Source organism: Pseudoalteromonas sp. SaAl2 (assembly GCF_052947895.1).
This window is the reverse complement of record NZ_CM129605.1, coordinates 2,305,849-2,363,519: the sequence shown is the minus strand read 5'-3', so window position 1 is coordinate 2,363,519 and position 57,671 is coordinate 2,305,849. Positions and strand designations below refer to the sequence as shown.

At 39.2% G+C, this 57,671-nt stretch carries 44 protein-coding genes and 6 pseudogenes (2 of these 50 only partly in view); 29 read left to right on the top strand and 21 right to left on the bottom strand.

Annotation, left to right across the window (positions count from 1 at the left end):
• The 4 genes from ACU8V8_RS11190 to ACU8V8_RS11175 all read right to left on the bottom strand — a co-directional run.
• Positions 1-51, bottom strand: partial view of a M23 family metallopeptidase gene (locus ACU8V8_RS11190; protein WP_446887530.1) — the beginning only. Its footprint begins 1,098 nt before the window's first position; 51 of the gene's 1,149 nt are visible here — the first part of the coding sequence; the start codon lies at positions 49-51; its stop codon lies off the left edge, out of view.
• Positions 52-204: 153 nt separating this feature from the next.
• Positions 205-1,518: a fumarylacetoacetase gene (gene fahA / locus ACU8V8_RS11185; protein WP_446887529.1), complete on the bottom strand. Its 1,314-nt coding sequence runs from the start codon at positions 1,516-1,518 to the stop codon at positions 205-207.
• A 114-nt stretch (positions 1,519-1,632) separates the two neighbouring features.
• Positions 1,633-2,679, bottom strand: coding sequence for a 4-hydroxyphenylpyruvate dioxygenase (hppD, locus tag ACU8V8_RS11180; protein WP_087532062.1), 1,047 nt, complete (start codon positions 2,677-2,679; stop codon positions 1,633-1,635).
• Positions 2,680-2,992: 313 nt separating this feature from the next.
• Positions 2,993-5,728 (bottom strand): metallophosphoesterase, encoded by a 2,736-nt coding sequence (locus ACU8V8_RS11175; protein ID WP_446887528.1) that lies wholly within the window; start codon positions 5,726-5,728, stop codon positions 2,993-2,995.
• 206 nt (positions 5,729-5,934) lie between these two features.
• Here ACU8V8_RS11175 and tnpA point away from each other — a divergent pair, with 206 nt between their 5' ends.
• The 3 genes and pseudogenes from tnpA to tnpC all read left to right on the top strand — a co-directional run bounded on the left by tnpA (position 5,935) and on the right by tnpC (position 8,195).
• Positions 5,935-6,231 carry an IS66 family insertion sequence element accessory protein TnpA gene (tnpA, locus tag ACU8V8_RS11170; protein WP_446887527.1) on the top strand — a complete coding sequence of 99 codons (297 nt, stop codon included), beginning with the start codon at positions 5,935-5,937 and terminating at the stop codon, positions 6,229-6,231.
• On the top strand, positions 6,231-6,578 hold the full coding sequence (gene tnpB / locus ACU8V8_RS11165; RefSeq protein ID WP_087534705.1) for an IS66 family insertion sequence element accessory protein TnpB: 348 nt from the start codon (positions 6,231-6,233) through the stop codon (positions 6,576-6,578). Before tnpA ends, tnpB begins: the two co-directional genes overlap by 1 nt.
• 95 nt (positions 6,579-6,673) lie before the next feature.
• Positions 6,674-8,195, top strand: a pseudogene (gene tnpC / locus ACU8V8_RS11160) (IS66 family transposase).
• Between the two features lie 164 nt (positions 8,196-8,359).
• Here the strand turns inward: tnpC and ACU8V8_RS11155 are convergent.
• From ACU8V8_RS11155 to bcsR, 7 genes and pseudogenes are all read right to left on the bottom strand, one after another.
• Positions 8,360-9,856 carry a peptide MFS transporter gene (locus ACU8V8_RS11155; RefSeq protein WP_446887526.1) on the bottom strand — a complete coding sequence of 499 codons (1,497 nt, stop codon included), beginning with the start codon at positions 9,854-9,856 and terminating at the stop codon, positions 8,360-8,362.
• A 296-nt stretch (positions 9,857-10,152) separates the two neighbouring features.
• Positions 10,153-13,286: pseudogene (locus tag ACU8V8_RS11150) on the bottom strand (cellulose synthase subunit BcsC-related outer membrane protein).
• Positions 13,287-13,975: 689 nt separating this feature from the next.
• Positions 13,976-15,106: a cellulose synthase complex periplasmic endoglucanase BcsZ gene (bcsZ, locus tag ACU8V8_RS11145; protein ID WP_446887525.1), complete on the bottom strand. Its 1,131-nt coding sequence runs from the start codon at positions 15,104-15,106 to the stop codon at positions 13,976-13,978.
• A gap of 2 nt (positions 15,107-15,108) precedes the next feature.
• A complete protein-coding gene (bcsB, locus tag ACU8V8_RS11140; RefSeq protein ID WP_446887524.1) occupies positions 15,109-17,355 on the bottom strand; it encodes a cellulose biosynthesis cyclic di-GMP-binding regulatory protein BcsB in 2,247 nt (748 codons plus the stop codon).
• A complete protein-coding gene (gene bcsA / locus ACU8V8_RS11135; protein WP_446887523.1) occupies positions 17,348-20,002 on the bottom strand; it encodes a UDP-forming cellulose synthase catalytic subunit in 2,655 nt (884 codons plus the stop codon). Before bcsA ends, bcsB begins: the two co-directional genes overlap by 8 nt.
• Before the next feature lie 8 nt (positions 20,003-20,010).
• Entirely contained in the window at positions 20,011-20,730 is a 720-nt protein-coding gene (gene bcsQ, locus ACU8V8_RS11130) for a cellulose biosynthesis protein BcsQ (protein ID WP_446887522.1), read from the bottom strand.
• 6 nt (positions 20,731-20,736) lie between these two features.
• Entirely contained in the window at positions 20,737-20,934 is a 198-nt protein-coding gene (gene bcsR, locus ACU8V8_RS11125; protein WP_421959124.1) for a BcsR/BcsP family cellulose biosynthesis protein, read from the bottom strand.
• Positions 20,935-21,044: 110 nt separating this feature from the next.
• On the opposite strand from bcsR, the gene bcsE reads away from it, so the two are divergent.
• The 3 genes and pseudogenes from bcsE (at position 21,045) to tyrR (ending at position 26,353) form a co-directional block, all read left to right on the top strand.
• On the top strand, positions 21,045-22,496 hold the full coding sequence (gene bcsE, locus ACU8V8_RS11120) for a cellulose biosynthesis protein BcsE (protein ID WP_446887521.1): 1,452 nt from the start codon (positions 21,045-21,047) through the stop codon (positions 22,494-22,496).
• A 341-nt stretch (positions 22,497-22,837) separates the two neighbouring features.
• Positions 22,838-24,429: pseudogene (bcsG, locus tag ACU8V8_RS11115) on the top strand (cellulose biosynthesis protein BcsG).
• 367 nt (positions 24,430-24,796) lie between these two features.
• On the top strand, positions 24,797-26,353 hold the full coding sequence (gene tyrR / locus ACU8V8_RS11110; RefSeq protein WP_087532072.1) for a transcriptional regulator TyrR: 1,557 nt from the start codon (positions 24,797-24,799) through the stop codon (positions 26,351-26,353).
• 14 nt (positions 26,354-26,367) lie between these two features.
• Here tyrR and ACU8V8_RS11105 read toward each other — a convergent pair whose 3' ends face one another.
• Positions 26,368-26,859, bottom strand: a complete 492-nt coding sequence (locus ACU8V8_RS11105; RefSeq protein ID WP_446887520.1) for a hypothetical protein — start codon at positions 26,857-26,859, stop codon at positions 26,368-26,370.
• 106 nt (positions 26,860-26,965) lie between these two features.
• On the opposite strand from ACU8V8_RS11105, the gene ACU8V8_RS11100 reads away from it, so the two are divergent.
• Positions 26,966-27,502 (top strand): thioesterase family protein, encoded by a 537-nt coding sequence (locus ACU8V8_RS11100; RefSeq protein ID WP_446887519.1) that lies wholly within the window; start codon positions 26,966-26,968, stop codon positions 27,500-27,502.
• A gap of 44 nt (positions 27,503-27,546) precedes the next feature.
• On the opposite strand, the gene ACU8V8_RS11095 is transcribed toward ACU8V8_RS11100, so the two are convergent.
• Positions 27,547-28,200, bottom strand: a complete 654-nt coding sequence (locus ACU8V8_RS11095; protein ID WP_446887518.1) for an OmpW/AlkL family protein — start codon at positions 28,198-28,200, stop codon at positions 27,547-27,549.
• A gap of 235 nt (positions 28,201-28,435) precedes the next feature.
• Here ACU8V8_RS11095 and ACU8V8_RS11090 point away from each other — a divergent pair, with 235 nt between their 5' ends.
• Complete coding sequence (locus ACU8V8_RS11090; RefSeq protein ID WP_446887517.1) at positions 28,436-29,854, top strand: MATE family efflux transporter; 1,419 nt, start codon at positions 28,436-28,438, stop codon at positions 29,852-29,854.
• A 57-nt stretch (positions 29,855-29,911) separates the two neighbouring features.
• Entirely contained in the window at positions 29,912-31,093 is a 1,182-nt protein-coding gene (gene dapE / locus ACU8V8_RS11085) for a succinyl-diaminopimelate desuccinylase (protein ID WP_446887516.1), read from the top strand.
• A 66-nt stretch (positions 31,094-31,159) separates the two neighbouring features.
• Here dapE and ACU8V8_RS11080 read toward each other — a convergent pair whose 3' ends face one another.
• Positions 31,160-32,872: a GNAT family N-acyltransferase gene (locus ACU8V8_RS11080; RefSeq protein ID WP_446887515.1), complete on the bottom strand. Its 1,713-nt coding sequence runs from the start codon at positions 32,870-32,872 to the stop codon at positions 31,160-31,162.
• Positions 32,873-33,034: 162 nt separating this feature from the next.
• On the opposite strand from ACU8V8_RS11080, the gene ACU8V8_RS11075 reads away from it, so the two are divergent.
• Complete coding sequence (locus ACU8V8_RS11075) at positions 33,035-33,955, top strand: 2-hydroxyacid dehydrogenase (RefSeq protein ID WP_446887514.1); 921 nt, start codon at positions 33,035-33,037, stop codon at positions 33,953-33,955.
• Between the two features lie 96 nt (positions 33,956-34,051).
• The gene (locus tag ACU8V8_RS11070) at positions 34,052-34,183 is read left to right on the top strand and encodes a hypothetical protein (protein WP_446887513.1); all 132 of its coding nucleotides are present in this window, start codon (positions 34,052-34,054) and stop codon (positions 34,181-34,183) included.
• 24 nt (positions 34,184-34,207) lie between these two features.
• Here the strand turns inward: ACU8V8_RS11070 and smrA are convergent.
• The 3 genes and pseudogenes from smrA to ACU8V8_RS11055 all read right to left on the bottom strand — a co-directional run bounded on the left by smrA (position 34,208) and on the right by ACU8V8_RS11055 (position 35,717).
• Positions 34,208-34,787 (bottom strand): annotated as a pseudogene (gene smrA, locus ACU8V8_RS11065) (DNA endonuclease SmrA).
• A gap of 132 nt (positions 34,788-34,919) precedes the next feature.
• Entirely contained in the window at positions 34,920-35,165 is a 246-nt protein-coding gene (locus ACU8V8_RS11060) for a hypothetical protein (protein ID WP_446889630.1), read from the bottom strand.
• A 99-nt stretch (positions 35,166-35,264) separates the two neighbouring features.
• Entirely contained in the window at positions 35,265-35,717 is a 453-nt protein-coding gene (locus ACU8V8_RS11055) for a hypothetical protein (RefSeq protein ID WP_446887512.1), read from the bottom strand.
• Between the two features lie 114 nt (positions 35,718-35,831).
• Between ACU8V8_RS11055 and ACU8V8_RS11050 the strand changes: the two genes are divergently transcribed.
• On the top strand, positions 35,832-36,215 hold the full coding sequence (locus ACU8V8_RS11050) for a response regulator (protein ID WP_087532081.1): 384 nt from the start codon (positions 35,832-35,834) through the stop codon (positions 36,213-36,215).
• Positions 36,216-36,290: 75 nt separating this feature from the next.
• On the opposite strand, the gene rpsT is transcribed toward ACU8V8_RS11050, so the two are convergent.
• On the bottom strand, positions 36,291-36,551 hold the full coding sequence (gene rpsT / locus ACU8V8_RS11045) for a 30S ribosomal protein S20 (RefSeq protein WP_016708897.1): 261 nt from the start codon (positions 36,549-36,551) through the stop codon (positions 36,291-36,293).
• Positions 36,552-36,847: 296 nt separating this feature from the next.
• On the opposite strand from rpsT, the pseudogene murJ reads away from it, so the two are divergent.
• The 16 genes and pseudogenes from murJ to ACU8V8_RS10965 all read left to right on the top strand — a co-directional run bounded on the left by murJ (position 36,848) and on the right by ACU8V8_RS10965 (position 55,458).
• Positions 36,848-38,385 (top strand): annotated as a pseudogene (gene murJ / locus ACU8V8_RS11040) (murein biosynthesis integral membrane protein MurJ).
• A 72-nt stretch (positions 38,386-38,457) separates the two neighbouring features.
• Complete coding sequence (gene ribF, locus ACU8V8_RS11035; protein ID WP_446889629.1) at positions 38,458-39,384, top strand: bifunctional riboflavin kinase/FAD synthetase; 927 nt, start codon at positions 38,458-38,460, stop codon at positions 39,382-39,384.
• Between the two features lie 25 nt (positions 39,385-39,409).
• Positions 39,410-42,238, top strand: coding sequence for an isoleucine--tRNA ligase (gene ileS / locus ACU8V8_RS11030; RefSeq protein WP_446887511.1), 2,829 nt, complete (start codon positions 39,410-39,412; stop codon positions 42,236-42,238).
• 9 nt (positions 42,239-42,247) lie between these two features.
• Positions 42,248-42,748: a signal peptidase II gene (lspA, locus tag ACU8V8_RS11025; protein ID WP_446887510.1), complete on the top strand. Its 501-nt coding sequence runs from the start codon at positions 42,248-42,250 to the stop codon at positions 42,746-42,748.
• A complete protein-coding gene (fkpB, locus tag ACU8V8_RS11020; protein ID WP_446887509.1) occupies positions 42,745-43,203 on the top strand; it encodes an FKBP-type peptidyl-prolyl cis-trans isomerase in 459 nt (152 codons plus the stop codon). The genes lspA and fkpB overlap by 4 nt, the downstream gene beginning before the upstream one ends.
• Complete coding sequence (ispH, locus tag ACU8V8_RS11015) at positions 43,203-44,132, top strand: 4-hydroxy-3-methylbut-2-enyl diphosphate reductase (RefSeq protein ID WP_446887508.1); 930 nt, start codon at positions 43,203-43,205, stop codon at positions 44,130-44,132. Before fkpB ends, ispH begins: the two co-directional genes overlap by 1 nt.
• Before the next feature lie 50 nt (positions 44,133-44,182).
• Complete coding sequence (locus ACU8V8_RS11010) at positions 44,183-44,617, top strand: hypothetical protein (protein ID WP_446887507.1); 435 nt, start codon at positions 44,183-44,185, stop codon at positions 44,615-44,617.
• On the top strand, positions 44,599-45,213 hold the full coding sequence (locus ACU8V8_RS11005) for a sensor histidine kinase (RefSeq protein ID WP_446889628.1): 615 nt from the start codon (positions 44,599-44,601) through the stop codon (positions 45,211-45,213). The genes ACU8V8_RS11010 and ACU8V8_RS11005 overlap by 19 nt, the downstream gene beginning before the upstream one ends.
• The gene (locus ACU8V8_RS11000; RefSeq protein WP_446887506.1) at positions 45,210-45,911 is read left to right on the top strand and encodes a LytR/AlgR family response regulator transcription factor; all 702 of its coding nucleotides are present in this window, start codon (positions 45,210-45,212) and stop codon (positions 45,909-45,911) included. The genes ACU8V8_RS11005 and ACU8V8_RS11000 overlap by 4 nt, the downstream gene beginning before the upstream one ends.
• A 146-nt stretch (positions 45,912-46,057) precedes the next feature.
• Positions 46,058-46,618, top strand: coding sequence for a type IV pilus modification protein PilV (gene pilV, locus ACU8V8_RS10995; RefSeq protein WP_446887505.1), 561 nt, complete (start codon positions 46,058-46,060; stop codon positions 46,616-46,618).
• Between the two features lies 1 nt (position 46,619).
• Positions 46,620-47,618 carry a PilW family protein gene (locus ACU8V8_RS10990; RefSeq protein ID WP_446887504.1) on the top strand — a complete coding sequence of 333 codons (999 nt, stop codon included), beginning with the start codon at positions 46,620-46,622 and terminating at the stop codon, positions 47,616-47,618.
• On the top strand, positions 47,606-48,088 hold the full coding sequence (locus ACU8V8_RS10985; protein WP_446887503.1) for a pilus assembly PilX family protein: 483 nt from the start codon (positions 47,606-47,608) through the stop codon (positions 48,086-48,088). The genes ACU8V8_RS10990 and ACU8V8_RS10985 overlap by 13 nt, the downstream gene beginning before the upstream one ends.
• 13 nt (positions 48,089-48,101) lie before the next feature.
• Complete coding sequence (locus ACU8V8_RS10980) at positions 48,102-51,299, top strand: PilC/PilY family type IV pilus protein (RefSeq protein WP_446889627.1); 3,198 nt, start codon at positions 48,102-48,104, stop codon at positions 51,297-51,299.
• A 407-nt stretch (positions 51,300-51,706) separates the two neighbouring features.
• Positions 51,707-52,018 carry a hypothetical protein gene (locus tag ACU8V8_RS10975; RefSeq protein ID WP_446887502.1) on the top strand — a complete coding sequence of 104 codons (312 nt, stop codon included), beginning with the start codon at positions 51,707-51,709 and terminating at the stop codon, positions 52,016-52,018.
• Positions 52,008-54,911, top strand: a complete 2,904-nt coding sequence (locus ACU8V8_RS10970) for a pilus assembly protein (RefSeq protein WP_446887501.1) — start codon at positions 52,008-52,010, stop codon at positions 54,909-54,911. The genes ACU8V8_RS10975 and ACU8V8_RS10970 overlap by 11 nt, the downstream gene beginning before the upstream one ends.
• Positions 54,912-55,047: 136 nt before the next feature.
• Positions 55,048-55,458 carry a type IV pilin protein gene (locus ACU8V8_RS10965; RefSeq protein WP_087532093.1) on the top strand — a complete coding sequence of 137 codons (411 nt, stop codon included), beginning with the start codon at positions 55,048-55,050 and terminating at the stop codon, positions 55,456-55,458.
• A 209-nt stretch (positions 55,459-55,667) separates the two neighbouring features.
• On the opposite strand, the gene ACU8V8_RS10960 is transcribed toward ACU8V8_RS10965, so the two are convergent.
• Both ACU8V8_RS10960 and ACU8V8_RS10955 read right to left on the bottom strand, forming a co-directional pair.
• Positions 55,668-56,084, bottom strand: coding sequence for a GspH/FimT family pseudopilin (locus tag ACU8V8_RS10960; RefSeq protein ID WP_446887500.1), 417 nt, complete (start codon positions 56,082-56,084; stop codon positions 55,668-55,670).
• Between the two features lie 64 nt (positions 56,085-56,148).
• Positions 56,149-56,706 (bottom strand): GspH/FimT family pseudopilin, encoded by a 558-nt coding sequence (locus ACU8V8_RS10955; protein WP_290210824.1) that lies wholly within the window; start codon positions 56,704-56,706, stop codon positions 56,149-56,151.
• Positions 56,707-56,898: 192 nt separating this feature from the next.
• On the opposite strand from ACU8V8_RS10955, the gene glnB reads away from it, so the two are divergent.
• Positions 56,899-57,237, top strand: coding sequence for a nitrogen regulatory protein P-II (gene glnB / locus ACU8V8_RS10950; protein WP_087532096.1), 339 nt, complete (start codon positions 56,899-56,901; stop codon positions 57,235-57,237).
• 84 nt (positions 57,238-57,321) lie between these two features.
• Here the strand turns inward: glnB and ACU8V8_RS10945 are convergent.
• A pseudogene (locus ACU8V8_RS10945) lies at positions 57,322-57,671 on the bottom strand (outer membrane protein assembly factor BamD) (it continues 413 nt past the right edge of the window).

Genomic DNA, 57,671 nt, shown 5'->3' with positions numbered 1-57,671 from the left:
CTGTCTAGCTGGGAATAATTTGTGATAAAAAGACTTAATAAATACTGACATGGCTTATAAATACTGGCTATTAACCAGATTAAGATAGCAATTTGATATAAAAAAGCCAGAAAAAAATTGTAACCTTTACAATTTAGTGTGTAAAAAGCGCCCGGTCGAGCGCTTTCATTTTTTAACAAATAGTTAAAAAGTTAGGTTGTTTAATCACTTAGCAGGAAGAACTGTGCCTTCAACAGAGCCAAAGCCAATTCGAGCAAAACCTTCTTTTTCGCACCAGCCGCGCATGATTACATTATCACCATCTTCTAAGAAGCTGCGTTGCTCACCATTACTTAGTGTGATCTTCTCTTTGCCACCACGTGATAGCTCAAGTAAAGAGCCTGCTTCTTCGTGAGTTGGGCCTGATTGTGTACCTGAACCTAGCATGTCACCTGGCATAAAGTTACAACCATTGACGGTATGGTGAGTTACCATTTGCGCTACTGTCCAGTATGAATGCTTAAAGCTTGATTTAGACACTTGCGCCGGAGTATGACCTTCGTCACGCATTTTCTGCGTTTCAATCTGTACATCCATTTTGATATCAAAAGCACCGTGCTCACGGTTATGCGTTGACTCTAAATAATCTAATGGTTGTGGGTCATTTTCATCACGGGTCCATGAGGTTCTGTATGGAGCCAACGCTTCGGTAGTGACAATCCATGGCGATACTGTTGAAGCAAAGTTTTTCGCAAGAAATGGTCCTAACGGTTGGTATTCCCACGCTTGTAAGTCACGTGCTGACCAGTCATTGAATACACAAAAACCAAATACGTGATTTTCTGCATTTTCAATAGTAATAGCATCACCTAATCCGTTACCTTTACCTAAGTAAATACCTAGCTCTAATTCATAATCTAAGCGTTTACATGGGCCAAGTGATGGAACATCGGCATCTGGCGCTTTAGTTTGGCCGCTAGGACGATGGAAAGTTTGTCCTGATACATCAATTGATGATGAACGGCCGTGGTAACCAATTGGCACCCACTTGTAGTTAGGTAGTAATGGGTTATCTGGACGGAATAAACTGCCTACGGCTGTTGCATGATAAATTGAAGTATAAAAGTCAGTGTAATCACCGATGCGACACGGCAGGGCAAATTCAATGTCAGCTTGAGCGATTAATGTATCAGTTAGTTTTGTTTGCTCGGGTGCACCTTCACGTAGTGCTTTAGACAAGGCTAAACGCAATGCTGACCAGTATTGTTGGCCAAGGCCCATAAATTCATTCAAAGTTGCTTGGCTTGCAGCAGCAACCGCTGTTTGGGCATCACCAGAAAAAATAGCTAACTCGTTTACTTTTGCAAGGTCAATTACTTGGTCGCCAATAGCAACTGCACCGCGAAAAGCTTCGTTAGAGTTCTTACGGCGAACTTCTGCAAAAGGAAGGTTTTGAATTGGGAAGTCGCAATTCTCTGCGTTGGCTGATTCAACCCAGCTAGTTAAATTAATATCATGGGTTTCGTTAATGAGGCTCATATTCTTTCCTTATGGTTCGCGCTGATTGGATACACTAGTATATGGAGGCAATCAGCACAAATTTAAACGACAAAAAAGCAGCGATTTCGCTGCTTTTTAATTTCTTTTTAAAACTTATAAAACGCCGCGACGCTCTTGATCACGCTCAATCGATTCAAACAGCGCTTGGAAGTTACCTTCACCAAAACCGCCGTCATCAACACGTTGGATCATTTCGATAAAGATAGGGCCAAATAAGTTTTTAGAGAAAATCTGTAGTAGGTAGCAGTTTTCGCTTTGGCTATCGACTAAAATTTGGTGCTCACGGATTTTTTCTTTGTCTTCAGCAACCCAAGGTACACGGTCAAAAATCGTGTCATAGTACTCAGGAATAATATCAAGTGTGGCAATTGTTGATTTATCTAACTTATCTAACGAGCTAACTAAGTCATCTGTTAAGAATGCTAAATGTTGAACACCTGGGCCATTGTACTCACCTAAGTATTCATCAATTTGGTTATTATCGTTGCCTTTACCTTCGTTAATTGGGATAGAGAAGGTGCCACAAGGTGATTTAAGTGCATAAGAAAGTAACGCTGTTTTTTGACCTTTAATATCAAAGTAACGCACTTCGGTAAAACCAAACACGTCTTTATAGAAATTAGCCCATGTTTCCATCGTGCCTTTATAAACGTTGTTTGTTAAGTGGTCGATGCGCAAGAAGCCCTTGTCAGCAACAATATTTTGTTCGCTTAAATCTTCAAAATCATTTTCATAGATAGAACCATTATCACCAAATTGTTCAATGAAATAGATTAAGCTGTCGCCAATACCGTAAATTGCTGGATATGGTAGGTCTTTATGGGTTGAGTCAGTCGCTGGTTTTGCCCCACGCTCTACAGCTGTTTCGAATGCTTTTTGCGCATTCTCAACACGCCAACCCATCGAACAAATCGCAGGGCCATGGCTTTTTGCAAATTCAGCAGAAAAACCACCACGTTCGTTATTTAGTAAAAAGTGAATATCGTTTTGGTTGTAATAAACGATATCTTTACCTTTAAATGTTTTTAATTTAGAAAAACCAAAATCGGTAAATACTTTGTCCATGTAGTCAGCGTCTGGCGTTGCGTACTCAGTAAATTCGATACCAACTAAACCTAAAGGGTTTTTTACTTCACTCATTTTAATTCTCCCGCAATTTTTAAGCACTGCGTTTTGTTGTATTTAATAGCGCAGATGATTAACCATAAATTGCATGAGGGGAAGAGGGGGCAATTATTTAGCTCAGAGGAGGTTTGTAAATTAAATGGGACGGTGAGTCAAAACTGAATTGCAGGTTCTGAAATACCGTTTTATAAGCTTGAGATTTTTCACTTTAAAAATAATGCTAATATATTTTTTAATATTGATTTATATAGTGTTTATAAGACTTTTAGGGAAGTCGCAGGGTAAATAATAGAACCGTTTCTCTCTATATCTTACCCTGCGGTTGTAATTATTTGTTTACGTTTTTAGCGCGATTGTTAAAAAACTTGCTACGTTGTTCAAGCCAGAGGTTAGGCATGATGGTGGGGGCGTTTTGATAATGGCGTTCTACAGTTTGATTTAGTTCACGAGTGCTCGGTATAAATTGCAGTTGTTGCTGCGCACCACCCATTGTTTTTATTTCATCTCGAGTCATACTTCGCCCAGCGTATAACAGCGCATTTAAATAACCGGGTTCTGTTTCATAATCATCGTCAGTTAAAAGTAGTACGGCTTTATTAAGTGCCCAGCGACTGTTTATTTCACCTTCAGTTTTCACTCCTACTAACTCACCATCTACATACACTTCAAATACACCATTGCTTGGTGCGGTATAAAAGACAAATGCGATGCGATGCCAAGTATCAGGTTGAGTTGCACCAAAATACCCACTCTTACTCGTTGATTTGCCTAATGCACCTTCGGGGTTAATAAAAATATCTGCATCGTCTTCGGGAGTATTTTCTATATTTGTTTGGATCAGTGCACGGTAGATATCCTTAGCGGCAAATGGCCAATATATATCCATGACTATCGTGTAATCTGATACTAATCCTTGCTCTGCAAAATCGCCATTAGCTGGAGTATTTAAATTAATAATTAAGCCTTCATTTGGTGCATGATCGCTAAAAGCCATGACGCCAGATGGGCCATCAATTAAATCATCTATTTCTAGAGAGGTGGTGGTATCGAATGTACTTTCTCTTGGTCCCCAATTTGTAGTATTTGGATCATAGTAGTTTAGTGTTGACGGTCCATAGTCTGCTTTGAATGGATTACTTGCATCGTTAAAGTTCCAAATAGTTATATTATCAATACTTTGGCACGCATTTAGAGGTTTATCTGTATCTATATGTAAACACTGACTGGTACGATAGCGGGCATATTTATCAAGTAGTTCCCAGGTTTCAGCTAATAAAGCAGGTTCAGTGAAACTTATATCGTTAAAGAATAGTTCACCATTAAATGCGGGCCCTTTTTGTAAAGCTAAAGTGTAATTACTGTCATCATTAATAGACTCAGGAAGAAGCGATACCCAGTCAGGTTGACTAGAAACAATGTCTTTTAATTGCGAGCCTGACACTGTTACCTGATAGATAGCGCTAAAACCTGGCGTGTTAGAAGGCTGTCTTTCGACTTTAAAGGCATTATGAAAATCTTCTTGTGTTAGTGTGCCCGGTGTCCAGCGAGTTTGTACTTGAGCGGAGTCAAACAATACAGCATCGACTTGATACTGATGCTGTGCGCTTAGCGCGGTAATTTCCATGACTTGTTCTGCTGTAGGGTAGTTTTCTGAAATTGCTATTTCAGTATTTGCATCTGGTGCATATTTACCCATTATTGAATCTATTTCACTCTGCAGCTGTTCATCAGTCGTTGAGATGGTAGATGTTGCTATAGTTTCGTAATCAATATTCGTAAGCTCTTTCGTATTTGAATCGAAAGTAAGTGTTAAATCCGTCAGCCCTTGGGCAAAGAAGTTAGGTTGTATAACAATACTGCCATTTTCTAATAGTTGATAATTTTCGCCACCATGGGTATGTCCGCCAAGTACTAAATCTATCCCCGGAACATTTTGTGCTATACGGGTATCAGTGCCTTCACCTAGGTGGCTTAGCATCACCATGAAGTCTACATCTTGGCTATATTTACCGACTATTTCTTCAGCTATTTCTTGCCATTCCCAGTTCATTTTAAAGTTCGCGATGAAGTCTGGGATCGGTGCGGTTTCTATTGGTTGATCTAATTCATTCCAGGGCACAGATGTCATGCCAAAAAAGCCTACTTTTAGACAGCCGACTTGTACGATAGAAAACTCCACGCCATCAAAGGTTTGCTCACTATTTCCAGCGTAACGGGTATTACTTGCTAGTACAATTGCATGATCATCATTGGCATATTCTAATAACTGTTGCGGTCCCCAGGCATAATCGTGGTTGCCAACAACGCGGACATCAAATTTCATGGCTTTTATAGCTTCAACGGTTGCTACGCCCAGAGAGGTTTGTTCAGCCACGGTGCCTTTTTCATAATCATCACCGCCATTAGTGAATAAGGTGTAGGGTTGCTCAGTTAATGCGTTGTTATAGTAACTTTTAATACGGCTAAAATACTGCTCTTTAAAGCCAAAGCGGGCGTGCAAATCAGCAACATGGATAAAGCGTAGAGTTTGCTCAGTTTGGTTATCTGTACAGGTAGGGCCTATATTTTTTGTTATTGTAGGTACTGTTCTTGCCTGAACGGCAAAAGTACCAAAGCTAGTCATTAATGCACTAACACTGTTTGAGCTACTGGTTATAGTTGTTAAAGGCTGCCAGAGACCATCGACCAATTGCACTATAGTCAACATTTGCTGTGGTTCAGTACTTGGCACATCAATTTTTATGGTAATAGATTTTTTGAATTCTAAGTCTTGGGGGCTAAATGTATACAGAGGAGAAACAATATCGAGTTCTTTATTAGGGGTATCTAACTCGGCTTTACTAAAAATAAAGCTTGTGTCAACTGTAACTGAATTAGCGGGAGCATTTAGTTGAACTAAATTGTTATCAAAACTTTTAACTAACCCATTATTTGCTGAAATCACTAAGCCTGTTTCTTCAACTTCAAAGTTAGTATCTTTTTTCGTATCGTCACCGCCACAACCGTTTAGTAAAACTAAAGTAGCCATAAAAATAAGGAGTTTAATTAATGAAGAGAAAGACATATACCTGTACTACCAATTAATCGAATAGCTTAATCATATCAGTTATAGAAATAAGCTTGTAGAAAAATCATTCATCAACGATTCGAAAATACACTAAATTAGTTTGTTGATTAATACTCCTCAATGGTAAGCGTCTAGCAAAATGCACCTGCAAGTAACTCACCAAAACAATTAAGCTATTTCTGAATTTCAATGAGGAGATAGTCATGAGAAAAACACGCTACCTTGAACAATGGCGCAGTATTATTGAAGAACAACAAGCCAGCGATTTAACTATCACTGACTATTGCCTGCAACATGCTTTATCAAAAACAAGCTTTTATGCCGCACGAAGTAAGCTTAATGGATCATCAGGCAGCTTTGTTCGTGCTAAAGTAGCTAAACACGTTGACGTCACCGAACAGCAACTGTCGATTACCCTCGAAGTCGGAAAAGTAAACGTCAGTTTGCCTCCCACAACGCCTGCATCTTATCTAAGCCAATTACTACGCGAGCTTAACTGATGAAAATGTTTGTTGAACCTAAGTGTATTTACTTACACCGCGATGCTGTGGATTTTCGAAAATCCATTGATGGTCTGGTCGCAATCGTTGAGGGTGAGCTTGAACGTGACGCCTATACTGGCGCTTTATTTTTATTTTGCAACAAAGCGAAGGATAAACTCAAGCTGGTTTACTGGGATAAAACGGGGTTTGCTTTGTGGTACAAGCGGTTAGAAAAGCAAAAGTTTAAATGGCCAAACAAAGCCAGTCTGCAAGAATTTGAGCTCAGTCCAGAGCAACTGGATTGGTTGTTGTCGGGATATGATGTGCTTGGTCATGAAGAATTGCAGTATCAATCGATGATCTAATCGATCATATTGACAGTAAATGATCGTTGCCACACCGTCTGCTTTATCTTTGCGTCAAGCAAGAAAACAACGTCAAATTCTGTTAAATTGCGAACATGAAAATTGATGCACACTCACTTCCTGACGACCTGGAACAACTCAAGCGTATGGTGCTTGAGTTGCAACAAGTCGTTGCTGAAAAAGATGAGCAAATTCACGAATTACTGCAAGCTTATAACGCAAAACTTGCCAAAGAGTACGCCAAGAAATCTGAAAAGATGCCGGGTGCAGGCGAAGTATTCAATGAAGCAGAAGACACTCTCGATGAACATGATAAAGCGCTATTGGCTACATCGCCCTCAGTAAAGAAAGAAAAAGCCAAACCGAAACGCCGCCCACTGCCGGCGCAGTTGCCGCGAATTGAGGTGGTTGTTGACCTCGAAGAGGATGACAAAATATGTGATTGCTGTCAAAGCCCCCTTCATAAAATGGGTGAAAGCAGCAGTGAAGCACTGGAATTTGTACCAGCGCATATCAAAGTAATCAAAACCATTCGCCCAAAATATACGTGTCGTCACTGTGAGCGAGAAGGGATTGAAAGTGTAGTAAAAACCGCCCTAATGCCTGCAACCCCTATTCCAAAAAGCATCGCAACCCCCAGCCTGCTGAGCCAAATAATCATGTGTAAATACCAGTTTGGTTTACCACTTTATCGCCAAGAAACAATGTTAGCCGATATTGGTATTGAGTTGAGCAGACAAACGATGTCGAGCTGGATGTTGCGCTGCGCAGACCTGTTGTCCCCTCTGTATAAACGCTTAAAAGACGTGTTGTTATCTCAACCGGTTATTCACGGCGATGAAACCCCGTTAAACGTCATTAATGCAGATAAAGCAACCAGCTATATGTGGCTGTATTGCTGCGGCGATGATAAACCGGGTAAAGGCACTAATATTGTCCTGTTTGATTACCATAATAGTCGTGCAGGCCAATGTGCGGTTGATTTCCTTGATGGTTACCAAGGCTACATGCACGTTGACGGCTACAAGGCTTACGAGCAAACGAATGCAACACTGGTTGCGTGCTTAGCCCATATACGCCGTAAGTTCATCGAGGCCAAAGGCAATAATAAAAAAAACCGTTAAAGCGGATGTAGCACTTAACCTTATTCGCAAACTCTATGGTATTGAGCAAGCCATCAAAGGTAAGCTGGCCGATGAAAAATTCACCGTTAGGCAGCAAAAAGCCAAACCAATCGTTGATGAATTGTATCAATGGTTACTCAAACACAAAGATAAAATCCCTCCCCAAATGGCGCTAGGTAAAGCAATTACCTATGCGATAAATCAGTTTGAGAAATTTCGGCGTTACCTCGATGATGGCAGGCTCAGTATTGATAATAACCGTGCAGAGCGAGCCATAAAACCGTTCGTAATAGGGCGAAAAAACTGTTTATTCTCAAATACCTGCAATGGTGCACATGCCAGCGCTATACTTTATAGTCTTGTTGAAACTGCAAAGGCAAATGATCTTGTAGTGCATGACTACATCTCAACGTGCTTGCAACATATTGCAGAGCAGCCAGATAACCTTGAGCCACTTCTGCCTTGGAACTTTAGCAAAGCTAGGTGTCGTTAGCTATACGCTTACCCTCAATGCTTAATTTTTTGTATTAAACATTATTTTTAGTGACTAAAAATGAGTAAATTTAAATTGCGATGGGTTTGAAAGTAATAAGGCAAGATATTGCTATCTTGCCTTTTAGGAAAAGTACATTGCTGTTAATGCATAAGGTTTATGAACTACTGAGCACTTGTCTCAGATAAACCTTGCTTTTCCCATATTCTGGCTTTAAAGCTCATCAGTACTAATACAATGCCTACACCTATACTAAATAATGCGATTTGTAGATATAGATAAGGAATTTCTTCCATATTATTAGGATCAAAACCACCAGCAAGGATACCCGCTATAATGTTACCAATAGAGTAAGTAAGTACGAATATCCCCATCATTTGACCAGAGAAGCGTTGTGGAGATAAACGGCTAACAGCACTTAATGCTACAGGGCTTAAACAAAGTTCACCTACTGTATGTAAGAAGTAGGTTGTTACTAACCAATAAGGCGCAACCTTTAAGCCTTCAGCGGCGTAATGAGCAGCCATAAACATAACTAAAAAACCACTCGCCATAATGATAAGACCAAATGCACATTTGACACTGTATGACGGTGAAATCATTTTTTTAGATAGGTTAATCCAAAGGGCTGCAAAAAATGGAGATAATACAATAATAAAGATAGCATTTAATGACTGAAACCAAGCGGTAGGTATTTCAAAGCTACCTACAAGACGATCAGTGTAGTCACGAGCAAATAAATTCAGTGAAGAGCCAGCTTGTTCAAAGCCTGACCAAAAACAGGCTGAAGCTACACAAACTAGAAACAATGCCCACATGCGTCGTTTTTCAGCTTCGGTTAACTTGCCTTTAAAATAGATAATCCCAAAGTATGCGAAGAAAATTAGTGAAAACACAATCGCTACATAACCGGCAATAATCACAGGATCAATAACTAAATTACCAGTCATTGCAGCAACAACCACTGATGCAACAATAATGACAAATGCCACAATAGCAAACCAAGTGCGTGTGATACCGCGAGGGCTTAATGGATTAGCCGGCGCTGAACTATGACTAGGTAAATGCTTAGTGGTTAAATGATATTGAATTAGACCAATACCCATACCAACAGCAGCTGCACCAAATGCCCAGTGCCAGCCTACATTTTCCATAAAGTAACCACAAACGTAGTAACCAATAATTGAACCTAAGTTGATACCCATGTAGTAGATGGCATATCCACTATCACGACGCTCATCTTCGCTCGAGTAAAGTTGGCCAACCATCGCGCTGATATTTGGCTTTAATAAGCCGGTACCAGAGGCTACAAATACTAAGCCAATAAAAAACGAATACTCATGAGGTACAGCCAAAATAATATGACCGATCATGATGATGATACCACCGTACCAGACCGCTTTTTGGCCACCAAATAAACGGTCAGCGAGCCAACCACCTGGTAAGCCTAAAAAGTAAACCGCACCTGTGTATAAACCATAGATAGCCGCTGCTGACGCGACAGTGAAACCAAGACCTTCTTCTTGCAAACTAGCAGTCATGAAGAGTACTAGTAAGGCACGCATGCCATAATAGCTCATTCGCTCCCACATCTCAGTGAAGAACAGTGTTGAAAGTCCTTTTGGGTGGCCGAAAAAACCCCCAGTTGAAGATGAACTCATATTTACTTCCTAACTTATATTATTATTGCGGCCTTATATTTTTGCTTTTATTGCTCGTGTAAGTAATACACTAACTGAACGGGCGGCCATGAATGTTTTTTAATGCAGCTAAGGTAATGGTTTGCTTACTAAGATGTTACTTAGTGGTAAGAGTCACACCCTTATCCTAGCTACAATTGCGGCTAAGTATACATAGACCTTATGGTTAGGGGAAGTGCTTGCGACAGTTGGTATAAATAGTAGGTATTGCCAAACAATCTCATTTTGAGAATCTTATTGAGATTGTTCGGCATATTTTAATAGTCTGCGTAAGGTACTACAGGTGTTCCTGGGAATATCATTTCGCTGTACACCGGATTGAAATAATACCTAAAATATAACTGTGCGTAGTTTGGCTCGTAAAAATCAGCACGGTCTAAATTAAAGAAACCACCGAAAAACCAATGCGGAGTAAAGCGATATTCAAAGCTACCCCCAAGGTTGTAAGATACTCCTGAGCTTGAACTACCTTCAAATTTAGGGTTAACACCTGTTATAGATTCCCGTGCATCAGCTTGGTTTTGTAATAGTGAGTCATTGGGGAAAAAGAAGCTCTCATCATTGGTTGTAGTTGACCATGATAGCCCCGCCCGCAATCGATATATAAAGTCGTTATTTACCCGTTGATCAAAGGTAACAGGTAGAGAAACGCCTATATAATTTTGTGGGCTATAATAACCCCCATGGCCAAAGGTTTCTTCACTTAAATTATATTGATAAGCCCAATGTAATAAGTTAGTCCCCAGAGTTAACTCGGTATTTTTTCGCGAATGTAGCGATTATATACTCCACCCATGATGCTATAGCGTTGGTTGTCTTTAACGTTTTTACCTTGTAATAGTTGAAAATCAGTCGAGCCCCAAAAGCCCCAGTCGAGACCTAGGTCATGAGATAGGTTAAAGCGTAAACTGGTTGCTCTTACACCGCCCCATATTTGATTGGTACGTACATCTTCTAGGCCTGCATACGATAATACGGAGCTAGTTACGGGGCGTTTATTCAATGTTACGCTATAGCCGAAGTCATCAAAACTGTCATTATAGTCAACACCCCAAACAATATCTTCAACTAAAAAACCAAGTGGAGTCGTCCCTAAGTCAAACCGCCAAGTTTCATTTTCCCACGCTAAACCAATATCAAGACCTTGCTGTTTTGGTGTAATACTATTCAATGGGCAATCTAAAATACATAATAAGCCTTGGCCATAACGACTGCCTGAGAATGTTTCGTCAAAACGGGTTTCTTGACTCGATACCGACATTGGATCGAGTTTAATAATAGCCATCCCGTCCCATAACGAAAAACCAGCTTCTATAGGAAAAGAATTTGCACCTAAGGTCGCATCGCTTTGCGTACTTGTTTGACTACTTAAATTAATACCTGCGGTGATATAGGCTTGGTTTTGTTGCTGCATTCTTGCAAGTTCTCGTTTAGCATTATTGACATACCACGGGGCATTTTCATCTATGCTATAAAGTTGGTAATTTAGAGAAGGGTTGTTTTTCGACCTAATACTACTGTGCGGCTCAATCGCTTCTTTATACCAGTTTTTAGCAAAATCTGCTTGTTCATGACTTTGTGCAACTTGCGCTGCTTGATAATACATCTCTTGACTATAGTTTGATTTTACAAGCAAGTCATTTGCAAGGCGTATCACATTCGCTTCGTCTTTGAAGTCTGTGAGAGCGGTCATTAGTAATTGTTGTTGATAAGTCTGTTCTTTATCAACGTCATTTATTAACCCAGCGATGATTCGGTCAGATAAAGCATCTTCACCTAATTCACGGCTAACTCTTGCCACAGCAAGCTCTGTTTCTTGAGCTAAGGCGACACCTTGCTGATATTGCTGTTTGTATAATTCAATGGCTTCATTAGAGTAGCCCAACTGGATATTTGCGTTAATCAAAGCATCGTATACAGCAGAGTTATTGGGGTAGGACTGCGTAAGTTGGTTTAACAACCCAAGGCGATCTTCGCCTTGGTTAAATTTGTTTATATAATCAGCCTGTAAAATAACCCAATTAGTTTGCTGTTCTTCAGTTGCAGGTTGGGGCAATTGATAGTTAGCAAACCATTGCTTCGTTTCTTGTTCGTTATTACCTTCTAAAAGCCACTGCCCATAGGTCATATGCCAGTATGCATTCAAAGTAGAGTCTCGCTCTAAAGCTATTTTTAACTGTTTAATTGCGTAATTATATTCATTGATTTGCATCCACTGTGTAGCGAGCTCAGCTTGCATTAGCGGGGTTAATGGTTGCGCTCCAAGTTCAGTTAAATTATAAATTATAGTCGCTCTATTATCCGTCACATTACTGGCAAGTTTATTCATTTTTGCGTTGATATTAAGCTGCTGCATTAGCTGAACAACATTTTCATCACGCGCATTGTTGGGAACATAAGTAAGGGTTTCTAAAGCACCTTGATAGTCATTAAGAGAGCGAAGAAAAACAGCATGGCTATACCTTAACTCCGCATCAAGAGGGAATTGCCATAATGTTTTTTTATAGAGAGCTTTAGCATGATCTAATAAACCTTGCTGTTGATATAAATTGGCCAAATCATAATATAACCAACTTTGTCTTGGCGTTTGCTTAATCGCCAATAGTAATAAATTTACAGCTTCATCAAGCCGTCCCTGTTCGGCTAAATTTGTTGCTCGTAGCCGCAGTTGTTGACTCTGTAATTGAGAGTATTGCTGTGCAATCGCTATTTGTTGTGCTTGAGTTAATTGATAATAAAATTGGTTTGTGCGCTCAAAGTTATTATCAATACTTAAAACCTCTAATATCGCACTTAGTGCTGATGCGTTAGTTGGGTCGCTTTGGAGTACTTTATTATAATAATCTATTGCTTGCTTGAATTTCCCTTGCGTACGCAAAAGTTCACCGCGGTAATAGTTTACGGTTTCAGGGTTTTCAGAGAGGGTATCAGCAAGATCGATTTTTAGTTTCGCTTTTTTGAAATGCTTAGAGGCTATCGCTTTTTTGGTTTCATTAATATACTGCCAAAATTTAGCTGTATTAGCCAAACCTCGATAGACAGCAACTAAATCTATATTATCAGTACTGCGTTGCGCCTTTTTAAAATAAGTATATGCTTTTGCATTTATACCTTGCCTTAAATACAACAAGCCCAAACTATTAAGCACATCATGATCAGAGGGGCGTCCTTTATAGGCTTGTAATAACAGTCTTTCAGCTTTACTGTATTGTTGTTTTTCAAGTGCAACAGCACCTCTTTTCCATAACTTATAAGCAGGATCCGATTGCTTTATTAGCTCTTGCTTTAATGCTTTTTGAAAGTCTGTATATTGTAATTGGCCTTTACTACTATTAGGGTAACTATTTAAATACTCACGATATGCTTTATCCGTTTTTTGAGTAATAGGCATATTATTGAGCGCCGCTAACCAAGCAAATTCCGTTTCTACACTGTATTGGTTACTTTGCGCATAATGGCGATAAATTGCTAAGGCGTCTTTATCATGAGGTGTTTGCTTTAAAACATGTCGGGCATAGGCTATATCAAAACGACCTACGTTAGGGTAGCGAGCACGTAAGGATTGATAGCCTCTATACGCCTGTTGCCAATTACTTGAATCACTGGCAATCCAGTTGATATGTTCAAATTCATACTCAATGCTAGGGTAAGCACTGGAGAATAATTTACTGTAAATTTTTATCGCAGCAGGGTACTGGCCTGCACGAGCAAGCAATTTAGCCTGTTGAATTTGTTGTTTATCAGAAGTATTTACCCGTACGAGCAACTTTAATTGTTTCACACATGCTTGTTTATGATCTAAAGCATTAAATTGGTTGATAATAGCTTTTGCTTGATTCAATTTATTTTGTGTAAGTAATACTCGGGCTCGGGCACATTTAGCGAGAATGTTATTAGGTGCTATGCTCAACAGCTTATCAAGGCTATCAGTCATCAGTAATTGATTCTGCTGAATTTCACCAAGTTCAATTTGGCTAACTAACCACTCAATGGAGTCTGTATCAAGATCAGCAGATGTTTGAGATGTTACATCGGAGATATAACAGCAAGCACTTAAAATAGTCGCGCCAATTAGCCATTTTAGTGGCATTTATTGCTCCATTTAGGTTCTAGCTTGCCTAACGTGTCGATTTCATACAATTTATTAATTGTACTTAGGCTAAATAAATTTAATACGCTGTCATAATAGCGGTTTTTAGTAAATGTAGTGTCAACCATTAATTGTTGCTGTAATGCCGTCTTTGCTTGTATTTCATTATGGATTTCAAGTAGAGGAAGCATAGCTGCATCAAAGCCAAGAGGTCCATTCTTTTGTGCTTTGCCTGTTGTTGAAAAAACATTTAATGGCGTCTTTACTCTGTTAGCAACGTGATTGCTCATGGGCTTAAAATGTGTAATTAACTCATTTCTAAAAGGTGCGTCGTCGGCCATCATACTTGCCCACAAATAAACCCTAATTGCATTATAACTGCCGATATCGGTAGTCGTTTTATCATGATAAAAGCCCTTATCAGCTTGATACATTACCCAATCAGGGCTAAGACCTTTGGGGCTTGATTCTATGAGCATTTTAGCTGATGAATCATGGAGTTGTAGCCATGGGGAATTAGGATATAGTTGACTAAATTGCTTTAAAATAAACAAGGGTACATAACTTGGATTTAGCTTCCAACGTGTCTTATCAAATTCAAAGCCATGTGGTCCGGGTAATAATGATAAACCTAAGTTAGGCAGGTAAGCCGTTTCTTCACGAATGATACGTTTTGCCATAACAGCTGCAAGTACGCTGTAACGTCTATCTTGCCATAGCTGCGCTGCTTGCGATAATGCATAAGCTATCCATAAATCTGAATCAGATGCAGGGTTAGAATCCAAAATAGTTTCTTGGCCCTGTTTGTTTATGCCCCACTGCCAGGCTGGTAAGCGTGTACTTAAATCACCTTCGGCAAGATTGATTTGTGTCCAGTCCAATATTTTGTCGAATGTAGCTTGATCATTTGCAATGAGTGCAAAAAATAAGGCGTAAGATTGACCTTCTGAGGTGGTAATTGATTGGCGACTACCAATATCGATCACTCGACCCTCTGGGCTGATAAAATTCGTTTTAAATGTGTCCCATTGTGGCCAAGGTGTGCACATAGTTTGTGAGAAACTAGGTGTTGAAAATACAAATATAGTGAGCACCAAACACGCTTTAAAATAAATATTCATAATTACTCATCTCCTTCAGATAAACGCTTTTGAGTTAACACACCTAGTAACCGCCATAATAAAAAGGAAATAAGCAATAAGACTAAAATCGAAAGTAGCGCTAATATAAATGGATGATCAGAAAAGTGAAACCATATTAATGTGTGAATAGGTACGTAGCCGACAAAATATTGATCATCAGTATTAATTGTCTTTATGCCAGCATTATTAATTATTGCAGCGCTGCCTTTGATTAAAGCTGTTGATTCATCCTTTATCAGCGCATCACTTAGTAATGTAAATGCATTATCGGTCGTTGCTGTCATTGATACTACAGAACGCTCAGAGTTAAATGGTGACTGGAAACCAGCAATAATCCCTAGTTTGCCTTGGCTTTCAATACTCACTTTTACTTTTTGGGCATTGTTATTATCGTAAGCACCATTATAAATTGCTTGTTCAACGATCCGTTGATTAGTTTCTAACAAAACACTGATTGCAGTATCTTGAGGTAACTCTGTCGTAAATGCATTAGGTTTTGCAATGACGATCAAATCTTTATCATCAAGAACAAGAGTGGGATCTGGGAACTCAATATCAAGTCTGTGAGTTGGATACCCAGTAATCTCTCCTAAGTGCCCCGTAAAATTTAACAGTAATTGTATCGCTTGTGCAGAGCTTTCTTTTTGCATAATAAGTGTAGTCTGATCTAAATCAGCAAATTTCGTAAACGGGAATCCACTGTTTGCAAATACATTTAAATCAGGTAATGCGATGTAATGTTCAAAACCACTTACATCAATGGTAGAGCTGCCGTCTATCACTCCATATTCACCACCGGCTGGTACCGCACTGCATTCACCCACTTTAACTACGCCAAATTTAAAGTCATAGGTAAGTTTGTTCTTTTTACTTAAATCCAATCCTGTTATATCAAAGTCTTGCTCGTTGTGCGCTGTACCTTGCTGTGAAACTAAAGGGGCAAAACTTTCGTTTTCAACTGTTTTTTCATCATGACTCTTAAGTTCAAAACCATTGATAAACTTACCATTAATGAGCATATTCAAGCGAGAAAGTAGAGCATCTTCGGCTGGTGCATTACGATAATGTAAGTCGATAGGTATACCTTCTTTACGCCAAGTAAATAAGTCAGGGGCAAAACGAAGGTTAAGATTAACTGGTTGTCCTTTTAATCCTTGTGTTTGTAATTGGGTTGGATACTCAATAAACTCATCAAATGTAACGGCTCTATCAGATCTTACCCAACGAGGCGCATCATAGGCATCTCTTAAGGGTAAATGGTTAATTTTATTAATACTTGCAGTTCGCCCTGTCATCACTTTGTGGCCAAATGCTAGACCTACGACGGCATCTTTTAGCTGCTTCGTATCCTTACCTAGTATCAATAGTACTTTTGCATAACGTTGAGTTGGACTTGAAATGATTTCAACGGTTGGTTTTGATACATCTGGATAATCGAGCAAAAAGTCAGGTTTATTGGTATTGGTCGCCAATACTACACTATGTGTAGTAGGTGTTTGATTAAACTGCACTGGGAACGTTGCTTTACGCCAATCGGCTTGCGCCCCAAACCAGCTTGATAGAGTCGCAGCGGCTTCAAGTGTATTTTCATCAGGGTTGTTCGCAAAGATAAAAGGCAAACTTAGTTGTGTATAATCTCGCTCATCAAAAAATGGTGCAGGAAAATACTCAAGCAAGCTTTCCAAGGCTAATGATTGCTGCTCTAGAGTAATAGAGCTATTTTGGCTTAACTCAGTCCAAATTGTTTTACTAAAATCATCTTGACAGATTAAGTCATAATAACCGACGAGTTCAAAACGTATTTGGTTAAAGTCTTTAATTAACTTTGGATTGAGATCAAGGCTATGGCTTTTTAACTGACTAATTTGTGTCTCTTGATCTTTGATTGGCATAACAGTAATCAAGTTATCATTAAAATAGACTTTTAAGTGTGATACGCGGCTGATTAGCGCTGGCGAGTGACTATAGGAAAAGTTTAACTTAAGTTGTTTACCTATTTTATCTAGCCTATTGGTAAAATCGACATAGGTTGTGGTGTCAACTCCGTCTAACTTGAACTTATTAACCCCCAGACGTTTAAAGCTGAGTGTTAGACTTTCTGTAGGTGCTTGCTCAGGGTAGCCATCGTCAAATATAGACTTATCTATAAGAGGGGTTGCTGCTTTTGTAAATTGACTATTGGCCAAAGCGAGCATTATTAGGGCAGAGGTAGCTAATTGTTTAATCATATAATTTAGAATACTTTTTTGGTTTTTTTGGTAATAGCGAAATAATGACTTCAATTACGTTAGTCATAAAAATAATGAATGGCCTAAATGGTTTAGGCGCATGGAAAATCAAGTTACTATAGCCACGAAGACTCGTATAAAATACCCTCTTGAAACTGTACGATGGTTTATCATGTTTAAAATTATCTTGCCAATCGAGCCAAGCATCTGCGCGAGAAAATGTGCATTGAATGAATGCTTTTTGTTTGTCTAAGCTAAGGTCCCTTAACGTTAAGCCAATTTGCCTTTTTCTTGTATTACAAATAAAGGTCGGAAAGGAAAACTGTTTTTTCCCTCGGCTCATGAGTAGTTCAACTTTATCATTTTCTCGACAAGAATGTTCATGTACGGTTTCAATACCAACACCACTGTCAGAATAATCTGTAATTTTTACTTTTATTGTGCGTCCGTTTGCAAGTCTAATGGCTGCAGGAAAGTTAGCTTTTATTCTATGAGAACTTCTCACCTGCTTAGCTTCAGCTGCTACGGCAACAGCGGCACCTAAAATCATCATATTATAGCTAACCCACAACATGCTGATTAATAGCACACCAATTTGGGACACATCACCAAAGATTAACCTAAAGATGGCATAACACATACCAAGAACGTTTAATAGTAACAGTACTATGTATGGCTTCGAGATAAGCCAGTCATATCGAGCAACATCATTTAAACCGCCTTTTTCTGTTACGTTAAATTTCCCTTTGTTCGGATTGAATAGGGCAACAGTGGTGGGTTTTAAAATATACCAAGCAAGCACAGATTCATAGACCTCCCCCCAAAATGAGTAACGGTACTTACCTTGAATACGTGAATTTGTAATTTTCACTTGCATCAAGGTTGGCACTATATATAAAAATATAGCGATGAAAGGGGCGTAGATTATGTAAGCATCTAGGTAAATTAATGCCAGCGGGGCAGTTAAAAATACAATTCGAGGAATACCAGATAAAAAGTGCAGCATGGCATTTATATAACATAAACGTTGTACCAAACTGAGTCCCTTTCCTAGCAATGGGTTGTCGAGTCTGAATATTTGCGCCATGCCTCGAGCCCAACGAATACGCTGGCCAACATGGGCCGATAGACTATCTGTAGCAAGACCTGCAGCTTGAGGAATGTTGATATATGCTGTTTTATAACCCGCGCGTTGCATTCGCAGTGCTGTGTGCGCATCTTCTGTGACTGTTTCGACTGCAAAACCGCCAATATCATCCAACGCTTTTCGCTTTAAAACAGCACAAGAGCCGCAAAAGAAGGTAGCGTCCCACATATCATTACCGTCTTGAATAAGGCCGTAAAACAACATGTTTTCATTGGGTATTTGGCGATGATTATCAAGGTTACGTTCAAATGGATCTGCTGAGAAAAAGTGATGTGGAGTTTGCACTAAGCATACTTTTTCGTCTTTAATAAATTGTCCCATAGTCATTTGTAAAAATGAACGGGCAGGTATATGGTCGCAATCAAAAATAGCAATGTACTCGCCATCGGTATATTTCATCGCGTGATTCATATTACCTGCTTTGGCATGGCTATTATCTGGTCTATCAAGGTAACCCACGCCAATTTCTTTTGCCATTTCTGCAAACTCAGGTCGCTTACCATCATCTAAAATGTAGATGTTTAGTTTATCTGCTGGCCAGTCGATACTTTGTGCTGCAATTGCAGTAGGTTTAACAACATTTAGTGGCTCGTTATAGGTAGGAATATATATATCGACAGTTGGCCATTTTGATGTGTCACCATCCATTGGGATCGGCTTTCTATGTAATGGATTAATTGTTTGAAAAAAGCCTAAAATCAGTACTAGCCATGCATAGGTTTCAGCGAGTAATAGACCGATACCTAAAGTTAATGCCAGTGGATCACCCCAATTTAAGGTGTCTGTGTAACGCCACCATAAATAACGTGTTGAAGTCGTCACAGCAAGAGTTATCATGGTAATTGTGGCCATTTGACCATCAACGCGTCTCAAGGAGTAGGCAACAATGAGAATCAAACTAATAAATATTGCTTGTGCTTCAAGGCTGAATGGGACTGTAACAAAAAGTAGTACAGTAAACGCGAGCATAAAATATAATACAAATTTTAATATACGGTTTTGCCATAAGTTGAAATTATTAACACGTTGTAATGGTTTTACATTTGTTCTGCTCTGTAGTTGTAACCATAATTTTTTGCATCGTCGCGTTAGTTTACTATCTATGTAACGAATAATTCTAAAGACTCTATTTATTAATCGTGTTGTTGTTTTTGTGTCTTTATTTCGCGCGGGTACAGTTTTTGTTGTAACGTTAAAAAGAATCAAATAAATACTTTGTAATAATATCCGTATAAAGTTTGCTAATGTGCCAAATGGCAATGTGATATGCGGGTAGAGCAGTGATAACTTGGTTTCTAAATGTCTCTTTTTCTTATTATTAAGCTTGACGAATATAGCTGCAAACAGCAAAAAGAACGGCATTATAAATGCTGTTAAGGCGCTCATCTTATGTTGATTAAAATAACAATGAAACTTATAGAATATGAAGCGAACGAGCTTTTCAGTAAATAAAATACTGAGTATGAGAGCAAAGAAACTGCTGAAGAACGCCTGAGGCATAATGATGTTTAGTCATTCTTACTCGCCTTGCTAACTAACCACCCTGCAAGTGTTTCAAAATCATCATACGCAACACTATAAGGTGCGCAATTTACAGCGACATTTTTAAACGCAGTAGATTCTTTTATCACTTCATCTTTATTCATATGGATAGGGGCTAACAGTGGGGTTTCAGATTGCCATACCTGTAACAGGTCAGACTCAAGTTCACTGGCTGAGTTATATTTATTTACTAAAAAATAATGTTGCCAATCTTTTGTCGCTTGTTTTAATGAAACTAACCGCTTATAGACTAAACTGTGGCAAATCGCATCACAATTAATGACCTCTAAAACGATATCTTGTTCAGTGAAAGAAAAATCATTGAGATCGATATAATTAGGACAATCAAAAATAACCCACGCACTTTGACTTGTTTTTAAATTACTTACACCCGCTATGGTTTCTTGCAAGCGCTTAATTCCCGACGAATTACTGCCAAAAGGAAGAAATATTACGCCATCATTATCAGTAAAAAACTCTTCTATTGCACTTTCGAAGTTTGGGTAATTACTCCACCCTGAATTATGCTGCCAAGGAAGACCAAGGTGAAGTCCGACATCACTTTTAGGATCAAGATCAATGAGTAAAATATCTTCATTGGATTTTCGCAATGCACATGCAAGATTAGCCGCAACAGATGTTGAACCAGTACCCCCTTTAATACCTTTAAGAAAAACTCTCTTCATTGCTTTCTACTTATTTTTGAAAGTACTTATCGATTTTGCATGCGATATTTCTTTTAATAGCGGGTATTTTGCAAATATTTGTTGATTTTTTTGCACATCAACAATTTCAATATAACTCTGATCTTTACCACCGAAACGGCTTAACAAACATTCAATATCATATTGAGTTAAAATATTTGACTGATCTTTGTAAATATTATGCATGTACTTACTCATGTTAAATAATAAGTTTTGAAATTGTGGACTTAATTTACATTATATATAGAATAAGAAACAAAACTAGTGAAAAAGTACTTTTTTTATAGGATGTTCATGTGCCTAGCTTGAATATAGAGGGGTTACCCACTGCACTTGCAGAACTGAAAAGTGATGCCATATATATACTACTCTCTCCGTTGGATAACCAAGGAGTCGAGTTTGCTTTACAGGCAATTTCTGAAGAATCAGGGCAAGATGTGTTTATTTTATCCTCGCAAATAGAGATTTTCTTCGAGACTCCATACTCTGACGGTGTAAGCGATTTATTTAACAAAGGCAAAGTACATCCATTTACGTTTAACAGCGGTACTGCCTTGAAAAAGAAATTAAATTTCATCCGTAGCTTACTGGCAGAATTAAAAATTTATGATGAACTATTTGGCTCTACAGTTATTTTGCATATCAATACAGATTTGATAACACACTACAAGCATAGTGAATTGATTGAACAGTTTAAATTGTTCGAAAGTTTTACAAAAAAATATCAACTGACTCTTATATTTATAACTACCGGCCTTGAAATTGCGCGCGCACGAATGCTGATTCGCGGCGCAAATAAATCCTTTGATGGCATAGTGTATGTAAATGAGTCAACGGTTAAAGCCTTAGAGTATGATTATTGGAGCCACTCACAGGGAATAATCGCAGGAGAAACCGTGCTACTAGAATCGAGCACTAATAAATTTAAAGTGATCGAGGGAAGCAATACTGAAACTAAAACGTTAAAACGTAATCACGATTTTGACGAAAATGATGTATGGCTAGTAAAAAGCGCAGTGCCAGAAGGGACTAAACTACCCGAATCTTATAAACTGCTTGAAGATAACAAAGCTCTTTACCAGCATGCGAGTGAAATGAAAGCAGCCACTTTAGTGTTTGCAGTAACACGTTATACAGATTTAGCTGATTTAGCAAAACAATGCTTTTCTTTACGAAAGTTATGTGGCAAAAAACTGAAACTCGTTATTCAAAATGTAGATGGTATTATACGCCATCAAGATGAATGTTTATTTTTAACGCTTGGGGTAAACCTTATTTTATATAGTTTCTCTGAGCCATCGCGATTATTATCTCAGATTCAATCTATTCAGGGATTTGAATTTTCAAGGCCGTTACCCAGCTCGATTGATGAGGTATTACAGCACTCACAAAGCCCGCTGAGAAAAGGTTTTTTACCTTTATCTGAGTTTGTGGATCAGGTTATAGACTATAGCGATTCAGCGGCTAATTTGGGCGTTAGTGGCGTAATGGTTACATTGAGGTTATTACCAAGAATAGATGCAATTCATCCGCTACAGCTATTTCATGTTAAGCGTGAAGGAGACGTTTTTAGCACCGTTGATGAGTATGTGTATCTATATCTTCATGCATGTCGAGAGCATGACGTAGATAATGCCATTAGACATTTATTTAAACTTGAAATTGCTGATTTTTTTGATTCAAAGACAGTCATTGCCGATCACTTTTTTATTCAACAAGAATGTAGACGATTGAAAAAAAGATTATAAAGATAGAGAGGTTCCAGATTATACAGATAAATTGAAAGGGAATTCTAGTTATACATATAGTCAAGAGTCTATAGACTTATCTTCACTAGCTATTGAATCACCAGAGTTTGATCGCGTTAAAAGACCGGATGCTCAACGTTTTCCAATGACATTGAATGAATCAAAATTATGAGTTTAGATCAATTTTTTATCACATTTTCAATTGCGTTAATTATCGGTGTTATTCTGAGTAACGTGAGTAAAACAGTTTTTACAAAATTACTAAAATATTACCGTAAACTAACATTTCGCCATGTATTGTTGACGCCTTATACACCCGCTAAAAGAAAGAAGGATGAAGAGTGAAAATATCAGGTTTAGGGGTTTGGAATCTATACTTTTTAATTAAATTTGCATTATTTGCTTATGGTGAGATTTCATTTCACTTTTTAGAAAATTTAGCGTTTTTTGCTTTCCTCACGCTATCGTTTAGTGAAGCTTGGCAACAAAGGTTGAAAAACGTATTTGCAGCTATTTTTGCTAGTGCTTTGTTATATTATGATTCATGGCTGCCTCCAATATCCCGTTTAACAAAACAGGTTGGTAATGTACAAGACTTTAGCCTGGACTACTTTTTTGAAATTAGCGCTCGCGTAGTGAGTATCGATTTACTATTAAGTATTTTTATTGTTTGTGTATTGTATCGTTTTTCGCATAAATGGCTTCGCTATACTAGTATCTCATTATTAGGCTTTGCTTATGCGTATTGGTTATCTACTGCACCGGTAATTAATTCTTCTCAAACAGCACAATTAACCGAACAAAGAAATCAGCCAATTACATCAACTCAACCCACTGTAAATGTTGGGGCAGGTAAACGAGAGCAAACCCCAGATGAACAGTTAAAAAATTTTTATCAGCAACAAAGTTTATTAAAAAGCGTTTTTCCTGATCGGGCCACTGGTGAGCCTTTTGATGTTTTAATTTTGAATATCTGCTCACTTGCTACCGCTGATCTTGAGGCTATTGGTGTTGATGAAACTCAGCTATTTAGTAATTTTGATATTTTATTTAGCGATTTCAATTCTGCGACCTCATACAGTGGCCCCGCGGCTATTAGGCTTTTAAGAGCAAGTTGTGGCCAAACAAGTCAAACAGCTTTATTTAAATCTGTGCCAGAGCAATGCTACTTATTTAATAACCTGCAAGAGCTTGGTTATGATACTTCTGTGGCGATGAATCATGATGGACACTTTGATGACTTTAAAGGGTTAATAAATAAATATGGAGGGATGAATACGACCGAGTTGGATTTTTCAGGTTACTCTCCTGCCCAATATGGCTTTGATGGTAAGCCGATTTATTCAGATAAAGACGTACTCACAAATTGGTTAGATGCTCAAAATAAAAATAGTGGCCCACGTTCTCTTTATTACAATACTATAAGTCTTCATGATGGCAATCAGATCGCAGGTTATGATCGAATGAGTAGCACCAAAAGTTACCCCATTAGGCAGCAGCAGCTTTTTTCAGATATAAACCAGTTTATAGAAAAATTAGAGCAACAACAGCGTAATACCCTACTCGTGATAGTGCCAGAGCACGGTGCTGCACTTGAAGGAGATAAAGTTCAGTTTTCAGGCCTAAGAGAAATACCAAGCCCTAAAATTGTATCAGTACCTAGCGCCATTAAGTTTATTGGTCCGAATGTAAGGCACTCAGGATTAATTGAAGTAAAAGACTCGACTAGTTATTTTGGGTTGTCAGAGATAATAAGCCGAGCATTACGTAATGATATTTTTCAGGTGAAAGCTCGATACAATCATTGTTAGATAACTTACCTCGTGCCCCTAAAGTGGCTGAAAATGAAGATACCATAATGATGTATATTGGTAATAAGCCCTATATTCAACTTGATGGTGGTGAGTGGACAGCTTACCCGCAAAGCAATTAAGTAAATAGGCATAAAAAAGCCGGGAAGTGTGCTCCCGGCTTAATAGGTTTAGCTTTATGTAGCTATGTACTGATTGAATTAGTTGCTATCAACAAAGGTTAAATCATTAATATGTGAAGGGTCTTCCATTACAAAAGTTACTTTAGTTGTATTTAGGTCTAGGAGTTAATTTTGTTGCATTTTCACCCGCGTTATTTAACGTTTATGGTTAGTGCGATAATCACTAAGCTACAGGAAGTTTAAAAGAAAGGGAGCTAACTTAAAAATTAAAGTGTAATTGTCCAAAAATCTTTACAATCTACTATCCACAACCTTTTAGTTCGCGTATTATTCGCCCCATATTGATTTTCTCTTTTTTGAGGGTGAAATGCGTTTAGATATACACTGTGCAGACCGCATCGGTATTGCTCAAGAAATACTTAATATTTTAGTTAATTACCAAGTTGATTTAAAAGGGATTGAAGTCGACTCAGTTAACTGTCGTATGTATGTAAGTTTTCCGCCTATTGAATTTGAACAATTTCAAAAAATAATGCCATCCATTCGCTTGATTGATGGCGTGATGGATGTTCGTACCACGGCTTTCTTACCTTCTGAACGTGAGCATAATGAGCTTAATACACTATTAAGAGCATTACCTGATGGCATCATTTCTATAGATGCCAAAGGGTGGGTTCGGCTTTGTAACGATGCAGCATGTAAAGACCTTCAACTCACTGAGCAGGAAGTTATTGGCTCAAATATTAATAATTTACTGAAAGGCTTTAACTTTACGCGCTGGCTAGAAAGTAAAGAAGTGCTCGGTCAAACAACTCGAGTTGAAGTGGCTGGCGAGGATTATATTGCGGATATTTTGCCAATTGCTGTTCCACAAGGAGCCGAAGGCGATGTACTCGCAGGTGCGGTTATAAATATTAAGTCACAAAGCCGGTTAGGTCAGCAGGTAAGTGCGTTTAGACGATATGGTCAAGAAAGTTTTGCAACTATTCATAATTTTAGTACTGCTATGCGTCGAGTGGTTCGTGAAGCGCGTAAAATGGCACAACTTGAAGCGCCTATTTTGATCACCGGTGAAACTGGCACAGGCAAAGAATTATTAGCACGTGCCTGTCATTACGCCTCTAACCGCTCAGTAAAACCATTTATTGCCTTGTCTTGTGCTTCGCTGCCAGATGATGTTGCTGAGTCCGAATTATTTGGTTACGCCGGTTACGAAGAAAATGCAGCGCCGAAACGTGGCGTGCTCGAACAAGCCGATGGTGGCACTGTATTTTTAGATGAAGTTGGAGAAATGTCGACTCAGCTACAAACTAAATTACTTCGTTTTTTACAAGATGGTACCTTTAGAAAGGTTGGCGACGAGAATGAAGTTAAAGTAAACGTGCGTATTATTGCCGCGACACAAAAAGATTTACCTGCAATGGTGCAAGAAGGGGCGTTCAGAGAAGATCTATATTACCGCATCAATGTATTAACGCTCGAGATAGCTCCTCTACGCGACCGAAAAGCAGATGTAGGGCCACTAGCTGAGCACTTTATTCAAAAATATGCGCAGCAAAATGGCCACGCTATACCTGAGTTATCGGCTGAGTGTTTAGCATTTTTACAAGATTATCCTTGGCCTGGTAATGTTCGTCAGTTAGAAAACGCAATCTACAGAGCGGTCTCATTGCTTGATGATAATGAGTTAAGAGTAGAGCACTTACAGCTGCCTACATTCACACATGATTTAGGTTATTTAGAGTCAGATTTTGAAGGTTCATTGGATCAAGCAGTTAAACGTTTTGAGGCGACCTTGTTACGTAAACTGTATCCGGCGTATCCAAGCTCACGGCAGTTAGCAAAGCGCTTAGGCTTAAGCCACACTGCGGTGGCTAATAAGCTTCGTGATTATGGTATTAATCGCAAAACAGTTAAGGTTTAAGTTTATATTGGGCGCTATTGTTTAGTGCCCATATTTTTTGTCACTCCATCTATGGCAATATTTTCAATACCATCACCAGTAAATTTGACCATGATGCTAATATTGTTACGGGCAAAAAAGTAGTCTTTATTATCCAAGCTTATAATATAGTCGCCTTTTACGGGGTCTTTAAATTTTTGCTTTTTAAGTTGCAGAGTGTGCTCACCTATTTGCCATTTAAACCCTTCAATAAAGCCGTTGTTAAACTCTTGCACCCAAATTTTTTCTTCATCTTTTGCTAAAGTGATGGCAATAGAATAAGACTCAGGTAGCTGCATATCGTAGGTCTTTTTACCTATGGTGAACTTTTGCTCACTTGCTTGCCAGGCAAAGCCAAATTTAAAAGGCTTTTCAACTCCTGTTGGATAGCGCACTTTACCTTCTCCCGGGTAATCAAAATCGGCCCAGGCAGGATTGGAGCAAATCGCGAGTAAAATACTTATAGAAGATATTAGCTTAACCATCATTAAAAATACTATTTTTTTATCGTTTGCAAGAGATTAAAGTAGAATATTCTCCATTGCAACTAGCTGTGCTACACTCTGGTTATTGTCAACTGGTAAGACCTTTATTGTGAACCTTTATTTTCGTCTCCTATTATTATTTTTTAAAATTAAACGTAACCGCAGCTATCAGTCATTATTAGACACAGTTGATATTGACTATAAAGCACTACCATCTGATTGTGATATTAATTTACATCTCACAAACTCACGTTATTTAGCCATGATGGATTTAGCGCGCACATGGATGACCGAGCGAGTGGGCTTACTTGGCGTAATAATGAAGAAACGTTGGTTTCCGATTGTTAATGCAACCGCCATTACTTACATACGAGATATAAAACCAATGCAGCGCTATACTATTAGTACGCGTTTGGTTGGCTGGGATCATAAATACTTTTATATCGAGCAAAAATTTCACTCTGAGCGCGGCTTACATGCAATTGCTTATGTGCGTGGTGTTTTTAAGCGTAAAAAAGGAGTGGTAAGCGTTGAAGAAATGCTTACTGAAGCCGGATTTGATGGTGTTGCACCTATTTTACCTGCAGAAGTGATGCATTGGAAAGAAATGCTCGAGCAGAAAAAAGTCACTAACCTTGCTTCATAATTAAATAAAAAAGGCCTTACGGCCTTTTTGTCAGAGTGCGTAGATTAGAATTTATATTTAACCCCAAGCATTGCCACAACGGGGTCAATCTTTACAGTTGAGGTAAGTGCTTGAGCACCATCAGCATAGACGGTTGCATCAGTTTCGATATCCATTACAGATACCATAGCGTGCAGGCCCCAGTTTTGGTCGAACATATAATTGAAACCGGCTTGTGCAACAAAGCCAAATGAATCATCGAGTTTTACTTCAACGTCATTTGTGCCAAGTACTGACTTAAGTGCTGCAGACGGCTCTTCATCAAAAAACACGGTATAGTTAACCCCAACACCAACGAATGGGCGAAATGCTGATGTGCCCTCTAAAAAGTGATATTGGGCAATAAGCGATGGCGGTAAATGTTTGATGTTAGCAATGTTATTACCTGCTAAACCGCCCGCACCGTTTACATCGTGAGAGAAAGGTGTTGCAGCAACTAACTCTAATACCCATTGATCATTAAATGCATAATCGACAGTAATACCTAACTGCGTATCAGAATCTGGTTTTAAGCCCAGAGCTGAGTTTTCGTTGATTGCTGAGCTACTGTTGTCAGGATTTACATTAATTGCACCGACATTTACGCTCAAGTTTGCACTAGCAAATGGAGACGCGATTAATAAAGAGGTAAATAAAGCTGCGCTAAGTTGTTTTTTCATGCTGTTCTCCGAGAACTACTTTTTTTGAATTGGGTCTATTATCAAGTGAATTCGGAATAAAAAACTGTTCTAGATCAAGGTTTATCAAGGCGTATTCCATCTTTATAAAATTGTTTGATTTAGATTAAAGTTTTGCTCGGTTGCGCTTAAAAAGTATTGACTCGTCTCAAGTCCTATTTGTTCATCAATAGGTCATTGTTTTAAGCTATAATATTCGCCATAGACAAGGGGTACTATGAATCAAACCAACTTTCTTTTTCTCAATGGCTCTATCAGTAAAGCATTACTGAAACTCGCAGTTCCTATAATATTAATTAATATTTTACAGTCAGCGTATCAGCTGACTGATGCCTTTTGGGTGGGTCGTTTAGGTGCAGCTCAAGTTGCAGCAGTTTCAGTGAGTATGCCTGTTACATTTTTAGTTATCGCTATTGGTTCAGGACTTGCTATGGCTGGGGCTATTTTATCGGCGCAATATATGGGAGCAGGACAACAAGATAAGGTTAACCATGTTGCTGCGCAAACCATGCTGATGGTAACAATTACAGCCTGTGTGTTAGGTTGCCTAGGGTATATGCTCTCACCCTATTTTTTGGCTTTGCTAGGTGTTGATAAAGCGGTATATAACGATGCGCTAAAATTTATGCATGTGTCATTTATTGGAGTTATTTTTGTTTTTATTTATGCCATGTTTCAAGCACTCATGCGGGGGATCGGGCAAACAAAAGTACCGTTGATTATTGTTAGCTCAACTGTACTGCTGAACTTTATACTTGATCCGCTATTTATCTTTGGCTATGGCAGCTTTTCTGGTTATGGTGTGATGGGAGCCGCTTTAGCAACCCTTGTTACGCAAAGTTTGGCAGCGATAGCTGGGGTCGTTATCTTTATGCGTGGCCGTCACGGTATCCAATTAAAATTCTCGAGTTTTATTCCCGATTATTCATATATCAAACAAGCTTTCTTTTTAGGGGCCCCAGGCTCTGTGGAGCTCTCTACACGCGCATTTGGTTTAATTCTCATGTCTTTTCTAGTGGCAAGCTTTGGTACGCAAACGATAGCGGCATATGGGGTTGGCTCTAATATATTGCAAATGGTAATGATCCCAGCGATGGGCTTATCGATGGCTGTGTCTACTTTAGTTGGGCAAAATATGGGCGCTGGAAATATTAAACGAGCAGAACAAATAACAAAATTAGCTGTTGTCTGGGGGTTAATAGGCTTAACTGTGATTGGTGTTCTGGCGTATGTATTTGCACCTCTGCTGGTAGCGTTTTTTATTCCCGATGATTTAAATGTTATCAATAAAGGTACACAGTTTATTCGTGTTATGTGCTTAACCTGGGGCGGAATTGGCGTGCAATTATGTGTTGTTGCTGCCTTTAGGGCATCAGGTAATATGCTCAATGCGATGATATTGGCTTTATTTTCACAATGTGTAGTGCAATTCCCTGCAGCCTATATTTTATCTAAACATACTAATTTAGGTGATTACGGTATTTGGTATTCATTTGCTGTCACCAATGTTTTAGTTGCACTGGTGTCTTATGCATGGTTTTGTCGCGGTCGCTGGCAGCAAACACAATTAACAAAAGATGATAAAGATATAGCAAAAGTTACCCAAGAAGCGTTTATCGAAGAGGGCAGTCATTAAGCGGTCATAAACTCGCGTTGTAATGAACTTACTAAGTTTTGATTAGGTAGGCTTATTATGACGTTAGCGCTTCAAACACATTCTTCAAGTGACACAAGCCACGCAGAATCTGTGGTGACTTGTTTACAACAACTCATACAATTTAAGTCAGTTACGCCACAGCAAGCGGGTGCAATTGACTGGTTAGCGCATCAGTTAAAAGAGCTAGGTTTTGAGTGTGAGCAATTTTCTTTTAATAACGTGACGAATTTAATTGCCAAAATAAGTTTTGGCAATGGGCCTGTTTATGCCTTTTCGGGGCATATAGATGTGGTACCCGCAGCGGCAGAGCAATGGTGTGTCCCGCCTTTTTCTGGGCAGATAAAAGACAATGCCGTTTATGGGAGAGGAGCCGCCGATATGAAAGGAGGGGTTGCTGCTATGTTGAGTGCCACTCGTAAATTGATAACGGATCTTTCGCAAAAAAAAGGCTCTTTCTATTGGTTAATTACCTCAGACGAAGAAGGAGAGGCTGAATACGGCTCTTTGCTGATTGCAGAGCGCTTGGCACAGCAGAGAGTAGAGCTAGATGGTTGTATTGTGGGTGAGCCAACGAGCCACTTATACGTTGGCGACACTATTAAAAACGGTCGTCGTGGCGCGCTTTCAGCACGCTTACAGATAAAAGGTAAAGCAGGTCATGTTGCATACCCTGATAATACCATTAATGCAGCTCATTTAAGTGCTGATATTGTCAAACGCTTGATTAATATTGATTGGCAACACGATGAAATGGGTTCAACAACCAGCTTACAAATTACAGGGATCAATATTGCAAACGTGGTTGATAATATGGTGCCAGCACAATGTGAGATGACATTTAATATTCGCTATAGTCATGGTTATAAAAGTGCCGATATAAAAAATGAAATTCGATTTGCTTTAGAGGGTTTAGCACAATACCTCAATATCGAATGGGAGCGCCCATGTGAATCATTTTATACAGCTCACCAAGGTAGTCATTGCTTATTGGCACAAGTAGAGCAAGCAATATTTAACGTGACGGGGAGTTATCCATTATTGAGCACGAGTGGGGGAACGTCCGATGGCCGTTTTTTTGCTAATAGCCACACCCAAGTGATTGAGTGCGGTGTTCGCAATAACACTATTCATCAAGTTAATGAGCACGTACCGATTGGTGATTTAATCAAAATAGAGCAGATATACACACAGCTACTAAGCAATTTATTTAAGGGCTAATAAAATGCTCGCGTTGTAGGGCGAGCATTTTTAGTTTAATTAAAGTAAGCTATGTAAAATAGGCTGTTACTCTTTGCTTAGATAGCGCTTTGCCTTTCCTGCTTTTACTTTTTCAAGATCAACCAGCACAAGCCCATCAATACAATTATTGAATTCAGGATCTACACTAAAACTTAAAAACTGTACACCACCTGGCTCACACAACTCTGTGTATTGCTTGAACAAGGTGGGCACTTGAGCGCCCATATTGGCGAGAACATGTTTTAACTCGACAAAATCTTCTTTTATATCATCACCTGTAAATATACTCTGGCATTGTTTTATTTGTTGTTCTGTGGCTTTAAATTCATTGTTAGGTGTGGCGATAGTGTGCTTAGTACCGTAATAATGCTGGTAATAGTGAACAAGCATCGCTTTGGCTTGATCAGGCAAGGCGTTTGATACACTCACTGCGCCGTATAGATAGCGGTATTGGGGGTAGTTTTTAACAAAAGCACCAATGCCATACCATAAATAATCAAGACTTTTGCGGCCCCAATATTTAGGTTGGACAAAACTGCGACCAAGCTCAATACCTGCTTTAAAGTAAGGAGTCATTTCATCACTGTATGAAAATAAACTATCAGTGTATAAACCTTTGCGACCATGTTTATCAATGATCTCTTGTGCACATGCGAGGCGATAGGCGCCCACTAACTCTAATTGGCTGGGATCCCACAATACTAAATGCTGATAATCCATATCATATTTATCGATATCGCGACGTTTACCGCTACCTTCCCCGACAGTGCGAAATGAAATCTCTCGTAGCCTGCCAAGCTCTCTAAAAATAGCTGAGCTACCTTGGTATTGATATAAGTAGATTTGCATGCCATCTTGCGTAGTACCTAGTAATTGGCATTTTTCGATGGCTTTTTTCAGTTCTTTACGACATTCTGATGTAGCAATAGGGGTCTGCGTTTTTAGTGGCAATGTTTTCTTAGATGTTAACGCATAGAGTTGTTTGCGAATTAAATTGACGACTTCTTTATCTTTTAGATTTTCAATTAAATATGATTCGGGAGGGATCGATGCGCCAATTTCAAACTCTAACGATTTTTGCCGCTGTTTAAACATTTCTTTTACTAATAGTAAACTAGCCAGAGGTTTATAAATCATTGAAGTACCATAAAACAGAGGACTATTTTTGGCTTTAATATAAATAGGTAATATTGGACAGTTCGCTTTTTTAGCAATGCGCAAAAAACCACTATTCCATTTACAATCTTTAATACCTGTTGGGCCAAGACGAGAGACCTCCCCAGCCGGAAATATTAAAATAGCGCCTTCATCTTTTAGATGCTGATGGATGTTGCTGAGTTCTTGTTTTTTACTTGTACCAGATAAATTATCTACCGGTAATAAAAGCGAATGCATGGGAGTGACCGACATTAGCATGCGATTGGCAACCACTTTTAAATCTTGTCGAACGCCAAAAAGTACCTTGATCAGCGCTAATGCATCTAATGAACCTATGGGGTGGTTTGCCACAATTACTAGCTTCCCTTCGCTCGGGATATGCTCAATCTGCTTTGGTTTGTATCGGGTGTCAAAGTCAAGTTCATCAAGCACTTGCTCAACAAACTCGATGCCTTGTAAATGAGGATAAGCGTCGCCAAATGCGACAAACTCTTGCTCATGAAGCAAATAACCCAATCCTTTTTTTACTAATCCTTTTACCTTCGGAGAGTTTTCTAATTGTGGAAGGTTGGCCGCAATGACTTTATCAACACTGATCATAATTACCTCATTGTCTCTGGTGATCAATATACGAACAGATTAAAAGTTTGCTATGACAGTTAGGTTGCAGTTGTATGACTTTTTAAAGAGGGTATCTTTAATCATCGTTTTTTAATAGCTTAAGGATATAATGATTAAAAACACATAGACTTTAGGAATGCCATGCATCTACTTATCGCGATTAGTAACCGAGACTGCACAAAGTTAGTTAATACACTGCAAGCATATTTACCAGGTGTAGAAATCTCGCTCTGGCCAGATTGTCGTAATTTACATACTGTAGAGTTTGTCGTTGCTTGGCTCGCGCCAGAGCAAATGTGGCAACAATTGCCCAATCTTAAAGCTGTCTCATCATTCGGCGCTGGAGTTGATAGTATAAAATTAGACTTGTTAGCTGATGATGTTGTGGTGACACGAATTGTTGATGAAGTCTTAGCGGATGATATGGCTGAATATGTGTTAACTCACATTTTAGCGCAAAAGCTAAAATTAAAAGAGTATTTTAGTAAACAACGAGCTCAGCTTTGGCAACCAAAACGAGCACATAAATTTAATCATGTAGTATTTTTAGGTTTTGGCCAATTAGGGCAGCACTGCGCTAAACGCTTACTTGCTAATAGCTTTGTTGTAAGTGCTTTTTCACAAAGCCCTAAACAATTTACTAATGTAACCTGTGTTCATACTCAAGAAGGATTGACAAATATTCTGTCTAAAGCAGATTACCTCGTATGCTTATTGCCTTTAACACCACAGACTAAAAATATTATTGATAAAGCGTTCTTAACTCAGCTTCCTGAGCATGCTGTTGTGATCAATGTGGCGCGTGGTCAGCATATTGTTGAAGAGGATTTAATTTGGGCACTCGACAATAAAGTAATACGCGCTGCGACCTTAGATGTATTCAGGCAAGAACCGTTAGCAAAAGAGCACCCATTTTGGTCTCATGATGCCATTACTGTGACTCCGCACTGCGCTGCTTTGTCGAGTATTACCAGTGTTGCACAGCAAATTGCAGAGAATGTTCAGCGGCTAGGAAAAAGGTTAGAACTAAATCATCAGGTAGATAGAACAAAAGGTTATTAAAATTTGAACAATTAATGCTTCGTACATCTTGTTAACATATATGATTTTAGCTAGTCTAGTGATGTCATAAAAATAATAATAAAAACAAGGTTAGTTATGAAACACCAACAAGGCGGCGTTAAATTTAGTCTCATTGTATTATCGGTCATTCTTATGGGAGTGTCTGCTTGGTTTAATCAGGCGAATGCTGATGAGTCAAGCGAAGCTGAAATTACCCAACAAGGTTAACCTCACCATATACGCTGTGGGAGCTCAGTGCTTAGCATGACGCTCTCTATTTTCATGTTTCTTCTCATCACTTTTTTTCAGTAAAACATACGTTGCACCTATACCTCCGTGGTGTTTTAAAGCGGTATGAAACGCTAATATAGCGCTGAGTTCTTGCAGCCACTTATTGGTGTAACTTTTTTAATATACCCGGTGTCTTCCTATTTTTTATCCCAATACCATGGCGAATTAATACCACACGTATATTTTTATTATGGCAATCATGTATAAAATCAAATAACGCTTGGCGGGCAGATTTAAGAGGTTGTCCGTGTAAATCGAGAGTGGCATCGATTTGGTATTTTGCTAGACGCAAGTTTTTAAATACCCCTTCTTGCACACCGGTATTTTTATAACTCAGTAACGCATCAGGGGCTAACAGTTCAACGAGTTCGCTTCTAAGATAGTTTTCATCAATCATTAGCTCTGCTTCGGCGGCTTTACGTTTTTCTTGTTGTGCAAACGAGGGTGATTTTTTCAAATGCTGTGGTGTTACAGTATCATGGCTAAGTGGCTCTACATCTTCCATAGAAGATAAAAATAAATCAAAATCAGATAACGACATAAAATAAGCCACCTTAAAATAAATTGATACGCAGTGAATTTTAACTTAGTTCATAATGTTAGTCATTCGATAGACAAAAAAATACCCCAGTGAGTAAACTCAATGGGGTATCAAATTATCTTGGGAGAGATATTAATTGGGTGTTACATTCAATTGGCCAAAGGTATAAACCTTGAACAAGTAAAATGTGTTGATCAACACTAAACTCATATTCGAGATAACACTCGATGACATTACATCTAAGCTAAACGATAAAAACAGTAATACGCAGGCGCTAACCGCGGCAATACGCAATAAAGTTAATTGATTGATAAATAACGCTCCTAATCCTAGGGCTAACAGAGTAAAGTTTAAAAGCCAATCTAGCTCGTTTAACATGATCGTTTCAGTGTACTTGTGTTGAAAAAGGAGCGCCATTATGGTGATCTTTTGCACACCTTTCAACCAAGTAATTTTATATTTTTCAGATTAGTTTTATTAATCCAAAATCAGTTTGCTCATCGCTGCAAAAAAGCCTTTTTTCTCAGTAACTCGGTATTTTTGACAGGTAGCAGGTTGATTTAGGTTTTGGCATAGGTATAAGGTATTACGCTCTAAGTCTGCTCTTGGCTCTAAGCTAGAATCAAACAAGTTAGCGCCGTAACCAAACAAACCAGGCCAATACACGCTTTGTGTTACTAGGCCTAACTTTTGATAGGTAATTAACTGCGGTTTAGGGGTAATTAAAAAGACTAATAGCAACATAACTAAAGTAATGATTAATACTCTACTTTTGGGCTTACTATGTGTAGTGGTATTTGTTGAATTGCTATTTTCAACCTTTGTGTTTGTTTTATTTACTGTGGCTTTTCTTTTATTTGTCGTTGGTTGCGTCTTTTTTCTTTGCGGGGCTTTACCAAGCAACGCCTGTTTTTTTATTTTATTAGACATGAAGCAAATCTGGCCTTTTAAGCAGGTGTCTCTATAATGAGATCAATGAATTAAATAAGTTTATATATTTAGTATAATAACTTAAACCTAGCTTATAGCCTATGGGGATCAAGTATGAATGCGCAGCTTTCAATTTTAATCGTGGATGATGTAGGGACGGTTCGTAGCTTTCTTAACCAAACGCTTATGCATTTGGGTATCGAAAATGTCAAAGAGGCTTCTACAGCGGCCCAGTGTATTAGTGCCTGCCAAGCAGCAGACTACAATATTATCTTTTTAGATATCGAGTTGCCTGATGGTGACGGTAAAGAAATTATTGCCAAAATAAATGAAATCAACCCAGCAACAAATGTTGTTATGGTATCCGCTCATTCTACGGTTGAAAACGTTAAAGACGCAATAGATAAAGGAGCGAAAGGATTTGTTGTAAAGCCGTTTACCCCTAAAAAGATAGCTGCAATGTTGAAAAAGTTTTATCCAGAATTAGAAATAGCTTAGTAAATAGTGTTGAAAACGAATTTTAGATACAAAAAAACCGGCCTAGGCCGGTTTTTTATAATCTACAAAAACAAATTATAGTGCTTTAATTTTAGCAGCTAAACGGCTCTTATGACGAGCAGCTTTGTTTTTGTGAATTAGACCTTTAGTTGCGTAACGGTCTAAAATTGGTGTAGCAACTGCGAAAGCTTGCTGTGCAGCTTCCTTGTCGCCCGCTTCAATAGCAACAACTACTTTTTTGAAGTATGTACGCATCATTGAACGACGGCTTGCGTTATGCTGACGGTTTTTTTCGCTAGTGATAGCGCGTTTTTTTGCAGACTTGATGTTAGCCAAGGTTTGCTCCTAACAATCTTAAAATAAGCTTAATTTAAAGGCCGTGGAATATGCCTTTTTTAATCATGAATGTCAATAAAAAATTGACATAACAAGAAAAACTGCTCCTTTGTAACGAACATCAATTTGCCGCTTTAGCAGTTAATATCGCTATTGTAACAAAGCCCATGCACTGAGCCTAGTGCTTTAGAGCGATTTATAAAAAAGTCTGTGGCATAATTAACTTTCTCATTGGTTTTAAAGCAGGTTTTAGTGTGGCAAAAGGATTATTTCGTTCCGGTATGATTGTAAGTGCAATGACCATGATATCGCGTATCTTGGGCTTAGTACGTGATGCCGTGGTGGCAAATTTGTTAGGTGCCAATGCCGCAGCCGATGTTTTTTTGTTTGCCAATCGTATTCCTAATTTTTTACGCCGATTATTTGCTGAAGGGGCCTTTGCACAAGCGTTTGTGCCTGTTTTATCTGAAATTAAAGAGCAACAAGGTGACGATAAAGTACGCTTTTTTGTTGCCCAAGCTGCGGGCACACTAGGCACCATATTATTGATTGTTACCCTAGCTGGCGTGGTTGCATCGCCAGTGATAGCCGCCTTATTTGGTACAGGCTGGTTTATTGAGTGGTATCAAGGTAACCCTGAAGGTGAGAAGTTTGTGCTTGCTAGTGAATTACTTAAATGGACATTCCCTTATTTATTTTTCGTGAGTCTCGTAGCGCTAAGTGGCGCAGTTATGAATGTTTATAACCGTTTTGCTGTGGCAGCCTTTACACCAGTATTACTGAATATTTCAATTATCAGCTGCGCAATTTTATTACATGACCAATTTTCAGTCGGGGCTTACTCGCTCGCCATTGGCGTATTTGTAGGTGGTGTTGTGCAGTTGTTATTTCAATTGCCGTTTTTATACCGAGCAAAGATGCTCAGTAAGCCGCGTTGGGCTTGGCAGGACGATAATGTAAAAAAGTCCGCACTTTGATGATCCCTGCGCTATTTGGTGTATCTATTAGTCAAATTAATTTGCTGCTTGATACCATGATTGCCTCATTGTTGATGACAGGATCAATCGCCTGGCTTTATTACTCAGATAGACTAATTGAATTTCCATTAGGTTTATTTGGCATTGGCATTGCCACCGTTATTTTACCTGCTTTGTCTAAATTACATAGCAGCGATAAAGGCAGTGATTTTCAGCACACTTTAGACTGGGGTGTACGGTTTGTGATATTTCTAGGTTTGCCTGCCATGGTCGGACTCATGCTTATAAGCCCGCTTATTATTTCTGTATTATTTGACCATGGTGCATTTAAAGAAGGCGATATTGACCATGTTCAAGCGGTGAGCCTGGGTGTAATGGCTTACTCCGTTGGTTTAGTGAGTTTTATGTTAATCAAGGTGCTGGCGCCAGGTTTTTATGCACGCCAAGATACTAAAACACCAGTGCGTATAGGTATTATTACTTTGGTTTTAAATATGGTGTTTAATATTATGCTAGCGCCGTTTATTGGCTACTTAGGGTTAGCTTTGGCCACGTCAATGTCGGCAAGTTGCAATGCTTATTTATTATACCGACAATTAAATAAAGAGCAGGTATATCACTTTTCAAGTTTTAGTGGACGATTTACATTTAAGTGTGTTATTGCAAGTGCTGTAATGGGGTTATCTGTTTGGTATACCTCAAATCAATTCTTATGGCGTGATTGGCATTTTACGCAGCAAGTTATTTTACTCAGTGGGTTATTGATTTTGGCTGGACTTGTTTATTTCTTGTCCATGTTTATGCTTGGTGTGCGACTAAATACGATAAAAAACGTAGCAACTACTGAATCAAATTAAAAAAAGATTATAATCGGCGTTTCTATGGCTGGAATATATATTCAGGCTGGCTCGAAAAGGCAATTAGGTGGTATGGAGTTAATCAGAGGTATTCATAATATTCGCACTCAGCATCATGGCTGTGTGTTGACCATTGGCAATTTCGATGGTGTTCATTTAGGCCATGGCGAAGTGCTTAAAGGCTTACTCAATGATGCTAAAAAATACCAGCTGCCAAGCACTGTGATGTTATTTGAACCTCAGCCACAAGAATTTTTTGCCAAAGATAACGCACCGGCTCGGTTAACGCGATTACGTGATAAGCTTAAGTTGTTAGCTAACTTGGGCATTGAGCGCGTTATTTGCATTAGCTTCAATCAGCAGTTTGCAAATATGCAGGCTGAGCAGTTTGTTAGTGAAATACTGATTGATAAACTTGGTGTAAAAGCATTAACGGTTGGCGATGATTTTCGATTTGGTAAGCAGCGTCGAGGTGATTTTAAGTTGCTATCCCAAATGGGCCAAGCGGCAAAAATGGATGTCAAAAGCACCGCGAGTTTTCGTCAATTAAATGCTAGAGTAAGCAGCACGTTAATCCGTGAAGCGCTTGCTCACGGACAATTAACGCAAGCGAAGGCGATGCTTGGTCATAACTATGCTATTTCAGGGCGTGTAATACATGGTTGGAAGCGTGGTCGTGAACTTGGCTTTAGAACAGCTAACATAGCTTTAAAGCGTCAAGTATGCCCTGTAAATGGGGTGTTCGCGGTGCAGGTAACGCTAAAAGATAAAACAATATATGGGGTTGCAAATATAGGCAACAAACCCACATTTAATGGAACACGCGCATTATTAGAAGTGCACTTATTTGATTTTGCGCAAGAAATATACGGACAGTTTATGCATGTGGAGTTGATTGAAAAACTTCGCGATGAGCAAAAATTCGAGACATTAACACAATTGACGGCACAAATAGCAACTGATGTTGCTGCCGCTAAGCAGTGTTTTGGTTTAAATTAGGTAGCCGATACGGAAAGTAGGATTAATGAGCGACTACAAACATACTTTGAATTTACCGGAAACAATGTTTCCAATGCGCGGCAATTTGGCACAACGTGAACCAAAAATGCTTAAAACATGGTATGAAGACGACCTGTACGGTCAAATTCGCAACGCTAAAAAAGGTAAAAAAACCTTTATTTTGCATGACGGCCCTCCGTATGCAAACGGCGATATCCATTTAGGCCATTCAGTAAATAAAATTTTAAAAGACATTATTGTAAAGTCTAAGACTTTATCTGATTTCGATGCCCCTTATGTACCTGGTTGGGACTGCCATGGTCTACCAATCGAGTTAATGGTTGAGAAAAAGGTCGGTAAACCAGGCGTTAAAGTCACTGCGGCCGAATTTCGTGAGAAATGCCGAGCTTATGCTAAAAAGCAAGTTGAAGGCCAAAAAGTTGACTTTAAACGCTTAGGTGTTTTTGCTGATTGGGACAAGCCTTATTTAACGATGAACTTTGATTTTGAAGCCAACGCCATTCGCGTATTGGGTCGCATTATCGAAAAAGGGCACTTGCATAAAGGCGCTAAACCAGTTCACTGGTGTACAGATTGTGGTTCAGCATTGGCTGAAGCAGAAGTTGAGTATCAAGATAAGCAATCGCCAGCAATTGATGTACGCTTTGAGTTTACTGATCAAGCCGCGGTTGTTAACGCATTTGACTTAAAAGCAGATCATGAAGGCACAGGCACTGTAAGCACCGTGATTTGGACAACGACACCGTGGACGCTACCAGCTAACCGTGCAGTTGCCGTTCACGCTGATTTAGAATATGCCCTTGTTCAAGTTGATGATGAAGGCGCACAACAGCGTTTGATTTTAGGCTCAGAGCTTGTTAAAGATGCTATGGATCGTTATGGCTTTAACCATTTCCACGTTTTAGGCTATGTAAAAGGGGCGGTACTTGAAAACCTTCAAGTTGCTCACCCATTTTATGACTTTAACGTGCCTGTAATTGTGGCTGAACACGTAACGACTGACTCTGGTACGGGGATTGTTCATACAGCACCGGGTCACGGCCAAGAAGATTTCGTGGCAGGCTTACAATACGGTTTAGAAGTGGCTAACCCAGTAGGTGCCAATGGCGTTTACCTACCAGACACTGAACTGTTTGCAGGTCAGCACGTATTTAAGGCAAATGCTAGTGTGGTTGATGTATTAACTGAGCGTAACGCGTTAATGCACCACCATGCATTAACGCATAGCTACCCGCATTGCTGGCGTCATAAAACGCCGATTATTTTCCGTGCAACACCGCAGTGGTTTATTAGTATGGACCAAGCTAATTTGCGTCAAGATTCATTGGCAGAAATCAAAAACACCCAATGGCTACCAGAGTGGGGTGAAAGCCGCATTGCAAATATGGTAGAAGGGCGTCCTGACTGGTGTATTTCACGCCAGCGTACCTGGGGCGTACCAATTGCTTTATTTGTTGATAAAGATACCGGTGCATTACACCCGAATACGCAATCATTGATTGAAGAAGCGGCTAAACTGGTAGAAAAATCAGGTATTCAAGCTTGGTATGATTTAGAGCCTGCAACCTTATTAGGTGAAGCAGACGCTCAGCAATACATGAAAGTACAAGACACACTTGATGTTTGGTTTGACTCAGGGGTAACTCACGCGTGTGTTGTTGACGCTCGGGAAGAGTTAACAGGCCCAGCTGATTTATACCTTGAAGGTTCAGATCAACACCGTGGTTGGTTTATGTCATCAATGATGACCTCGGTTGCGATTAATGGTCATGCGCCATACCGCCAAGTACTTACTCATGGTTTCACCGTGGATGAGAATGGTCGTAAAATGTCTAAATCATTAGGTAATGTAATCTCACCACAAAATGTGATGAACAAACTAGGTGCTGATATTTTACGCCTTTGGGTTGCTTCAACAGATTACACCGCTGAAATGACGGTGTCTGATGAAATCTTCAAACGTTCAGCGGATCGCTACCGTCGAATTCGTAACACCAGCCGTTACTTACTGGCTAACTTAAGTGGCTTTGATCCAAAAACTGATCAAGTGGCTATTGAAGACATGGTTGAGCTTGATCGTTGGATTGTAGGCCGTGCAGCGCAATTACAAGATGAAATTGTGGCAGCCTATGACAGTTACCAAATGTTGCAAGTTACGCAAAAATTAATGAACTTCTGTACGGGTGAATTAGGCTCGTTCTACTTAGACGTCATCAAAGACCGTCAGTATACAGCTAAGAGCGACAGCCATGCGCGTCGTTCATGTCAAACAGCCTTGTATCATATTGCTGAAGCAATGACCCGCTGGATGGCACCTATCATGAGCTTTACAGCGCAAGAAATCTGGGAAGCATTACCAGGTGAACGTGACCAATATGTATTTACCTCAGTTTGGTATGATGGCTTAAAAACAGTGACCGAAGGCCAATTTAGCAATGATGATTGGTTAACTATTTTAACTGTGCGTGATGAAGTAAACCGCGTACTTGAAGGTGCTCGTAAAGAAGAAATCATTGGCGCAACGTTGCAGGCTAATGTAAGTATTTTTGCAAATGCTGAAATCGCGGATAAATTAGCCGCATTAGGTGATGAGCTACGCTTTGTACTACTGACCTCTCAAGTAACGGTTACTGCTGTTAATGAGCAACCCGAAGGTACGCAGACAACTGAAATTGATGGTTTGTACATTAGTGTAGCAGCAACAGATGCAGAAAAATGTGAGCGTTGTTGGCATTATTGTGATGATGTCGGGGCGAACCCAGCACATCCTGAAATCTGTGGTCGTTGTGTAAGCAACGTAGATGGCGAAGGCGAAACACGTCAATTCGCATAGGAGTAGTGAGTGAGCAAGCTAGCCCAAAAAAGTGGTTTAGTGTGGCTTTGGTTAAGTCTGTTACTTTTAGTAGCAGACTTTGCCAGTAAAACGCTAGTGGTGAATACAATGAATCTGCGTGATTCGATTGATATATTACCGTTTTTTAACCTTACTTACGTACATAACTACGGAGCTGCTTTTAGCTTTTTAAGCGATGAAACTGGTTGGCAACGTTGGTTTTTAAGTTTAATAGCAATCACCATTAGTGGTTTATTGATTTGGTGGTTAAAGCGTTTGCCAGCGTCTAATAAAATTTTATGTGGTGCCTATGCGCTGGTTTTAGCCGGCGCAATTGGTAATTTATACGACCGTATGTACTATGGTTATGTCATCGACTTTTTGCACTTCTACTATGAAAGCTGGCATTTTCCAGCGTTCAATATTGCTGATAGTGCAATTTGTGTAGGTGCAGCATTGTTATTATTTGATGCCTTCACTGGCGAAAGTCCAAAGGAGCATAAAGCATGAGCCAAACAGTTATCACGGAAAACTCAGAAGTCATTTTTCATTTTTCAATAAAACTCTCTGATGGCTCTGCAGCTGATTCGACCAAAGTGCATAATAAACCAGCTAAGCTGGTTATGGGTGATGGCAGCTTAACAGCAAACTTTGAAAAGTGTTTATTTGGTTTAGCGCCAGGCGACAGCAAATCATTTGAACTTGAGCCTGAAGATGCATTTGGTCAACCTAACCCTGATAATATTTATTTTGTTGAGCGTAGTAAATTTGGCCCAGATACACCGGCTACTGTAGGTTCTATTATCGCGTTCACGCAACCTGATGGTACTGAATTACCAGGACTTGTACGCGAAGTGCAAGGCGAGTCGGTAACAATTGATTTTAATCATCCTTTATCTGGTCAGAAGTTAACCTTTGAAGTTGAAATTTTAGACGTTGATAATACACCTAAGGTAAATGATTAATGGATATTTTATTAGCCAATCCTCGCGGTTTTTGTGCGGGCGTTGACCGTGCGATTAGTATTGTTGAGCGTGCGTTAGATATATTCGAAAAGCCAATTTATGTGCGTCACGAAGTTGTACACAACCGTTATGTGGTTGATGGCTTAAAACGCCGCGGAGCGGTGTTTGTTGAAGAGCTTGATCAAGTACCCGATGAAAGCATCGTAATTTTTAGTGCTCATGGCGTATCGCAAGCTGTTCGTAGTGAAGCAAAACGCAGAGAGCTTAAAGTGTTTGATGCAACCTGCCCACTTGTTACTAAAGTGCATATGGAAGTGACCCGTGCTAGCCGTAAGGGAACTGAGTGTATTTTAATTGGTCACCATGGTCATCCTGAAGTTGAAGGTACCATGGGGCAGTACGATAATAGTAATGGCGGTATCTATTTAGTTGAAACGGCAGAAGATGTCGCTAAACTCAATGTAAAAAATCCAAATAATCTTTTTTACTGTAGCCAAACGACTTTGTCGGTTGATGATACGGCAGATGTGATTGATGCTTTACGCTCTAAATACCCGGTTATTGATGGTCCTCGTAAAGATGATATTTGTTATGCCACACAAAATCGCCAAGATGCAGTTCGTGACTTAGCTGATAAAGTTGATGTGTTATTAGTGGTTGGCGCTAAAAACAGCTCAAACTCTAATCGTTTACGCGAGCTTGCTGATAAAATGGGCACCGTAGCGTACTTGATTGATGATGCAAGCAATGTTGAAGATGCTTGGTTTACTAATGCAAAAGCTGTTGGTGTAACCGCCGGTGCATCTGCACCTGAAGTACTTGTTCAACAAGTTATTAGCCGTCTTAAAGAATTGGGTGGTAAACAGGTTGTTGAAAATCCAGGCGAAGAAGAAAACATAGTATTTGCCGTACCCGTTGAGCTACGCTAACCTTAATCTATTTATGGGACATTTTTAAGGAGAGTGCAATGAGCAAGTCGGTGCAAACCAATACTTTGCTTTTTGCGGCTCTTTTTACTGAGCGAGGTGTGCTAGCTACATTAGTTGTGGTGCAAGTTATTGCTACTATATTGGCTTTTGCACCTAGTGCAGCTCAAGACATCTGGATCCGTTTAGGTGTAATTAGTTTATTTTTACAGCTTATCTTTTTATTAAGCCTGTCCTGGCTTTTTCTGCTACGGTTTATTCTACAGAGATATTCGCGCTTCATTCAGAGTGTTAGTTTATTCATCTCTCTTTTATCAACCACATTGTTAATGAGTATCGCGGTTCTCTGTTTTGCTGGCAGCGTGATTGAAGTTGCTGATCCTGTTGTGTTTATATTACGAAACTTACTAATTGTAGTTTTAGTTGCGTGTTTATTTGTGCAGTTTCTCACAATTTACGTTGAAAAAAGCTGCAAACCAATGCATTAGCAAGAGCTGAGCTGGATGCACTACAGGCGCGCATTAGGCCACACTTTTTATATAATAGTCTTAATACAGCCGCCGAATTGACTCATTACGATCCAGATGCTGCGGAGCAAGCGATCTTAACATTAGCTGCATTATCGCAAGCTGCAATGCAAGTTGGAAAAGAAACCGCATTGTCTGATGAAATTACATTGACCCGGCAGTATTTAAGGTTAGAAAGCTGGCGGTTTGCAGAGCGGCTACAAGTTGACTGGCAATTACCAGAGCAACTACCAAACATAACAATTCCTTGTTTAACATTACAACCACTATTAGAAAATGCCGTGTGTCATGGTGTTGAGCCTTCATTGACGGGGGCTGTTATTTATGTCGAATTACATGTAAGTCAACGCTCGTTGGTGATCATCGTCGAAAACCCAGTGTCGTCATCATCGCAACAAACACGGCCAGGAAATGGCATGGCATTAGATAATATTCGCCAACGGTTAGATCTCTATTATCAGGGGCATGCTAAGTTGACAATGACTGTAAGAGAAGGGATATATCGGGTTAAATTGGTACTACCTTTGGCTGTTGATTATACGCAGGAGCAACAATGAAAGTTCTTATTGTCGATGATGAGCCATTAGCACGAGCTCGCTTGCAGCGTTTACTTGCGAAAAATCCAGACTACAGTGATATAGCACATGCAAGTAATGGCACCGAAGCTTTACAGCAAGTAAAATGTTTGGCGCCAGATATTGTATTTTTGGATGTCAATATGCCCGCCATGAACGGTTTAGAAATTGCTGCGCAATTAAATACACTTAGTGTGCCGCCCGCGATAATATTTGTGACCGCCTATCCTGAACATGCTTTGGATGCTTTACAACTTAGTGCAGCAGGTTACTTAGTTAAACCAGTTACAGAGCAAAGCTTAGCCAATACTATAGAGCAACTAGGTCGTCTCACTCGTGCTCATGTGCAAAAACAGCGCCCAGCGATGATCAACTATCAACTAGCAGGTGTTACGCGAAGTGTTGCACTAGAAGATGTCTATTATGTGATCGCTGAAGATAAATACACACGTTTAGTTTTTACTGGTGGCGAAGCGTTACTTGACCACAGTTTAAAGCAGTTAGAAGAAGAGTTTTCCACGCACTTATTACGAATTCATCGCAAGATATTAATTAATCAATCACGTCTAATTGAGCTGAAAAAAAGCGCTAACGGAACGCATGCTGTTGTATTGAAAGGTTGTGATTGTTTATTGCCTGTTAGTCGGCGTGCGTATAGGAACGTAAAAGAGCATCTTTAATTCCCCTCCTCATTTTAGATACACAGGTTATTAGAGCTGTCCGAGTAACCATTTATCAACAAATATAACCGTTTATCCTGAGCAGAGTTGAATCTACCTACTGATAGCATATGCTTATAGTGAGATAGTTTTATATTAGGTGCGTTATGAAATTAGTCAATCATACACCACAGCAAGGTTTTACATTAGTAGAGGTATTAATTGCGTTTGTGATTCTAAGCTTCGGTTTACTGGGGGCCGTTGCATTACAAGCAAAAGCAAAACAAGCAAGCTTTGATTCAATGCAGCGAGCGGCTGCGGTTGCTTTAGGTAATGATATTATTCAACGGATACGGGCTAATGATCGTGTGGCAGCAATTACTCAATATAATGGCACATTTACGAGTGATACCGAGCTTGAACAGTCACGTACTTGCTACAGTGACGCATGTAACTCAGCGCAAATAGCGGCACTTGATCGGCAGCAATGGATCCGTGCAATACAAGCTAAAGAAAATACAGGCGCTTTAGATGATGCAACGGTATGTATAGAGAATACTGCCGTACCAAATAGCGATGATAAAGCATTTAATATCCAAGTAGTGGTGAGTTGGCAAGGCCGCCAAAAATTTACCGGCACGACAGAAACCCAGCAATTAACGTGTGGTGAGAGTAATAGTAATCGCCGCATTATGGTTTTGAAAAGTTATATTTACCTAAGGAGCTAATATGAAGCAGCAAGGTTTCACTTTAGTCGAAATGATGGTGGCATTATTTATTGGTGGTTTAGTGCTTGGGGGAGTGATGTTCACGTATGTCAGTATGAAAGTAACCACGAGAGATACAATGACAATAGGTGACTTGCAAGAAACAGGTCGCTTAGCGCTTAATATTATGCAGCGAGATATAGAGCAAGTTGGTTTTTGGGGCACCTTTTATGAAGATTCTTTTTCAGAAGAAAATACACAAGTGTCACTTACATCTGGACAAAAACCAGCCCCAGATTGTTTTGCGGGGTCGAATAATGGTAGCTTTCCTGTTTTTAACGTGAACACTAATTTTCGTTCAGTGTATGCCATTGAAACAATGGGGGGAGAAGCTCTAAACTGCCTTAATAAGACAAAAGAAAACACTGATATCTTGCAGGTAAAATTTTTAGAAGGGTTGCAAATTGATCCAACTGATAGCACTGCGAATAACTATTATTTTATTGCAGAGCAAGAGCGAGGCGAGTTTCGTAAAGGCCCCATTGCTGCAAATACCATAGGCGGTAATGCAACGCTTTGGCGATATCGTCATCATGTTTATTATATTGATGAGCAAATTTTTAAAATAAACGATCGTAACACAGAAGTGCCCGTATTGATGCGACGTCGGCTGGCACCGAGTGGAAATATGGTCACTGAAACGATTATGGAAGGCGTTGAAAATATGCGGTTTTTATTCGGTTTAGATACGAACAATGATAGTCGAGTAGACACTTACCGCAGTGTTAATAAAATGACCGCAGCTGATTGGGAAAACCGCCGAGGCATTTTAACCGTGCAAGTATTTATTTTGGTACGAGCATTACAAGAAGATGCTAACTTAAAACAGCTCAATCAAACATATACCTTAGGCGAAGATGTCGACCAAAGAATACTTGAGTTTGATGATAAGTTTCGTCGAGCTCTATTTACAACAACGATTCGCTTAAATAATGTAGGAGCAAACCTATGGAGAATTTAAGGTTAGCTTCAAAACAGCAAGGTGTTGTTCTGATTGTGGCGCTGATCATGGTTGTTGCTGTCACCGGTATAGCTGTGACGCTTATGAGTAGCAGTAGTGTGGATATGAAAATTACCAATGCCGCATTTGAGCGAGAAGAAGCTGAAAACGCTTTGATGGGTAATGTACAACAAGTGATAGCTGATGAAGCGACTAAAGGAGGAACCAGTTACTTTTTATATACGCGAGCGCAAATACCGAATGGTTCAATCGCATTAGATAAAGTGGGCGATACAGTAAACTCAATGAGTAATTTAAATAATGGTGCGCTAGATCTGCCCTGTCCCCGCAAATTTAGCTTTACAGCGGGTATTTCATGCAACATGGTGCAAGTTGATAGTACTATAACCTATGGCTCAAAAAGTAAACACACTATTACAATAACGACTGGAATCGCCCAAGAAATGGCTAGTTTAAATACTGGCGGTTAAGTGAGTAAATATGATGAAGTTTGAAAAGTTAGTTATAAGTATTTCGCTCAGTATTGCACTGCTTTTGAGTATGCACAGCTACGCTGAAGATATTGAATTATATGTTAATCATAATGTTGAACTCGATGAAAAACCTCGTGTTTTATTGATTTTTGATACCTCTGGGAGTATGGCTTTTTCTTCAAGAACAGGGGATGACTGCGGACAATACAGTAATGGAGATTGGAGGTTGTGCAGTGATAGCCGGTTGGGGGTGGCTAAAGATGCAATGACACAATTAGTTGAAGGACATCCAGATATTGATTTTGGTCTTATGCGTTATCACAGCACCGATGGTGGATATATTGTTAATGGTATTGGTAGCTCTCATGACACAATTACGCGTTCAATAAATAACCTGCCAGCAGACGGAGGAACGCCTTTAGCCGAAACTCTTTGGGAAGCCTATTTATATATAACCGGGAAAAGCTTGAACTATGCATTAAATCTCAATGAAAGTAGTAGGGATACAGGTGTTGAGAATAAAGTTTATACAGGAAGAGTGAAAGTTCGCAAATGTAGTTCGTGGTGGAATTGTTGGAATGAATGGCAAAATAACTACGATTACACCTATATTTCTCCTTTTGCAGATAGCGAAGCTGAAGCTATACGCTGCGATAACTCAGTGAATATAATTTATATGACGGATGGTGATCCGTCTTCAGGGAGTGATAACGATAGTGATACTGATATAAGTAGCGAATATAGTAAATATTTTGGCCGTTCACTTACCAACGATGATTATGTTTACAGTAATTATTTACATCAACTTGCGAAAGTAATTCATGGTGTAGACGCAAATAAAAAAGCCGGTATCGAAGAAGTTATTGTTGATCTATACCCACAAACCCCTGATATCCACGAAACGGGACGGGTATATACCGTTGGGTTTGGTTCAGGGATGACTGCTCTAGGTCGTCAGTTGCTAGAAGAAACGGCGGAACTTGGTGGTGGTCAATATGAACATGCTAATACGGCAGATGAGTTATCAGATGCATTTAAAAAGTTCATTACAAATATTCGAGAAGTAAATGACACGTTTACATCTCCTTCAATCGCAAGTAACAATGTGGATCAGACTCGAAGCCGAGAATCGATTTACTATGCTATGTTTTACCCCGAAACAGGCGCTCGTTGGCGAGGGAATTTAAAAAAATTAAAAGTGTCAGGTACAGAAATTGTTGATGCGCAAAGTAATCCTGCACTTAATGATGATGGCTTGATTAAGTCAACAGCACATACCTTTTGGTTACCTGAAAATTCTGCTGCAGATGGTAATTCAGTGGAAAGTGGTGGAGTTAATTTACATCTTACAAATTTAGCAGAGCGAACCGTTTACACCGATTCTGCCGCAGAAGGACTCATAGAGTTTAAAAGCTCCGTTTTGCAAACAGCTTTAGGTGGACTTGTAAATTTAGCTAATAGTTTCGGGGCCGATATACTCAATGTCGCCTCAACTATAGATTGGGCTAGAGGTGTTGACGTTGATGATGAGGATAAGGATGGCTCTCGTCGGGATCAGCGTCAGGACATATTTGGTGATCCATTACACTCAAAGCCCGTCACTATTGATTATGGTAATGATGATATACGTATACTGATTGGTACTAATGCTGGTTTTTTACATATGTTTCAGGATAAAGGGGACGAAGTGAGTGAAACATGGTCATTTATTCCTAATAGCTTATATAGAATTTTAACACCGTTGCGGGACAACCAAGCTGATACTAAAGTGTACGGCGTTGATGGCCCTATTACAGTCTTTTTCGATGACGCTGATCGTGATGGTGTTGTTGAAACTGGCGATCGCGTATGGGCGTTTTTTGGTATGCGTAGAGGTGGTAATTATTATTATGGTTTAGATATTACCAACCCTGATGTTCCTCGATTAATGTGGACAATTCAAGGAGGCACAGGTGTATTCTCTGAGTTAGCACAAACTTGGTCAGCGCCAATCGCAACATATATTAAAGGGAAAACAGATCCCGTGCTAATTTTTGGGGCGGGCTTTGATACTAATAAAGACAATATACAGCTTAGTAATGATAGAAAAGGACGGGGGTTATATATTGTTAATGCATCAGATGGTAGTTTGGTGTGGGAGCTAACCCCTAAAACAGGCTTTAAAGGAGAGCATAGTATAGCCGCAACCGTATCAATACTTGATTCTGACTATGATGGCTATATAGACCGTCTATATGCAGCTGATACAGCAGGTAGTATCTGGCGAGTAGATATGCCCGGTGAAAATCCGAAGGATAGCATAAACCCATGGACTCACTTTGAACTTGCACAATTAGGAGGAGCATTATCTAGTCAAGATAGACGTTTTTTCTATAAGCCGGTTGTGGCGCGGACAATGTTTAGCAAGGTAACTAACACTACTGAAAATGATAAAACAACGATTACTCGCCAAGACATACCTTTTGATGCGGTATTAATTGGCAGTGGCAATAGGCCCAAACCCACGTTAACGAACGTGCAAGATCAGTTATTTATGATCCGTGATATTAATACTGTGACTAAGTCATTTTTGGATGATGACATTCCAGCTCCCATTACAACCAGTGATTTAATGAATGTGAATAATGACCCTTTTGCGAATGCGCTCAGTGATATCGGTAAATTTACTGATGAAGAATTAAAGCTTAGTCAAAAAAGTGGCTGGTATTATGATCTTCCTCGAAGTGGTGAAAAATCACTTGCCGCCGCCACTGTAGTTGGTGGCGTTGCTTACTTTACGAGTTTTACACCGGCTTCAGAAGATTCGGTTATTAATCAATGTTCTTTAAGCGGCGGAAGCGGCGGTTTATATGCATTTCACTTACATTATGGCACCAAAGTGTATGAACAGCTACGCTATGTGACGAGTAATGATGTGCCTGATACACCACAACTGTATTTTGGTTCAACAAATACATGTGAGACTGATGATTGTGATGAACAGAGCCAGTTTTTATTGTTAGGGCCAGGGGTAAAGCAAACACAAGAAACACAGGCGGAGTTAAGCGCGAAAAACCCATTTGTGCCAAAGGAAATTATAGGGCCTGGTATTTCGTTTGATGAAGATGGCAAAATTAAACTAGTAAGTGATGCCGTACCAATTGGTTTTGGTTTTAAAACCCAACAAACATTTATTTATAAACGCGAATTGAATGATAACTATAAATAACTATTAAAGTTATTTTTACGCGGTTTTACTACCCTTAATGTAGTAAAACCGTATAACTTCCTTTTCAGTCAGATTGTTTAAATACTTTACTTAATAACCAACTTTCATATTAAGACGCATACGGCCGTATTACAGGTTTTTGTACTGAATAAGCTCCATACCTACAAAATATTTTATCTTTTTCCCAAGTCCCAACCCTATTTTGTAATTTTTCTGTTCTGAGGAAATTAACAAAAAAACATGATTTCACTGATGTAGTCATTATATTAATCTAATCAATTAGATGTAGTTAAAAAGGATTGCTTGGTGTGTTTTTTATACAGAGAAATGACTGTTTTATGTTGTGAAATCTAAATTTTGTGCTGTACTAAAGTAGTACTCATACTAAATGGAGAGAAGTCTTCTGTATGAGTTTTAAACGAGAAGATTTTCACATGGATAGGGTTGTCGCTATGTTTCAATTTACGCATGGAATTACAAAACTGTTTGGCTTTTTAGCTGTTTTTACCAGTCAAGTGACTCTGGCTGATGATATTGAATTATATCATTCACAAAATGATGATAAGCCAAAAGTATTATTAGTATTTGATAACTCGCTAAGTATGGCTTTATCAATAAACAGTACTAAACAGTGTAAAAAGTTGCTTGGTGCAATTAAGCTATGCCCTGAGACTCGACTATCCGCTGCAAAAACAGCGATGAAAAAAATTGATCAATGACAATCCCAATGTTGATTTTGCGCTTATAAAATCGAATGGCCCTTTAAATTTAAAATTAAATAATTTACTTGATTTAGGTAACTTATTTGACTCAACAGGTGGTTATGTCACTCATGGGTTTGGAACAGAGCACAGTGATATTATCGAAACAATTGATGATTGGGGGCTACTATCATTAGTTAACATAAGTCCTGCAACTGAAATGTTACATGAAGCGATGCTGTATTTACATGGCCAACAGTTTGGTTATGATCACCTTAAATTCCTTGATCTCATTGATATTCGTATTCAACAACAAGGGCATTATATTTCACCCTTTAGTTTGAATGATGGCTCTGAAATCCCCTGTGAAAGTAAAGTGAATGTTGTATTGATCACCGATGGTATATCCTTAACAGAAAGCTTGCCATTATTAGAAAATAGCCGTGAAAACGATATAAAACAGTTGCATCAAAGCCTATATGGTTATCCCGCCGATAAATTCAAAAATACCTATTTACCAACCGTAGCCAAACTTTTACATGGGCAAGGAATTAGTAATTTTGATGCCTATCCAGACACTGCAATTATCGATAATGTTAATGTATATACAGTCGGGTTTGGTCATGGCATGCCTCTTTATGCTGAGCAAGTATTGGTAGAAACAGCAAAGCAAGGTGGCGGGCAGTATTTTTTAGCTGAGTCAATAGAGGAGCTTAATGAAGCGTTTGCGACGACAATGAAAACAGTACGGACTGTTGATGCTAGCTTTTCTTCCCCTGCGATTGTAGCAAGTAGTGCCGATAGAACGCGCCACTTAGATAGTATTTATTTAACTATGTTTCAACCAGCTTTAGGTGCTCGTTGGTTGGGAAATTTAAAAAAATTAAAGGTTTCAGGTACGCAGATCACTGATGCGACAGGTAATCTTGCACTGGATGGAAGTGGGGCAATCAGCCAAGATAGTCGTACTTTTTGGCTTCCTGATGTGGAACCTAATGATGGCGCTAAGTTGCAAAGTGGCGGAGTTAATTATTGGTTGTCGGAATTTGCTGAACGCAATATTTATACGGATACAGCTGCGGGGTTGATGCCTTTTACTTATTCTAATTTAGAAAATCAGTTAGATGACCTTGATGAATTGTTTAATGAACCATTATCGGAGATTGAAGCGACTATAAATTGGGCGCGAGGAGTTGATGTTGATGACGAAAATAACAATGACAACCGGACTGAAACTCGCAGTAATATTTTTGGTGATCCACTGCACTCTAAACCCGTAGCTATTGATTATGGAAATGGCGATATAAGGATTCTTGTTGGCACAAATGCTGGTTTTTTACATATGTTTCAAGATAAAAACGATTCCTTGTCTGAGAGCTGGGCATTTATCCCACGCAGCCTTTATAGCATTCTCAAACCATTAAGAACTGACCAATCAAATAGTAAAGTATATGGCGTTGATGGCCCTATCAGTTTATTTATTGATGATAAAAATAGCAATGGAATTATTAACGATGATGATCGTGTCTGGGCATTTTTTGGCTTACGTCGGGGAGGACGTAATTATTACGGACTTGATATTTCAGAGCCTGATTCACCAAAATTACTTTGGAGCACACCAATTCAAGGGGGGGTATCATCATTTAAAGAGCTTGGGCAAACGTGGTCAAAACCAATTGTAACTTATATTAAATTGGCAGGTTTTGAAAATAAACCGGTACTGATCTTTGCTGCCGGTTATGACGCGAATAAAGATAATGAGCAGCCAAGCAGTGATGATAAAGGGCGGGGCATATATATTGTAGATGCAAGCAGTGGCGAAAAAGTATGGTCATTGACCCCTGAAAATGGATTTGCAGGTGTAGATAGTATTGCGGGCGATGTTGCGGTATTTGATGCTAATTATGATGGTTATATAGACCGTCTTTATGCTGCTGACACCGGAGGGAATGTATGGCGGGTAGATATGCCAGAAGGCAAGTCGTGGACACATTTTAAATTAGCCGAACTCAGTGCTAGTGGGATAGCTAATAGGCGTCGTTTTTTAAATCAACCTATGATTGCAAGAACATTATTTAGCCGTGTTAGTAGTGTTTTTTATAATGGGGAAATGCATCAAGTACGCGAAGATATTCCGTTTGATGCGGTGTTAATCGGTAGCGGAGATCGTGCAGATCCGATGACCACAAATACTCAAGATCAACTTTATATGGTGCGTGATATAAATACTGTTACTGGCCAATTTCCTAATGGCTTACCTGAGCCGATTCGTATTGACGAGTTAATGGATGTCAGTTTAGATCCATTTTCCACCAAGCTTGATGATAACGAGGCGTTTGTTCAACTTGAGGTCGAACTGGGAAACTTTAAAGGGTGGTACTACAACTTACCTAAACTAGGTGAAAAGTCTCTCGCTGTTGCAACAGTGGTTGGCGGTATTGCTTACTTTACAAGCTATACTCCTGCAGCCTCGACTGCGCCTGAGGCAAGTCAACAGTGTATAAATAGTCGTGGGCAAGGTGCTATGTATGCGTTTCATTTGCATTATGGCACTAAAGCCTATGAGCAATTGGCTTATTTAACGCGTGATGAGTTACCAGATACACCGCAATTGTATTTTGGAGCTCAAGAGCAATGCGACGATAAAGATGATGATAATCTTTGCGATGATACTATGGAGCCGGTTGCCAAAAAAAGTCAGTTTTTACTACTTGGTCCTTGGTTAAATACACAGCAAGTGGCAGGTATTTTAAAACCTAGTGAATCGTTTGTGCCACAAGAATTATTAGGACCAGACATTACATTTGATGAAAATGGCCATATAAAATTAGTAACGAGTTCATCAACACAAGGTCTGGGTTTTCGGGTTCAGCAGACGTATGTATATAAGCAAGACATTATTTCTCAATAATTAAAAAAGGTGCTTAATGCGGTAAATTCAGGCAATAATTGCATTCGATGCAGTAGGCACTTATGATGGGGTGATTTAGTTTACACCCCACACATAATAATTTTCGGCGTATAATGCAAAATAGATGGTGCGAAGAATGAAAATACAAAAAAATGGTTTTACTTTAATTGAGTTAATGATTACGGTGGCTATATTGGGCATTATCGCATCTGTCGCTCTGCCTAGTTACTTTGAACATGTTAAACGTACAGCTCGCACAGAAGCTATTACTTCATTACTTGATGCTGCAAATAAGCAACAACAGTTTTTTGTTGATAATCGAGTGTATACACAAAGCTTAGAAAACTTGGGTGTGGTATCTCCGACAGAGCATGGATTTTATACCATAAAAGTAAGCGTTGATAATTCTGCGGGCACGTTCAAGATCACTGCTACCCCCGCTGCTGGACCACCACTAAAAGACGACGATTGTAAATCTTTTACTATTGATGACGCCGGACTTAAAACGTCCAAAGGAAGTGCGGATAAAAGTGAGTGCTGGGGGTAATTTCATTTTGGTTTAACGACTTCGCTTGCGCTTGGCATTGCAAATAAACTAAAAAAGGCTAACAAATAAGTAAGCTAGATTTTGCTCAAATACTATTTTGACATTCTTTGGTGTCCTTTAGTGTTATTCTACCTATAGTACTCACCGAAATAGCAATCCCCGGTAAATTTGCTGATTTATAGTCAGCACAATATATAAATGTACCATTATTAAACCCCCCTGGGTGTACCATCAGGGCGGTAAGTGATGGCGTTTCGGGGGTAAGTAAGTTTATCTGACTTATTAATGGCTTCAGTGACAAACATAACAGTGTCATCAGAACCAAAGACTCCAACATCTCCTTTATCAACAAAAACGGTAATACCTTCATGCCAACGACTGCTGTCACATACTGAAGACTTCAATGCACAAACAGTAATTTGGCTATTTAAAGATACCGCATTGTTACGCGCTAAATTCAAGGTTCTTTTTATCAGGTGGCTATAATTTTCAAGGCGAGTTTGTGCAAGAAAAGGCTGCAAGTGAAACAGAGCAAGGTTAGCCATGATAGCGACAATACTCAATACCACCATTGTTTCGAGCAATGTTGTCCCTAATTTTGCTTGGAATTGGGGTGGCTTTCTCATCCTTGAGCTCTTTTGATTACTATTATTCTAATATTAGTTGAGCTTGCTGGAGTTGCAAGCTCAATTAAAGTGCTTTAGCAACACAAGAGTTATTAGTATCTCCATTATATAAAGCGGTACCCGATTGGCTGATTGTTAATGCTTTATTGTTTTCATTGTCTTTATTTGGGCAGTATGTAAATGTACCTGGGTTTGAGGTGATCCGGCCACTTGCATCAAATGTTAATGAAGTATCTCCCGAAAATGTTAATTTACTATTTTCAGATATCTCAGCCATGGCTCTAAGAATTTTGTCTCCTTCTTGTGGATCATAGCCACCATTACTGTTGTCATCGAAAAATACAATGATGGTGCCGTCACTCCAATCTTTAGAGCAGGTCAATTGTGTATTATTTTCTATATTGGTTGTGTCTGCGCTACACACTACGATAAGTGAATCTGTACTGGTGGCTTTTGCGCGGGCAAAATTGATATTGCGTTTTAACTCGAGCAAAAAGTTTTCGGCTCGATTTTCTTCAAGCATATCACTGCTATTCCAAAAAGCGATTGCAGCAACAATGCCAACGATAGCAATAGTGACCATCAATTCTAACAGCGTAAAGCCGTGTTGTATTTGTTTCATATCTACCTCTAAATACTAGGTGACTCATTAACAAGCCATACTAACAACCTATTTTATCACTATGGTTGCTAGATTTTTAATTATCATATCATTGTTGATGATTAAATCACCGTAATTCAATTGCTTTGTTTGCTATGAACTGCAGGATTGTCTAAAATCGACTCAAACAGAATTTAAAAGTAGCAACGAACAATGAAAAAAATAGAAGCAATCATCAAACCTTTTAAACTAGACGACGTACGTGAGGCATTATCAGAAGTCGGTATTACAGGTATGACCGTCAGCGAAGTAAAAGGCTTTGGTCGTCAAAAAGGGCATACCGAGCTTTATCGTGGCGCTGAATACATGGTGGATTTTTTACCGAAAGTAAAACTAGACATTGTGTTAGGTGATGAAAATGTTGACCGTGCCATCGAAGTGATCGTTAAAACTGCGCAAACAGGTAAAATCGGCGATGGTAAAATTTTCGTTACTGATGTTGAGCGTGTTGTGCGTATTCGTACGGCAGAAGAAGACGAAGAAGCTATTTAATGAATTCGGTTTAAGTTAATAAGTCTTCACTTGATATAAAAAAGGCGCTAATCAAATTAGCGCCTTTTTTATATATAATTAAATCTATTTGTTTTTATTCAACTCACGAGTCAATTTAGCGTGCTCACTTAGTTCAGGCAATCCCAGCTTGGAATAGCTTTTTTTCCATCATCTCTAATGCTTCATCTAAATAACTACTTTGTGAATAATGCTCTACAACATATTTACCGCGATTTGCCGCTGCAAGGTATGCTTCGCGCTCATAGTAGTAATCAGCCACTTTTAGTTCATAACGTGCCATTTTATTTAGTAGCCAAACCAAACGACGTTTTGCTTCTGGGGCATAGCCACTGTCAGGGAAGCGATTAACTAAGGTTGATAAATCGGTGAAGGCAACCCGAGTACGGTTAGCATCACGGTCGGCTCTATCTACA

Bases quoted from the DNA above. Each gene is read 5' to 3' on its own strand.
- fahA (WP_446887529.1), bottom strand. From the start codon at position 1,518: ATGAGCCTCATTAACGAAACCCATGATATTAATTTAACTAGCTGGGTT.
- hppD (WP_087532062.1), bottom strand. From the start codon at position 2,679: ATGAGTGAAGTAAAAAACCCTTTAGGTTTAGTTGGTATCGAATTTACT.
- ACU8V8_RS11175 (WP_446887528.1), bottom strand. From the start codon at position 5,728: ATGTCTTTCTCTTCATTAATTAAACTCCTTATTTTTATGGCTACTTTA.
- tnpA (WP_446887527.1), top strand. From the start codon at position 5,935: ATGAGAAAAACACGCTACCTTGAACAATGGCGCAGTATTATTGAAGAA.
- tnpB (WP_087534705.1), top strand. From the start codon at position 6,231: ATGAAAATGTTTGTTGAACCTAAGTGTATTTACTTACACCGCGATGCT.
- ACU8V8_RS11155 (WP_446887526.1), bottom strand. From the start codon at position 9,856: ATGAGTTCATCTTCAACTGGGGGTTTTTTCGGCCACCCAAAAGGACTT.
- bcsZ (WP_446887525.1), bottom strand. From the start codon at position 15,106: ATGAATATTTATTTTAAAGCGTGTTTGGTGCTCACTATATTTGTATTT.
- bcsB (WP_446887524.1), bottom strand. From the start codon at position 17,355: ATGATTAAACAATTAGCTACCTCTGCCCTAATAATGCTCGCTTTGGCC.
- bcsA (WP_446887523.1), bottom strand. From the start codon at position 20,002: ATGCCTCAGGCGTTCTTCAGCAGTTTCTTTGCTCTCATACTCAGTATT.
- bcsQ (WP_446887522.1), bottom strand. From the start codon at position 20,730: ATGAAGAGAGTTTTTCTTAAAGGTATTAAAGGGGGTACTGGTTCAACA.
- bcsR (WP_421959124.1), bottom strand. From the start codon at position 20,934: ATGCATAATATTTACAAAGATCAGTCAAATATTTTAACTCAATATGAT.
- tyrR (WP_087532072.1), top strand. From the start codon at position 24,797: ATGCGTTTAGATATACACTGTGCAGACCGCATCGGTATTGCTCAAGAA.
- ACU8V8_RS11105 (WP_446887520.1), bottom strand. From the start codon at position 26,859: ATGATGGTTAAGCTAATATCTTCTATAAGTATTTTACTCGCGATTTGC.
- ACU8V8_RS11095 (WP_446887518.1), bottom strand. From the start codon at position 28,200: ATGAAAAAACAACTTAGCGCAGCTTTATTTACCTCTTTATTAATCGCG.
- ACU8V8_RS11090 (WP_446887517.1), top strand. From the start codon at position 28,436: ATGAATCAAACCAACTTTCTTTTTCTCAATGGCTCTATCAGTAAAGCA.
- dapE (WP_446887516.1), top strand. From the start codon at position 29,912: ATGACGTTAGCGCTTCAAACACATTCTTCAAGTGACACAAGCCACGCA.
- ACU8V8_RS11080 (WP_446887515.1), bottom strand. From the start codon at position 32,872: ATGATCAGTGTTGATAAAGTCATTGCGGCCAACCTTCCACAATTAGAA.
- ACU8V8_RS11075 (WP_446887514.1), top strand. From the start codon at position 33,035: ATGCATCTACTTATCGCGATTAGTAACCGAGACTGCACAAAGTTAGTT.
- ACU8V8_RS11070 (WP_446887513.1), top strand. From the start codon at position 34,052: ATGAAACACCAACAAGGCGGCGTTAAATTTAGTCTCATTGTATTATCG.
- ACU8V8_RS11060 (WP_446889630.1), bottom strand. From the start codon at position 35,165: ATGTTAAACGAGCTAGATTGGCTTTTAAACTTTACTCTGTTAGCCCTA.
- ACU8V8_RS11055 (WP_446887512.1), bottom strand. From the start codon at position 35,717: ATGTCTAATAAAATAAAAAAACAGGCGTTGCTTGGTAAAGCCCCGCAA.
- ACU8V8_RS11050 (WP_087532081.1), top strand. From the start codon at position 35,832: ATGAATGCGCAGCTTTCAATTTTAATCGTGGATGATGTAGGGACGGTT.
- ribF (WP_446889629.1), top strand. From the start codon at position 38,458: ATGGAGTTAATCAGAGGTATTCATAATATTCGCACTCAGCATCATGGC.
- ileS (WP_446887511.1), top strand. From the start codon at position 39,410: ATGAGCGACTACAAACATACTTTGAATTTACCGGAAACAATGTTTCCA.
- fkpB (WP_446887509.1), top strand. From the start codon at position 42,745: ATGAGCCAAACAGTTATCACGGAAAACTCAGAAGTCATTTTTCATTTT.
- ispH (WP_446887508.1), top strand. From the start codon at position 43,203: ATGGATATTTTATTAGCCAATCCTCGCGGTTTTTGTGCGGGCGTTGAC.
- ACU8V8_RS11000 (WP_446887506.1), top strand. From the start codon at position 45,210: ATGAAAGTTCTTATTGTCGATGATGAGCCATTAGCACGAGCTCGCTTG.
- pilV (WP_446887505.1), top strand. From the start codon at position 46,058: ATGAAATTAGTCAATCATACACCACAGCAAGGTTTTACATTAGTAGAG.
- ACU8V8_RS10990 (WP_446887504.1), top strand. From the start codon at position 46,620: ATGAAGCAGCAAGGTTTCACTTTAGTCGAAATGATGGTGGCATTATTT.
- ACU8V8_RS10985 (WP_446887503.1), top strand. From the start codon at position 47,606: ATGGAGAATTTAAGGTTAGCTTCAAAACAGCAAGGTGTTGTTCTGATT.
- ACU8V8_RS10980 (WP_446889627.1), top strand. From the start codon at position 48,102: ATGAAGTTTGAAAAGTTAGTTATAAGTATTTCGCTCAGTATTGCACTG.
- ACU8V8_RS10975 (WP_446887502.1), top strand. From the start codon at position 51,707: ATGAGTTTTAAACGAGAAGATTTTCACATGGATAGGGTTGTCGCTATG.
- ACU8V8_RS10965 (WP_087532093.1), top strand. From the start codon at position 55,048: ATGAAAATACAAAAAAATGGTTTTACTTTAATTGAGTTAATGATTACG.
- ACU8V8_RS10960 (WP_446887500.1), bottom strand. From the start codon at position 56,084: ATGAGAAAGCCACCCCAATTCCAAGCAAAATTAGGGACAACATTGCTC.
- ACU8V8_RS10955 (WP_290210824.1), bottom strand. From the start codon at position 56,706: ATGAAACAAATACAACACGGCTTTACGCTGTTAGAATTGATGGTCACT.
- glnB (WP_087532096.1), top strand. From the start codon at position 56,899: ATGAAAAAAATAGAAGCAATCATCAAACCTTTTAAACTAGACGACGTA.